This window comes from Pseudomonas sp. GYB4201 (genome assembly GCF_056312595.1).
Genome location: NZ_JBWGIG010000009.1, coordinates 166,128 through 221,528, shown reverse-complemented (window position 1 = coordinate 221,528; position 55,401 = coordinate 166,128). Strand labels below are relative to the sequence as shown.

Here is a 55,401-nt window from a genome sequence, read left to right as displayed (position 1 = left end):
AGCCCCGGCGCCGGCGGCTACAACGAGCTGCGCATCGAGGACAAGGCCGGCCAGGAGCAGATCTACCTGCACGCCCAGCGCGACTGGGACGAGAACATCGAGCACGACCAGAAAATCCGCGTGGGCAACCAGCGCCACGACACCGTCGAAGCCAACGCGTACACCGAGTACAAGGCCGAGGAACACTTCACCGTGGACCTGGACCGCAAAGTGGAAACCCGCGCCGACGACCACCTGACCGTGGGGCAGAACCAGCACCTGAAAATTGCCGTGGGGCAGTTCATCGAGGCCGGGCAAGAGATTCACCTGAGCAGCGGGCAGAAGGTGGTACTCGAAGCGGGCGCCGAGCTGACGCTGAAGGCGGGTGGCAGCTTCATCAAGGTCGATGGCAGCGGCGTCACGCTCAGCGGCGCCACCATCAAGATGAACCAGGGCGGCAGCGCCGGCGTAGGCACGGCGATCGCGGCGTTGTTGCCGGGGTTGCTCAAGCAGGCGGCCAACGCCGTGGCCGGGGCGCTGTTGACCCCGGCGCAGATCAATACGCTGAAGCGCAATGCGCCGTTCTGCGAGGAGTGTGAGAAGTGCAAGGACGGTGCCTGTGCCATCTGATTCATTAAGCGCCAAGCAATGGCTGGAGCAACACCCGCTGGCAGCTGGCGAACATCTCTACGTGGTACTGGGCAGCGCCAGCGATGCCCAGCCGTTGGTGCGTTACTACCAGTTGGCCACCCCTACCGCGCCCATTCCTGTCTGGGGCGGCACGCCTTATGCCGGCTGGAAAGAGGTGATGCCCTACGTCGACCCACTGGCGGCGGACAGCCCGATGCTGGACTGGATCGATGGCTGCGAGGACAAGGACTGGGGCTGGCTGGCGGTTTCGCGCCACAGCCCGGAAGTCGTTGCCGAGCATTTGCGCGGGCTGACCCAGGTCATCATGCCGGATGGCGCCGAAGTGTTCTTCCGCTTCTGGGACGGCCGCCACCTGCTGCCAATCTTGACGCTGCTGGGCGAGGCGCGCGGCGCGTTGCTGCCGGTGTTCCAGCGCTACTGGATCAACGACCACGCCCTGCCCAGCCCAGGCGGCGTGGTACGCGATGTACCGCCCTACCCGTGGTGGCAAGTGCCCTCGGCGCTGCTGGAGCAACTGAGCACCGCCGACCCGTCAACCCTGGTCGACAACCTGATGCAATGGCTGCGTGAGGACCACGCGCCACTGTATTTCGCCCTGCCCGAGTCAAACCTGCGGCTCAAGGTCGAGCACTTCGTCAAACGCGCCGCCGCACCGCAAGAAACGCTGGGTACGCGTGTCAGAGCCTATCTGGAACAGGAAGTCCTGCAATGAACCTCAACCCCATATTGGCCGTCTTCGACGCTTACGTACTAAGCGCAACGCCGCCTGACGCGAACAAGATGCTGGCCGACTTCAAGGCCAACAGCCTGACCCATTACAAGGAACTGGCAGACGGCTGGTTGACCGGCTGGGCGATGGACATCGACCAGGAAATTCGCGTCAGCGACGAGGTCAGCACCCTCAGCAAGAAGGACGCCGACAAGGGCGACAAGAAGGTCGCGACCTATGCCACGTGCCCGGTCAACGGCAAGCTGACGCTGCTGCACCGCTTCGACTCCTCAACGTTCGTGCCTATCGGTAACACGCCCTATTTCATCGAGCCCGTGGGCGACAACGGCGGCCAGGCGTTCAGCGGCAACCTGGACAAAATGGGGATGGCCGAGATCCAGGGCTGCGTACCCAACCAGCAGTACCGCCTCAGCTTTTACCCAAAGGTGGGCCAGGCAGAACTGGACACCCTGTATGGCTCGTACGACGGCATTGTCGCCAGCCTGCATGACTGGCTCAGCCAGCAATGGACAAGTTCCATACAGCCCAAATGGCAGAGCTTTGCGCCCGAAGGCGATCCCAAGCGCCTGCAGCAAGCCAACCAGGCATTGCGCGACGGTATCAAGAAAGCCCTGAAATCCTTGTGGGACGACATCAAGAAAGCCTTCTCGATCCTGGCCAACCTGGACCAGAACATGGCCCGCCTGCTGACCTTGATCAACGAAGCCGACTTCCAGAAGCTCAAGGCCCAGGCCAGCGAACTGCTGTCCACCGCACTGACCATTCTCAGCGACCCGCTGTTGATGTACCTGTACACCATGGCCTTGCTGACCTGGGTGCAAATGCTGCCCCCCACCATGGTGGCCGAGGCCATTGGCGAGTTCACCACCGACTTCCTGATCAACTTCATCCTGGGCGTCGTGCTGTCCGGCGGTATTGGCCTGGTGGTACGCCTCAGCATTTCGGGGGGCGTTGCCGGGGCGGCCACCGGTGCCAGGATGTTCCTGCAGGACGCCGTGCAGGCGCTGATCGACATCAGCACCAGCCACCAACTCAAGCCACACGCAAAAAACCTGGTGCCGCTGGTGACGGCCTCCGAAACCGTGGTCAACAGCTCGGCGAAAACCACCAAGCAGATCAGCAGCGCCGCACAAGGCATCGACAAGGTGGCCGCCGATACGCTGGACGTCCCCAAGGCACCGAACAAGAAGGTCACCGTCGAAGAGGCCAGCAAACCCGACGATGCCGCCAAACAGTCGAAGAACGGTGACGAGAAGCCCGCCGACGCCTGCACCGCCACCTGCACCAACGGCTGCCCCGTATCGATGGTCACCGGCGAAGAACTGCTGACACTCACCGACGGCCAGCTCGACGGTGTGCTGCCCTTCGAATGGACCCGCCTGTACCGCACCTCCGCCGTGGAAACCGAATGCGGCCTGGGCCCGGGCTGGAGCCATGCCCTGGCCCAGCGCGTGACCATCGAGGGTGACAAGGTTGTGTGGCTGGACCACGAAAACCGCAGCACCGAATTCCCGTTGCCCAGCATCAAGCGCCCGGCCATCACCAACAGCCTGTCCAAGGCAGCGATCTACCTGGGCGACGACCCCAGTGAACTGATCCTGACCCAGGCCGGTGACAAGGCGCGCTTCTACCACTTCCGCTTCAACCGCCACGACGCCAGCCTGTTCGCCATCAGCGACGCCTATGGCAACCGCCTGCACCTGCAGCGCGACATCCTGGGCCGCATCAAGCGTGTCGACAACGGCGCCGGCCGCGCCCTGTTGCTGCGCTATGACCGCACCGTGATCGTGGGGGTGGACTACCAGGCCAGCCGCCTGGCCGACAACCTCGACGACGCCTGGGAGACCCTGCAGAACCTGGTGACCTACCGCTACGACGACCAGCGCCGCCTGGTCGAAGCCACCAACGCGGTCGGCGAAAGCGAGCGGTACGCCTATGACGCCCAGCACGTCATCCGGCAGCGCCAACTGGCGGGCGGCGCCACGTTCTTCTGGGAATGGGAAGGCGTGGGCAAATCGGCGCGCTGCATCCATCACTGGGCCAACTTCGCCCAGATGGACGCGCACTACACCTGGGGCGATGACGGCAGCGTCACCGTGCTCAATGCCGATGGCAGCCAGGAAGTCTACGTTCACGACGACAACGCCCGCCTGGTCAAGCAGGTGGACCCCGACGGTGCCGAACACGAAAAGGCCTACGACGAAAAAGGCCGGCTGGTGGCGGAGAAAGACCCCCTCGGCGCCATTACCCAGTTCCAGTACAACGACGCCGGCCGCCTGACCGCCGTAGTGCCGGCCGAAGACGCGCCGACCACCTACGAGTACGACAACGGCTTCGTCAGCGCGGTGCAGCGTGGCAAGGCCGAGTGGAAATACGAACGCAACGCCCAGGGCGACATCACCTACCAGCTTGACCCCAGCGGCAACGCCACCAGCTTCAGCTACGACGCCCGCGGCCGCCTGCTGGACATCTACTACGCCGACGGCAGCAAGCACCTGCTGACCTGGAACAAACTGGGCCATCTGATCGAGGAGCAACTTCCCGACGGCGGCCAGCGGCGCTACCGCTACGACGCCATGGGCCGGCAGATTACCCGCCAGGATGAGCGCGGCGCCGTCACGCAGTACCAGTGGAACGCCGTTGGCCGCCTGACGCAGGTGCAACTGCCCGGCGGCGGCACCCGCGGTTTCACCTACAACGCCTACGGCAAGCTGACCAGCGAACGCGACGAACTGGGCCGCGTGACCCGTTATGAATACGCCGACAACCTGCACCTGGTGAGCCGCCGCATCAACCCCGACGGCAGCCAGCTCAGCTACCGCTACGACAACGCCCGCCTGCTGCTGACCGACATCGAAAACGAGCGCGGCGAGCAGTACCACCTGGACTACCACGTCAACGGCCTGATCCAGCAGGAAACCGGCTTCGACGGCCGGCGCACCGCCTACGCCTACGACCTCAACGGCCAACTGATCAAGAAAACCGAGTTCGGCGACGACGGCAGCGAACTGATCACCCAATACCAGCGCGACAGCGCCGGCCGATTGCTGGTGAAAACCCTGGGCGATGGCGAGCAGATCCACTACCGCTACGATGCCCTGGGCCGCCTGGTCAACGTCGACGACGGCCACTGGCCGCTGGCCTACGAATACGACCTGCAGGACCGCCTGACCACCGAGCACCAGGGCTGGGCCACCCTGCACTACCGCTACGATGCGTTGGGCCAACTGAGCCATGCGCGGCTGCCCGACGGCAGCACCCTGGACTACCGCCACGAGCGCGGCGGCAACCTCAGCGCCATCGACCTCAACGGCCAGCCCCTGACCCGCCACAGCTACGCAGGGGGCCGCGAGCAGCAACGCCAGCAAGGCCAACTGCTCAGCCAGTACCACTACGACGAACAGGGCCGCCTCACCGAACACAAGGTCACCCAGCACCAACAGCGCCTGCTGGCCCGCTTCTACGACTACGACGCCAACGGCAACCTGGCCCGCATCAGCGACAGCCGCAAGGGCCTGCGCGAGTACCACTACGACCCACTGGACCGCCTGGTAACCGTACGCGGCGACCTCACCGAGGCCTTCAGCCACGACCCGGCCGGCAACCTGCTCAGCCAGGTGCCCGCACTCGACGGCAACCGCGTCAACGTGCAGGGCAACCGCCTGCTGATGCAGGGCGACGCCCACTACGACTACGACGCCTACGGCAACCTCAGCCGCGAGCGCCGCGGCGCCGGGCAGCGCTTGGTCACCGAATACGCCTACGACGCCCAGCACCGCCTGGTGCAAGCGCGGCTGCCCAACGGGCAGGTGGCGACTTACCGGTACGACGCGTTCGGGCGGCGGATCGAGAAAGCCGTGGGCGGCAACACCACCGCGTTCATCTGGCAGGGCGAGCGGCTGATTGCCGAATCGGCGGCGGGGCATTACCGCAGCTACGTGTATGAGCCGGGGACGTTCAGGCCCCTGGCGATGGTTGACGGTGAGGGCCCGAAGAACGCCCTGCCCTATTACTACCAGTTGGACCACCTGGGTACACCGCAGGAACTGACTTCCGCTGCGGGGGCAATCTTGTGGTCGGCGCAGTACCGGGCATATGGCAGCGTCAAGAAGCTGGAAGTGGCGGAGGTAGAGAACCCGCTGCGGTTCCAGGGGCAGTATTTCGACGTGGAGACGGGGCTACATTACAACCGGCATCGGTACTACAATCCGGGGACAGGACGGTTTTTGACGCCTGACCCGATTAAGTTGGCGGGCGGGTTGAATAATTATCGGTATGTGCCTAACCCTACGGGGTGGGTGGATCCGTTGGGGTTGGCGGTAAAATCGGCAAGCTGCCCCTGCTCTTCTGAGGATGACCCTCTCCCAACCGCCGGGGAAAATGATGCCCAATTACCAAAGGGCAGCGACAGTAGTCTTTCTCGCAATGGCGCTTTCCGAAAAGCAAAAGAAATTGGTGGAGTTCCTAGGAGCCAACAGCCAGACACAATTTACAGGGAAAAAATTCGAGATCAAGAACAATATGTCGAAGGTCGGGTTTATATATTCCACCTTAAAAACGGAAAAACTGTCACCTTGAGAGAACATTCTCTAGGCCATAAACTTGACAATCACGGCCCGCATTTCAACACTGAGGTAACCGGCATAGACGGAACAAAAACCTCTCTCAGCGTTGGAGACCAAGACCATACTTATTTCAAGAAGCCGTAGCGATGAGCATATTCTACTTCAAAAATAAGGGTGTTTGCCTTTGGGACAACATCCTTCAAATTAAAGATGATCGACTAGACACCTTTACACTGCTGGCGCAAAACGAGGCCACCCCAAATAACAACTGGGCAAACCTTGTAAACAATCTCAAAGCACCAAAAACCAGCATCTTCGAGTGGCGCACTATAGGTACAAAGCTTGCGCACTCCAAAATACTAGAATTAAAAACCCTAAAACATCTCACCTCACAATTTGGCGAAAATATTGAAATCAAAAAAGGGGCCAGCAACTCTCTCACTTATCTTCGGGAGTTCCAAAGCGTTATCAATGATGACGTTGATAAATTACGAGACAATAGACACTCTATATTTATTATAGCGAAATCTAGAAATCACATGAAATCCGACATATTGGGAAGCCTAGAAAAGTACTATACTGGATTGTTGCCCGATGCACTACAGGAACTATTAAGCAACGAGCCTAGCGCCCTCATTGTGGCGGCATACCCGAACGAAACACACGAAGCAATCCAAGTGCTCGCCAATAAAGACAACGAACTTGGGTGCACCTATATAAAAAACGCCCTCAAAGCACTACACGCAAACTCTATAGCTGAAGAAGATGCTTGGAAGATAACAAAATATCAAGCCAGATTATAATAATTAGCGCGCACATCGGGTACCTTCTAACGCATCACTATCGGTCACAGAATCAGCGGCGAGGCAATACCGCAGCTTTGCTTATTGAGCCGTGGGCTTGGTGAGGCCCGAAGAACGCCATGTCCTATTTCTACCAACTGGACCAACCGAAGCAGACCTCAGGAATTGAACTCGGGTAAGGGCGCGATTGCATGGTCAGCGCAGCACCGCACAGATGACACACGCTATATCATGAGGAACGGATCTCCAGAACAGCTGCAAGCAACCGCACCACTCCAGCCAAAGTGGCAAAGGACCGTTATTTAACTGAGCCAAAATACACAATTTCTGATGACACAAGAATAGGCGGATGTCCCTTAACCCCTTCGAAAGAAAGAAAAACCCTCACGCTCCGCTCGAGAGGAAACTGCTTGAAAATAGGCCACACAAAACTGGTGAGGCCGCGTCAAGAGGGTGAAACAATGATTCCAACAACGCTTTTAACCTTGATTGAAAAGCAGGCTGGGGAATTCCATAGAACAGATGAGCAATTAGCAAAAATAGCAATTAACAATCTGAAAATCCCTGTAGCAAGCGAGTTCGCCGAGTTCTACACCAGATATTGCCCGACCAACTTTGCAAGCACCGCATCGAACGAATACATTATGGACGTATGCGAACCAAGCGAGCAAATTTTAGAAGGCACCCGCTTCATTCACGAAGTATGGGAACTCCCGAACAATTTAATATACCTCACCTCTCTACAAGGCGAGGGCGGATATCTACTCGACATTGAAACGGGTTGTATTTTCGATTTTGGTCTCGCTGACAGGAATGACTTCCTAGCAAAAAAAATCTCAGCTCGATGGCACAGCTTCTACGAGTTTTTGATTTGGTACCTTACATAACATCACAGCCACATTTTTTCAGCCGGCGGGAAAAATGAACTTATCAAAAAACCTAAAAGCAAAGTTATTTGAACTAGCATCCTCTTTGTCCGTTGGAGATTTTGCTAAAATCTCCGTCAACCATTGGTTGGGAAGAACGAACGTTCCTGATTTACAGAGGGTAATCTTTGAATATGGACAGACACTCACACTGCCCCCAGACAACTTCCTTGAACTATCAAATATTTTCGAAATGGACAATGGACGCGAAGCTTTAATAGATATTCCATTATGGACAGAAGAAGAAACCAGAAGCGACCTTATGATTTCTGTACTGGTCACATTTCCAGAAGAAGAAATTTCCGTTACGGAGTTGCGTGTACCCTAACAGCAACCGACGCATACACAAGAGAGAGGGTAAAGTATAAGCATCTAACATCGAACTAATGAAACTTTTTTTGATCAAGAATTGTCAATGGAGGACAAAATGCAAAAGCCAACTACTGAACTTTATTTTTGTGAAGGGCGCCGCGTTCTGATTAGAGCGTTGCTCATGGGCCTCCTGGCCTTACCCATCACTATTCAAGCCATTCGCATGGGTTCCACTGCCTTGGCCTACATCCTGCTGGCCAGCACCCTCTATGCGTTCGCGATGGCCTTCCTGAATCGAAAAGCAGGATCGATACCACTCATGATCCTCAAGGACGACGGCATCCAGTTCTTCAACGCCGATGGGATCGTGCCGTACACCTCCATCGAGAGCTTCGAGATCGAGCGCTTCAGCACCTGGCAGGACATCCAACTCGGGCTGGCACTCAACATCTACCCAGAAAAGACCAATACGCTACCTCACTTCGCCAGAAAGCGCTGGTGGCCGCCCATGAAGGTGGCCGATGCCTTTAAAGGCAAAGGATTCCGCAAGCACCTGGTTGGCTTCAACTACGGTGGGTTGCGTACGACTGATGGACAAAAGGTGGACCGGGAGCTGCTGGGGGAGGAGTTGCTGTACCGCATTGAGAAGGCACATCGGGATGAAACAGCCCAGCAGGGAACAATGTGGGTGCCTTCGTCGTCGGCCAATGACGCACTGTCTTCAGTTCAATCCTGATTGGCACCAATTTCGTTTGCCCCCCTTGATGACGCATCCAAGGGGGCCCTGCAATTTACGAAACCTCCAACCGCCAAGATCACGCTGCACCCTTCGAGTCTTGAAGTAGCCGCACAACCATTCCCGACGGAAACTACTACGACATGTCGAAAATTAGCATTGCTGTCGCCCATCCAATCTCAGATATTGAGGCAATAAAATTCCTGCACCGCCGTCTAAAGTTGTCGATAATAGGAGCGCAAAAAAAACTTGCCACAGGTGATAACGAGCCTTTTTACACCTGCGAGCTTTTCGGCAACGATCATGTTGAGCGTGCAAAAGAAATCCGAGATATAGCAAAATTTTTCCAGTCTCGGAATGTGCCCCTCAGATATATAGAGATTTGCTCAAACCAAAACTGGGAGGGCATCTCGGCTGGAGGTCTGGAAAAATATGACGTAGAAGAGTCCAGCATAATTAACATGCTGGATGAAAACAATGGTTTCTTTGAGTAAAAACACCCCACAACAAGAAACAAACAGAATCAGCCAAGGCAAACCTTTCAACATCATTTATTTGCAAAAATATTCGACATTAGTGCTAAAGCAACACGAAGATCGCCCACTCAACCCTAATATTCCGGCGTAATTTTAATGCCTAAAATAAGTATAGCTGCAGCCGTCCCCACCAAAAATTTGGCTGCTACAAAATCCCTACATTCTCAGCTTGGCTGGGCGCTGGCAAGCGCTTCCAAAATGTTACTAATGGGTAGCAGAGGCCCATTTTATACTTGCCAGTTGTATATGAACGACCACCTTCAGCACGAAGAGAACATTCGTTCAATTATCGACTTTTTCAGGTCGGAAAAAATCGAACTGAGCATTACTGAAATCGCCGAAAATGAGGAATGGAAGAACATTGACCTTCAGCGCCGAGAAGGTCTGGTGCTAACCGATATCGAAATAATCAATGCGCTTGACGCGTCGAAGGGGCACTATCGCTGACAGGCATATGGCCGGAATTTCATACTTGTCGACAGATAGAAAATCTTTATTTACACTTAACGAAACGATCAAAAAAATCTCTCACACTTACACTCGAATTTTTGTTAGCCCCTTCTTACTGACCACAACAATATGGCTCAAGGCAGTTAATATATGACACCTACAAGCATCAATATGAAGTATGCCCTTGGGGCACAAGCCATACGTACCGTCGCCCGAACAACACCACAATGCCTCCCAAATGGACAAACATTAGATCTGCATCTCATGGAGATAATTAACGATTTTGGAGGAGCTATTACATTTAATCGCGGCGCCAAACTTGAGATTCTACATCATACCAAACGGAAAAAATTTGTTATCGATCTAATTTACGGAACAAACTCAGACGATAGCAATGTTTACTACAAAGCAGAAATGTATGAGCATCAGTTACCCCCTGAGTTTTATGCGTTCGGAGAAGCTTCAGGAGGCGATCAATTTTGTTTAAACTCGAAATCAGGCAAAGTCTTCTATTGGTTCCATGACTCTATTGACGAAGGCGATGCAATGGTATGTCTAGACTGCAACTTAATGCAATTCATTAACAAGCTTTCCCCAGACGACGACTCAGAGGCAATAGCAAAAGCTGCTAGGACGGATAAGGTATGGCTCGACTTTTAGCGTGTATTCTTCATTGCAATGCTAATCTGAGTGATTAATCGGAAAACCTATGGACTTTGACTGGAATTCGTTCGGAATAGAAAAGCGATCGCCCGTTGCCACGCGGACCATTTTTTATGTTCAAGAAGCTCTTGGGGTTGAATTTCCGGAAAGCTATATAGACCTCTTAAAATACGCGAATGAAGCCGTCCCTGAAATATCGTCCTTCCCGATCTGCGCCCAGGAAGCCACATGCGTAAGTGAGTTCTTCACATTCCTTCCTACTCCAGCCCCTTACTCTGTATTGTGGTACTCGAGGCCAAACTGCATTGATGGGCTACCTGAGAAATTCTTACCGATTGCTAGAGATGCTGGAGCCTACCTGATTTGTTTAAATTTCGAGATCGAACCAGCAAGCATCGAGGCCTTCGATACAAACTCAAAAGCTATCTTTTATATTTCCGATTCGTTTGAAGCCTTCGTAAACCTTTGGAGTGAGTAACGACCTAATGAGGTCAGTCAATTGCCCCACTCCAACACACCAGGTTAATGCACCCATACCAACCTTTTGCTCTGCAGCTATCCCCGTACTCAACGAGGCGCAAAATTAATTCAGCAGACTTTGTGGCTAGCGTTAAGAAATGTGTAATCGACGAAAATTTATCGATTTATAAAGAATTACTTTCAGCGCCCCCTACCAACGCATCCGACAAATACTGGCAAAATTCCCGTGCCCTATTCAATTCATTAAATGAGGATCAGCAACGCGCATTCCTTCAAGTGATACGGCAAACCATGGTTGACACTATATCTAATTTGTTGGGAATCATTGATGGTGCCAGCTTCATCGAGGGAGTAGACCAAGACTTCGAGTTAACCCACGGGAACAACCGCAATCCGCTTAGCGGTGATTTGCAGAGCCTTTTTCTGGCTAGCGAAGAGGCGTGAGCAAAGGACATCCAACCACAGAGCACCAATGCCCTCCCGCCGCCCCTGGCGGGTGCCCATGAAGATGGCTGGCGCCTTCAAAGGAACGGCCGTCCGCAACTCCCGGGCCGGCTGCAATTATGGTGGATTACGCACCCAGGCGCGTTGTGCAGCGTTAAACCCTGAGGCCTCGGCCACCCCACAACCCTCGACCTATCCTGGGCGTACGAGAACGGGAGATTGGTGGATGGTTCGATTCACCTACCTTTAGGTGGCTTTTTGAGCGGATTCTCCTCTTATCACTAGTCACTAAGCCGGCCTAGCAAGAGCTAGCACCTCCAGCCAGAAGAGCACTATCGGCCGGGCCTGTGCTAGAGCCGCCCTCAATTGACATTGCCCGTAGGCATTGCCCCCAGCATTTTCGTCTGGATGGTTACAGCACAAGCGGTCGCTGTGGCGCACGACGCGACACCCCATAGGTGGCCGCTAACGCAAATCTGCAAGGCCTCTCCAGATACTTCCCTTAGCCTGGCCTGGGAATTAGACCGGAGTGTTCCACGTGGAACGAGCGGCACGTCTGACGCGCTGCGTCGTGGGTAGGCGCGGGGATAGCTGGGGTACCGTGATTGTCAGGACGCCGCCTGCGGCAGCTGCTACGGGTTGAGTCGGAAGCATTTCATTAGCGAAACAAGCCATCAAAACGCCGCTATCGCCGACGTTACCGGAAAAAGCACTCTTTTCTCGCAGTTACACACCGCGCGCACAGCCAGTGTGCAGATCCGTGCCATATAGAAAACCGTGTTTTACCTGTGGAACGCGCACAAATTAACCACTCGAATTTAACCATCTAATAAATAACGGTTTTTTCAAAAATCTAGTGGGGAAACGCTGCTGGCATTGTTCATGCACTAAACGTCGTATCACCTATAAAACAGACCAGAGAGCTTCCCCAATGGCTGTGAAAGAGATGTATGCCGTTACCCCGCAATGGAACCAGCAAGCTCCCAAGGAAGACCTGGAGCCGACCGAGATCGAGTTTCGCCAGGTCGGCAAGTGCTTCCCGGCCAAGGGGAAGGCTGAAGCGCCGTTCGCTATTCGCCAGGTGAATTTCAAGATTCGCCGTGGCGAGGTGGTGTCGATCATCGGGCCGTCCGGCTGCGGCAAGAGCACCATCCTCAATATGGGTTCGGGCCTGTACCGCCCCAGCGAAGGCGAAGTCTTCGTGGGTGGCGAAGCGGTGACCGGGCCGGTGCGCAAGGTGGCGTTCATGCTGCAGAAGGACCTGCTGATGCCTTGGCGCAGCATCCGCCGCAACGTGGAGCTGGGCCTGGAGATTCAGGGCATGGCCAAGGAGCAGCGCAAGGTCATCGCCGAAGATCTGCTCAACCGTTGCCACCTGCAAGGCTTCGCCGACCACTACCCCTTCCAACTGTCGGGTGGCATGCGCCAGCGCGCGGCGCTGGCCCGCACCCTGGCCATCGACCCGCAGGTGCTGTTCCTCGATGAGCCGTTCTCGGCCCTGGATGCGCAGACCAAGATGATCCTGCAGCAGGACCTGGCGCAAATGCTTTACCAGGAGAAGAAGACCGCGCTGTTCATCACCCACGACCTGGTGGAGGCCATCGCCATGTCCGACCGCCTGCTGGTGATGAGCGCCCGCCCCGGCACCATCGTCGAGGAAATCGTGGTGGACCTGCCCTTCCGCAACAACCCGCTGGAGCGCCGCAAGCTGCCGGAGATCGGCCCGCTGGCCGGGCGGCTGATGGAGCTGCTGAAGGTCGGCGAAGACACCGAACTGCATTGATCAACGCCTCACGGCCATCACCGATTCAGGAGCACGCATGTTCAAGTCCCTGTTCACCACCACGATCCTCGCCGCCGGGCTGGGCCTTGCGGGCCTGGCCCAGGCGCAGACGGACGTCACCTACCTGCTGCCGGCGCCGCCGACCTTGCCAGCCTTCGCCCCCTGGGTGATTGCCAAGGAAAAGGGCTACTACAGCAGCAAGGATCTGAACGTCACCTTCATCGCCGCCAAGGGCGGGGTCGACGTGGCCAAGCAGATCGGCGCCGGCAACGCGCTGGTGGGCGGCGCCATTGGCGATACGCCGATCGTGGTGCGCGCCAACGGCATTCCGGTGCGTGCGGTGGCAGTGCTGGGCGCGGGCGGCGTGACCATGATCGCCACCAACGCCGACGCCAACGTCAACTCGATCACCGACCTCAAGGGCAAGACGCTGACGGTGATGTCTTACTCCGACACCACCTACTACGCCCTGCTCGCCTCGCTGCGCAAGGCCGGGCTGGGCAAGGACGACGTCGACGTGCAGGCGGCCGGCCCGGCGGGCGTGTGGCAACTGTTCTCGGCGAAAAAGGCTGACGCCATGGCCGGTGTCGCCGACTGGGTGGTGGACGCCGAGGACGCCGGGGTAAAAGTGAAGATGATCCCCCAGGACCAGGTGTTCGAGAGCATGGCCCAGGCCATCCTCGCCTCTGACGACGCCATCAAGCACCACCCCGACGTGGTGCGCGGCGTGGTGCAGGCCACCCTGGAAGGCATGCGCGACATCATCCAGGACCCGCACGCGGCCGCCGTCACCTTCGCCAAGGCGGTGCCCGCCTACGCCGGCAAGGAAGCGGCGCTGGAGCGCACCTTCAAGCTGTACGTCGACAACGTCTACGCCCACCAGGCCGTGCTCGGCCAGGTCGACCCGGCCCGCCTGGACAAGGTGCGCCAGTTCTACGTGAGCGAAGGCATCGTCGCCAAGGAGCCCAAGCTCGAAGACCTCTACACCAACCAGTTCATCGATACCACGACGGCCGCCAAGTAGCCGCGGGATAAACACAGGTAGCCCTTGATGAGAAGTCTGAATTCCTCCGTGCTGGGCAGCTTCGCCCTGCTGATTGTGTTTTTGCTGGCCTGGCAGTTCGGCCCCGGGCTGCTGGGCATGCCCGAGTTCGTGCTGCCCAGGCTAAGCCGCGTGGCCCAGGAAAGCCTGGCCATGTGGGGCAGCAGCAGCCTGCTCAAGCACACCCTGATCACCGCGTTCGAGATCATCGTCGGCTTCGGCCTGGGCGCCCTGCTGGGCGTGATGATCGGCGTGTCCCTTGGCCTGTCGCCGTCGGCCGAGGCGATGCTGTCGCCGTACATCCTGGCGTTGCAGATTGCGCCGAAGGTGGCCTTCGCGCCGCTGTTCGTGATGTGGCTGGGCTACACCATCTACCCCAAGATCCTGATCGCCATCCTGATCGTGTTCTTCCCGGTGATGATCAACGTGCTGTCGGCGATCCGCACCGTGGACCCGGACATGATCAACCTGGTGCGCACCATGAACGCCAGCCGCTGGCAGATCTTCCACCTGGTGGAGTTCCCCTCGGCCATGGCCGCGCTGTTCTCCGGCCTGCGCATCGCCTCCACGTTGGCCGTCATCGGCGTCACCGTCGGCGAGTTGGTGGGCGGCAACCAGGGCCTGGGCTTCCTGCTGGTGGACGCCGAGGGCCAGGGCAACACCAGTGGCGTGTTCGTCGCCATTGTCATGCTCACCCTGATCGGCGTGCTGGCCTACGGCGCGGTGGTATGGGCCGAGAAGCGCGTGCTGCATTACCTGCCCAAAGCCATGCTGAGTACTAAATGATGAAGCCCTCCATTCGACTGCTTGAAGGCCGCCGCGTGCTGGTCACCGGTGGCGCCCGCGGCCTGGGCCTGGCCTTTGCCGAAGCCATTGCCCGCGCCGGCGCGCGGGTGGTGATCGCCGACATTCTTGCCGACCGCGTGCAGCAGGCCGCCGCCGAGCTGCTGGCCATGGACCTGGACGTCACCGGCCTGGTGGTGGACCTGGCAGACCCGGCGTCCATCGACGCCTGCGTGGCCGCCGCCACCCAACAACTGGGCGGCCTCGACGGCCTGGTGAACAACGCGTCGGTGACCAACTCCGGCGGCAAGACCTGCGAAGAGCTGGACATCGACACCTGGGACACGGTGATGAAGGTCAACGTGCGCGGCACCTGGCTGATGACCCGGGCCTGCCTGCCGGCCTTGCGCCAAAGCGGCCACGGCGCGGTGATCAACCTGGCCTCCGACACCCCGCTGTGGGGCGCCACCAACCTGCTGGCCTACGTCGCCAGCAAGGGCGCCGTCATTGCCATGACCCGCAGCCTGGCCCGCGAGCTGGGCAAGGACAACATCACCGTCAACGCCATCGCCCCCGGCCTGGTGTTGGTGGAAGCCACCGCCTACGTGCCCGAGGCACGCCACCGCCTGTACACCGAGCAGCGCGCCATCCAGCGCGCGCAGTTGCCCGAGGACGTCAGCGGCGCGGTGATCTTCGCCCTTTCCGACCTTGCCCGTTTCATTACTGGACAAACCCTGCCGGTCAACGGCGGGTTCGTCATGCCCTGAGAAGGAGACAGCCGTGACTGATCTAGCCGCACAACAACAAGCCCCGAAAAGCTGGGAACGCCCTGAAGGCGCCAGCCTGGAAGCCTGGATGCAGACCCGCATCGCCCGCTACGACACGCGCAAGTACGACTGGAACGCGCTGAAATTCCAGGCCGACTACGACCCCAAGTACCGCCGCGCGCAGATGCGCTACATCGGCACCGGCGGCACCGGGGTGAGCACCGACATGAACACCATTCCGTCGGAGCATTTCACTTTCTCCACCATGGTGATTCCTGCCGGCCACGAAGGCCCGTCGCACCTGCACACCGACGTTGAAGAGGTGTTCTTCGTGCTGCGCGGCAAGCTCAAGGTGGTGATCGAGAAGGACGGCGAGCGCTACGAAACCATCCTCACCGACCGCGACGTGATCTCGGTGCCGCCAGGCGTGTACCGCGAGGAAATCAACATCGGCGACGAAGACGCGCTGATGTGCGTGATGCTCGGCGCCAAGAAGCCGATCACCCCGACCTACCCGCCAGAGCACCCTCTGGCCTCGATCAAGCGCGGTTGAAGCCATGTTGCACGCCACTGAACACCTCGACCCCAGCACCGAACTGCAAGGCCTGCTGGCCAGCCGCTTCCCCCAGCAACTGCTGGACGTGCCCGGCGGCCAACAGGCGGTGCGCACAACCGGCAGCGGCCCGGCCGTGGTGCTGTTGCACGGCATTGGTTCGGGCGCTGGCTCCTGGCTGGAAGTGGCGCTGCAACTGGGCCAGGGCGCCCGGGTGATTGCCTGGGACGCCCCCGGCTACGGCGAGTCCACGCCGCTGGCGCCTGCCGCGCCGCGCGCCGAGGCCTATGCCGAACGACTGCTGCACACGCTGGATGCACTGAGCATCGAACGCTGCGTACTGGTGGGCCATTCGCTGGGGGCCATCACCGCCGCCGCGTTTGCCTGCCTGCACCCCACGCGCGTCAGCCGCCTGGTGCTGCTGAGCCCGGCGCGTGGCTACGGCGACCCTGGCCGCGAAATCCAGCGCCAGCAGATCCGCAGCAAACGCATCAGCACCCTGGAAACCCTGGGCATCGCGCAAATGGCTGCCCAACGCAGCAGCGCCATGCTCTCGCCACGGCCCACTGCCAAAGCCCTGGCCTGGGTGCGCTGGAACATGTCACGCCTGAATCAACACGGTTATCGCCAGGCCATCGAGCTGCTGTGCGGCGACGACCTGCTGCGCCACGCCCCGCTGCCGGTGCCCTGCGAAGTGCACTGCGGCGAAGCCGACGCGATCACTGCCCCCGAAGGCTGCCTGACCCTGGCCAAGGCCCTGGGCGCCAGCTTCAACCTGATCGCCGACGCTGGCCACGCCAGCCCCATAGAACAACCCGCCGTGGTGGCAGGCCGCCTGGCCTTCGCCCTCAAGGAATCTTTGACAGGTAGTGCCCAATGAACGACTCAGATCTGAACAAGGACGCCCAGGACAAATACATTGTCCCGGGCCTGGAGCGCGGCCTGTTGCTGCTGTGCGAATTCAGCCGGCAGAACCGCACCCTCACGGCGCCGGAATTGGCGCGCCGCCTGGAGCTGCCGCGCTCGACCATTTTCCGCCTGCTCACCACGTTGGAAACCATGGGCTTCGTCACCCGCAGCGGCAATGAATACCGCCTGGGCATGTCGGTGCTGCGCCTGGGCTTCGAGTACCTGGCGTCGCTGGAACTGACCGAACTGGGCCAGCCGCTGCTGGCGCGCCTGTGCGACAAGCTCAACTACCCCAGCAACCTGGTGGTACGCGACGGCCGCTCCATCGTCTATGTCGCCAAGGTCTCGCCGCCGTCGGTGTTCTCCAGCGCGGTCAACGTCGGCACCCGCCTGCCCGCCCACGCCACCGTGCTGGGGCGCATCCTGCTGGAAGACCTGAGCCTGGCCGAGCTGCGCGAGCTGTACCCCGAAGAGCACCTGGAACAGCACTCGTTGTGCACGCCGAAGACCGTGCTGGACCTGTTCAACCTGGTGCAGGCCGACCGCCAGCGTGGCTACGTCAGCGGCGAAGGCTTCTTCGAATCGGCGATCTCCACCGTTGCCGCGCCCGTGCGCGACCACAGCGGCTGCGTGGTGGCAGCGCTGGGCGTGACCATTCCGACCACGCAAATTGGCCACGTCAATTTCGAGGAAACCCTGGCCCAGGTGCGCCGCAGCGCCGACGAACTGTCGCGCCTGCTCAATTACACCCCCAGCCATGGCAGCCGCGTCACTGCGCTGATGAGGGACTGAGATGAGCCTTTATCAGATTCAAGGCAGCACGGCGATCGTCACCGGCGGCTCTTCCGGCATCGGCCTGGCCTGTGTCGAACTGCTGCTGGAAGCCGGCGCCAAGGTCGCCTTCTGTGGCCGCAACCAAGACCGCCTGCACAGCGCCGAAGCCGACCTGCGCGCACGCTTTCCTCACGCTCAGTTGCTGGCCCAGGTGTGCGACGTGCTCGACGCCACCAGCGTGCAGGCGTTTGCCGCCGCCAGTGAAGCCGCCTTCGGCCCGGCGCAGATGCTGATCAACAACGCCGGCCAAGGGCGGGTGTCGACCTTCGCCGACACCACCGATGCGGCCTGGACCGAAGAGCTGAACCTCAAGTTCTTCTCGGTGATCAACCCGGTGCGCGCCTTCATGCCCCAGCTTGAACGCTGCCCGGCGGCGGCCATTGTCTGCGTGAATTCGCTGCTGGCCAGCCAGCCCGAGCCGCACATGGTCGCCACCTCGGCCGCCCGCGCCGGGCTGAAGAACCTGGTGCGTTCCATGGCCACCGAGTTCGCCGAGAAAAGCATCCGGGTCAACGGCATCCTCATCGGCCTGGTGGAGTCGGGCCAGTGGCGCCGCCGCTTCGAAGCCCGTGAAGAGCGCCACCTGGACTGGCCGCAATGGACCGCGCAACTGGCGCAACGCAAACACATTCCCCTGGGCCGCCTGGGCCTGCCCGTAGAGGCAGCCCGCGCGATCCTGTTCCTGGCTTCGCCCTTGTCGGCTTACACCACAGGCAGCCATATCGACGTTTCTGGAGGCCTGTCCCGTCATGCGTAACGACAACCAAGTCACCGTAGGTGCTGCCATTACTGCGTTCCTCGAACAGTGCGACGTGAAGGCCGCGTTCGGGGTCATCTCGATTCACAACATGCCGATCCTCGATGCCTTCGCCGTGCGCGGCAACATCCGCTTCGTCATGGCCCGCGGCGAAGCCGGCGCCACCAACATGGCCGACGCTTACGCGCGCACCACCGGCGGCCTGGGCGTGTGCCTGACCTCCACCGGCACCGCGGCCGGTAACGCCGCCGGCGCCATGGTGGAAGCACAGACCGCCGGCACGCCACTGCTGCACATCACCGGGCAGATCGAGACCCAATACCTGGACCAGGAATTCGCCTACATCCACGAGGCCCGCGACCAGCTGACCATGCTCAAGGCCGTGTCAAAAGCCGCCTTCCGCGTGCGCAGCGTGGAGACCGCGCTCAGCACCCTGAAGCTGGCCGTGCAGACCGCCCTCACCGCGCCCACCGGCCCGGTCAGCGTCGAGATCCCGATCGATATCCAATCCACCTTCATCACCATGCCGACTGACCTGGCGCCGCTGCCGATCCCGGTCGCAGTGCCGGCACCGGAAGCGTTGGATGCGCTGGCCGAACGCATGGCCGGTGCCAAGCGCCCGATGCTGTGGCTCGGCGGCGGCGCGCGCCATGCGGGCAAGCAGGTGAAGCGACTGATGGCCATGGGCGTGGGTGTCATCACCTCTACCCAAGGCCGCGGCGTAGTGAACGAAGACGACGAGCGTTGCCTGGGTGCGTTCTCGCAGAACCGTGCCGTGGAACAGTTCATGCAATCGTGCGATGTGTTGCTGGTGGCCGGTTCGCGCCTGCGCTCCAACGAGACCTTCAAGTACGCGCTGAAGCTGCCCCAGACCACCCTGCGCATCGACGCCAACCCAGCCATCGAAGGCCGCAGCTACAGCAGCGACCAGTTCGTGTGCGGGGATACAGCCCTGGCATTGGACGGTTTGGCCGACCGACTGGAAGGCCGACTGAATTTAGACCCAATGTTCCACGTGGAACTATCTGCGGTGCGCAGCAAGTCCCGCGCCCAGCTCAACAGCGATCTGGGCCCCTACACCGCCCTGGTGGAACAGCTGCAAGCCGTCACTGGCCGCAACTTCTCCTGGGTGCGCGACGTGACCCTGTCGAACAGCATCTGGGGCAACCGTCTGATCAACCTGTTCCACCCGCGCGCCGGCGTGCACGCCTTGGGCGGCGGTATCGGCCAGGCACTGGCCATGGGCATTGGCGCCGCGGTGGCGGCTGCCGAAACCGCGCCGGAGCGCAAGGTGTTCGCCCTGGCCGGCGACGGCGGCTTCATTCTCAACCTGGGTGAGCTGGCGACCCTGGTGCAGGAAAAAGCCAACGTGGTGATCCTGCTGATGAACGACCAGCGCTACGGCGTGATCCGCAATATCCAGGACGCCATCTACGGCGCCCGCCACGCCTACGTGGAACTGCACACCCCGGACTACGCGCAGCTGGCCGAATCCATGGGCCTGCGCCACGCGCTGGTCAGCGACCTGAAAAACTTCGGCGGCGTGATCGAAGGTGCACTCGCCGAGCCGGGCCCCTTCCTGCTGGAAGTGGACATGCTTGCCGTCGGTGGTTTTGCCACCCAGTTCGCCGGCCCGCCCAACAGCGAAACCAAGGCTCAGAAGGCCACTGCCTGAGGACCGCGCCATGCTGCATATCACCATGATCGGCTGCGGCGCCATTGGCGTCGGCGTGCTGGAGTTGCTGGAGAAGGACCCAAGCCTGTGCGTTGACTACGTCATCGCCTCGGCGGGTTCCGAAGACCTGGTGCGCCAGCGCCTGGCCAGTTTCAGCCAACCGCCGCAAGTGCTCACCGCCCTGCCCGCCGACGCCCGCCCGGACCTGCTGGTGGAGTGCGCCGGCCACCGGGCCATCGAGGAACACGTGCTGCCGGCGCTTGAGCGTGGCATCGCCTGCCTGATTGTGTCGGTGGGCGCGCTGTCGGAAGTGGGCCTGGTGGAACGCCTGGAGGCGGCCGCCGAGCGTGGGCAGACGCGCATCGAGCTGCTGCCCGGCGCCATCGGCGGCATCGATGCGCTGTCGGCCGCCAAGGTCGGCGGCTTGGACGCGGTCAATTACACCGGCCGCAAACCGGCGCGCGCCTGGAAGAACACGCCCGGCGAGCTGGCCTGCGACCTGGACACCATCACCGAAGCCACGGTGATTTTCCAGGGCAGCGCCCGCGAAGCCGCGCAGCTTTATCCGAGGAACGCCAACGTCGCCGCCACCCTGTCGCTGGCGGGCATCGGCCTGGACCGCACCCACGTAACGCTGATCGCCGATCCGTACAGCGACGAAAACGTGCACCAGTTCGAAGCCCGCGGCGCCTTCGGTGGTTTCGAGTTGAGCCTGCGCGGCAAGCCGCTGCAGGCCAACCCGAAGACCTCGGCCCTTACCGTGTACAGCGTGGTCCGCGCCCTCGGCAACCACGCCCACGCGATTTCCATCTAGGGGATGAACATGACCTTGGAACAGACCTTACCCATCTGCATCGCCGGCCAGTGGCGCCTGGGCCGTGGCGAACGCTACGCCACCCGCTACCCCGCCACCGGCGAGCCGGTGGCCTGGCTCAACGCCGCCAGCCTGGAAGACGTGGAAGACGCCGTGCGCGGCGCCCATGAAGCGTTCCTGCACAGCGGCTGGGCGCAGCGCAAACCCCATGAGCGCGCCAGCGTGCTGTACCGCATCGCCGCGCTTATTCGCGAGCGCAGCGAAGAACTGGCGCAGCTGCAACGCCAGGACAACGGCAAGCCCATCGGTGAAACCCGCGCGCTGGTGGCCAGCGCCGCCGGCACGTTCCAGTTCTTCGCAGCGGCCTGCGAAACCCTGGAAGAAACCATCACGCCGTCGCGCGGCGACTTCGTGACCATGAGCGTCTATGAGCCCATGGGCGTCGTGGCGGCGATCACGCCGTGGAACTCGCCCATCGCCAGCGAGGCGCAGAAAGTCGCGCCAGCCTTGGCAGCCGGCAACGCGGTGGTGATCAAGCCAGCGGAAATCACCCCGCTGCTGGCCCTGCAACTGGCGCGCATCTGCGAAGACGCCGGCCTGCCCAAAGGGCTGGTCAGCGTGCTGCCCGGCAAGGGTTCGCTGCTGGGTGACGCCCTCACCCAGCACCCGCTGATCAAGCGCGTGTCGTTCACCGGCGGCACCAGGACCGGCAAGCACATCGCCCACATTGCCGCCGACAAGATGATGCCGGTGTCGCTGGAACTGGGCGGCAAGTCACCGACCATCGTGCTGGATGACGCCGACCTGGACCACGCCGTGGCCGGGGTGCTGTACGGCATTTTCAGTTCGTCGGGCGAAGCCTGCATCGCCGGTTCGCGGCTGTTCGTGGCGCGCTCGCTGTATGAGCCGTTCATGGAGCGCCTGGTGGCTGGCGCGGCGAAACTGCGCCTGGGCGACCCCGCCGACGAAAACACGCAGATGGGTCCGCTGATCAGCGCCAGCCACCGCGAGTCGGTGGAACGCTACGTGGCCCTGGGCCTCGCCGAAGGTGGCAGCCTGCGCCTGGGCGGCCAGCGTCCTACCGGCGGCATCTACGACAACGGCTACTTCTTCCCGCCCACCATTCTCGAAGGCCTGACCAACAGCCAGCAGACCTGCCAGGAGGAAATCTTCGGGCCGGTATTGGTGGCGATGCCCTTCGACGACGAAGACGAACTGGTCGAGCAGGCCAACGACAGCCTGTACGCCCTGGCGGCCGGCATCTGGACCCGCGACTACAAACGCGCCTGGGCCCTGGGCCGCAAGATCCAGGCGGGCACGGTGTGGATCAACACCTACAAGCAGTTCTCCATTTCCACACCGTTCGGCGGCTGGCGCGACAGCGGCCTGGGCCGTGAAAAAGGCCGCCTGGGGATTTTGCAGTACATGGAACAGAAGAGCCTCTACTGGGGCATGAACGAACAGCCATTGGCCTGGGCCAACGGCCACTGAGAGGTAGCGTGATGAGCGTTTTAGGTATTGATGAAGTCACCTACGGCGTCGAGGACCTGGCCACCTGCGCACGCTTTTTCAGCGACTGGGGCCTGAACAAGGTCAGCGAGCAGGCCGACGAGGTGATCTTCGAAACCCTCAACGGCTGCCGCGTGGTGCTGGCGGCCATCGACAAACCCGGCCTGCCGCCCGCCATCGAAGCCGGTTCCACCGTGCGCGAAGTGGTGTGGGGCGTGGCGAACGAAGCCGACCTGGCCATGTACAGCGAGCGCATCGCCAAAGACCCGGGCTTTGTGGAAGGCAACGGCCGCATTGGCTGCACCGACCCCAACGGCCTGGCGATTCGCTTGCAGGTCACCCGCAAGCGTGAGCTGGAGATCGAATGCAGCGGCCACAACACCTGGCAGACCAAGGGCCGTATCAACAAACCAGCGCCGATCTATGAGCGCGCCACGCCGATCGAAGTGGGGCACGTGGTGTTCTTCGTCACAGACGTAAACGCCTGCGAAGCCTTCTACCACGAGCGCTTCGGCTTCCAGGCCTCGGACCGCTACCCCAACCGCGGCGCCTTCCTGCGCACCGCCGAAGAGGGCGGCCACCACGACCTGTTCATGCTGCAACTGCCCGCCCCGCGCGCCGGCTTGAACCACGTGGCCTTCACCGTGCGCGACGTGCACGAAGTGTTCGGCGGCGGCATGCACATCTCGCGCAGCGGCTGGGCCACCGAGATCGGCCCGGGCCGCCACCCGGTGTCATCAGCGTTCTTCTGGTACTTCAAGAATCCCGCCGGCGCGCTGATCGAGTACTACGCCGACGAAGACCAGCTGACCGGCGAATGGCAGCCACGGGAGTTCGAACCGGGCCCCACGGTGTTCGCCGAGTGGGCGATTGCCGGCGGCATCGACGGCAACACCCGGCGCCAGCAGCACGTGGAAGCGCCCCAGGGCAAATTCCTCACCGACAAGCCCAAGGAAAGCGGCCAGCGCTGAGCCCTATTCCCCTATTCAAAGGCCAATGACATGAACAACACCGAACCGTACCTGCAGCCCCATCAGGCGCGCAAACGCCCCAACACGCCCTTCGAAGACCTGCTGGGCGACTCCATCGAACGCGCCTACGGCAGCGGCGTCGCCGACCTGCCGGCGTTGCTGGCACACCTGAACCACGCCGGCCCACCCTGCCCGCTGACCACCGGCGAGTGGACCGAAGAAGCCTACAAGACCCTGATGGCCCGGCTGGGCGCGTAAGACGCCCGAGGTAGAAGAACATGAATATGCACGTGACCGCTGACCCTGTTGAGAACCTGCTGGCCAACGGCCTGAAAGACCTGTGGTTCCCCGTATTGCCGTCCGAACTGCTGGGCGAAAAGCCGCTGTCGGTGCGCCGCCTGGGCTACAAGATTGCCCTGTGGCGTGACAACGACGGTAAGGTTCATGCCCTGGAAGACCACTGCCCGCACCGTGGCGCACCGTTGTCCCAAGGCCCGGTGCTGGGTGACCGCCTGCAGTGCCCGTACCATGGCATCGAAGTGCGCTGCGACGGCACCGTCACCAAGGTGCCCGGTAGCCCCGGCTGCAAGCTGGAAGGCGCCCGCCCTACCCGTATGTTCCACACCCGCGAGGCCGCTGGCGCGATTTTCCTGTTCAACGCCACCGACCCGCACCTGGACACGCCGCCGGCGCTGGTGCTGCCCGAGCAGCTGACCTCGCCCGAGTGGAGCAGCTTCCTCTGCTACACCGAGTGGAAAGGCGACTACCGCTATGTGCTCGACAACGTCATGGACCCGATGCACGGCACCTACCTGCACAAGATGTCCCACTCCATGAGCGAAGGCGAAGCCACCGCCAAGTTCGTCACCCGTGACACCGACCAGGGCTTCTTCTTCGAGAAGGAAGGCCAGCGCGGCGTCAACTTCGACTGGACTGAATTCCTCGACAACGGCTGCCACTGGCTGCGCCTGGAAATTCCTTACCCGAAAACCGGCGGCCCGGGCGGCAACTTCACCATCATCGGTAGCTACACCCCCAGCAGCCGCGCGCTGGCTGCGGTGTTCCACTGGCGCGCCCGCCCGCTCACCGGCTGGCAGCGCGACACCTGGCGCTTCCTCTACAAGAACCGCCTGGAAGCTCGCCACTGGGCCGTGCTGGAACAGGACCGCGTGCTGCTGGAGTTCATGGAGCCGGACGCCAACCAGCGCGAAAACCTTTACCAGCACGACCTGGGCGTGGTGCGCCTGCGCCGCTACCTGAAGAGCCAGGCCAAGGCGCAACTCGAGCTGATCGAAGCCAAGCAACTGTAAGCGCGCCGGGGAGCCCAAGCATGTCCGTTAACCACACCATCAACGCGCTGGTACACACCCTGCGCTACGAAGCCGAAGGCATTATCAGCGTCGAACTGCGCCCGTGGGGCGACACCGTGTTCGCGCCGTTCGAAGCCGGCTCGCACATTGACCTGCACCTGCCCAACGGCCTGGTGCGCAGCTACTCCCTGCTGAACGCGCCCAGCGACCAGGGCCGCTACGTGGTCGGCATCCTGCGCGACCGCAACAGCCGCGGCGGCTCGGAATACGTGCACGCGCAATTGCGCGTGGGCATGCAGCTGAAGATCTCGCAGCCGCGCAATAACTTCGCCCTGGACCTGAACGCGAAACACAGCGTGCTGGTGGCCGGCGGCATCGGCATCACCCCGATCTACTGCATGTTCCGCCAGCTGCTGGCCTTGGGTAAGTCGGCGCAGCTGATCTACTGCGCGCGCTCACGCCAGGAGGCGGCGCTGGTCGAATCGCTGGGCGGCCTGGACGCCAAGGTGGTTTACCACTTCAACGACGAGAAAGGCGTGCCGCCGGACCTGGCCCACTACCTGGCGGGCCAGCCAGCGGACACGCACTTCTACTGCTGCGGGCCGACGCCGATGCTGAATGCCTTTGAAAGCACCTGCGAAAGCCTGGGTTATCCACATGCGCACATCGAACGCTTCGCGGCGGTAGAAGTTGCACCGAGCGAGGAAGCGCAAAGCAGCTACAGCGTGGAACTCAGCAAGTCGGGCAAAACATTGAATGTAGAGCCTGGGTTGAACTTGCTTGATGTATTGCTGGAAGCGGGCTGTGACATTGATTACAGCTGCCGCGAGGGTGTGTGTGGTTCCTGTGAAACCAAAGTTGTGGAAGGTGATGTTGATCACCGTGATGGTGTACTGACAAAGGCAGAACGCGCGGCCAACAAGTCGATGATGGTGTGTGTATCGGGCTGCAAGAGTCGACGGTTGATATTGGATATATAACTTCCTGGAGCCGGCGAATATGCCGGCTTTTTTATGAACGTAGCCCAGCGCCCCATATTGAGGTGGCCGTGCACTAAGGAAGCACACCGCTGTTACCGGGCTATCGCGGTGTTTCAAGGGCGGCACAAAACAACCTGTTTTATATATAAAGCATTGAATTAGCTGGCTTTATTTAGCCCAGACCATAATTAAATCACTGGCACACTTCCTGCTAAATCCATCGTGGGTTCACACATAACACAGCGTTCCATCCTTAAAACAGTGGGCCCTGTCACTCAATGATTCAACACCGCGCTCGCCCATTCGAGCCACGGAAAACTGTTGCCCATTGTTTTTAACCGCAGCAACTTTGCAGGGTTGGGGATAGCAATGAAAAAGTCTGTGATTGGCCTGGGTTTGATTATCAGCAGTTGTGCTGCATTGGCCGCCGAACCCGGCCCGGCTGCACCCGATGTACCCAGTGACGTTAAAAAACCGTTCCCGCATATCGCCTGGCGCAGTGACGATGGCGACAGCAGCCTGGACATCGGCGGTGCGCTGCGCACCAACTACCGCGACGAGCACTGGAAGACTACCGAGAACAACGGGCGCTTCCTGTTCGACACCTTCCGCCTCGACGTAAAGGCCACTTATAAACAGGCGTATGGCGATGTGGGCTATTGGTTCCAGGACGATGGCAAGCATTCGGTGGACCACGGTTTCGTTGGCTACAAATTCACCAGCAACTCCACCCTGCAACTGGGCGCGCCGTTCAAGCCGTTCGGCCTGGAACCTTATCCACAGTTCGGCTGGAGCTACCACATCCCCTTCTTCATGGGTTACGGGGTAAGCGCCGGCACCGGCCTGAAGTACAGCTACAAGGACAAGGATTGGGATCTGCAGCTGGGCTATTTCCCGCGCATGTTGCCGTCCGATATCCGCTATTCGCCGGAAATCGGCCGCTATGCCGACTTGAAGGACAACGCGGTGGCCATCACCCAGTCGCGCCAGGACAACGAGAAGCGCAACCAGGTCAACGCCCGGGTTGCACGCACCTTCCGCGGCAGTGACTGGAGCAGCGAGATCGGCGCCTCGCTGGCCGCCTCGCAGCTGTACAACGCCACCACCGACGACAACGGCAGCTACTGGGCCGCCGGTGTACACGCCATCTTCAACAGCGGGCCGTGGACCGTGACAGGCCAGGGCATCCGCTACGAATACGATCCCAAGAACCCCACCGGCGTCAGCAATGACTCGGTGCTGATGGGCGGCAACGGCCTGACGCCTGCGTACCTGATCGCGGCCAAGGCCACCCTCGCCTCGCTCAACGTGGGTTATGACATCTATACGCCAAGCCTTGGGCAGTTGAAGAAGATCAAGCTGTACAACGACTACAGCCGCATGATGAAAGACAAGAGCGGCTGGGACGACTCGCAGATGTTCACCGTGGGCGCGCAGTTCATCGCCATGCCGATCATGGCGTGGGTGGACTTCACCTGGGCGAAGAACGCCAACCCGTTCGGAGGGGCGGAGAACGGCACGGGGTGGACCAGCACGTCATCGAGCGGGAGCAACCAGTGGTATTACCGCACCAACGTGAACATTGGGTATTACTTTTAATGTAGAGCAGCCCGCGGAAGCCCTTTGTAGCAGCAACTGTCTTCGCGGAGACACTGCGGTCGTCGCTGTAGTCGCTGCCGCAGGCTGCGCAACCCTTCACCTCGCTGAAGATCTCCAGTGCACTCAGGGGCCAGCGCAGCCTGCCGGCAGCGGCTACGCGAAACCCTGCGCACAACCCGCTGTAGCAGCGGCCCCAGGCTGCGCAACCCTTCACCTCGCTGAAGATCTCCAGTGCACTCAGGGGCCAGCGCAGCCTGGCGGCAGCGGCTACGCGAAACCCTGCGCACAACCCGCTGTAGCAGCGGCCCCAGGCCGCGTCCCGGGGCAACACAGGACTGCCACCGGACGCAGCCTTCGGCAGCTGCTACGTGTCTCTGTAGCCACTGCCGCAGGCTGCGCAACCCTTCACCTCGCTGAAGATCTCCAGTGCACTCAGGGGCCAGCGCAGCCTGGCGGCAGCGGCTACGCGAAACCCTGCGCACAACCCCGCTGTAGCAGCGGCCCCAGGCCGCGTCCCGCGGCAACACAGGACTGCCGCCGGACGCAGCCTGGCGGCAGCGGCTACGCGAAACCCTGCGCACAACCCCGCTGTAGTAGCGGCCCCAGGCCGCGTCCCGGGGCAACACAGGACTGCCGCCGGACGCAGCCTTCGGAGCTGCTACGGGGGCATGCTCACCCGATCTGGAACAACCCATCCACCACCTGCGTCTGCGCCAGGCGTTCGCGCAGGTCGGTGTCGATCTCGGGGTCGTCGGGCTTGTACAAGCGCACGCGGCGGTAGGCGTCGACGCGGTTGATGTCCTTGCCCAGGAATTCCCACACCACCCGCGTGCACGCCGGGGCGCGGTGGTCGGCGGAGGACACGCCGATCTTCAGGCCATTGAGGCGCTTGATGCGCGCCTTGTAGCTGGGGATGAGCACCGTCTGGCAGATTTCATTCGAGGTCAGCGATTCGTAATCGACGAAGAACAGCCGGTTTTGCAGGCTATAGGCCACCCCCAGGTAACGGTAGCGCTCGTATTCTTCACCCTTGATACCCGGCGTTTGCAGACGTTCGCTGCGCTCATAGGTATAGTGCCCGCCCTCTTCGTGCACGTGTACCAGCGAGCACAGGATGTGCCCCGGAACCGACATCGAGTGGTAGTACTCGTAGTAATAGCCCAGGTGGGCGGCCAGGTCCGGGGATGAACGCTGGCGCAGATGCTCCAGGGCCCGTTGCGGCCCGGTCATTTCCGGCTGTTCCACGGTGTGGCGGTGACGCACGCCGATCAAACGCGTGAATTGCTCGGCCGGCAGGCCGATCTCGTATTCCTCGACCCCGAAAAAGTCGCAGATGCGCTTGAGGTTGTAGGGCGTCGGCAGGCTCTGGCCACTCAGGTATTTGTTGAACTGCGCACGGTTGATGTCCAGCCGCCGACACACCTCGGCAATGGACGGATAGTGCCGACACAGCAACTGCAGGTTCGCCGGGAGATATTCACGCATGTGCAGCTCGTCGATATGGCGCCAAGGAGCGCGAAGGTAGCATCAAGTAGCGTCATTTTCCATCAACCCGCGAAATTGCTCCGCACGGGTCAATCGCCAACCATTTGCGCCCCGGTAACTGGGTGCGGCGTGTTGCACCCGGACCAGTCAAATTCGCCATCAAAAAAAAAACAGCGAGGATTACTCCATGCTTGAAGTCATCAACGACTTCCTCTCGGGCAAAGTACTGATCGTGCTTATTGTCGGCCTCGGCAGCTATTTCACGATCCGCTCGCGTTTCGTCCAGCTTCGACACTTCTTCCACATGTTCGCGGTGTTCCGTGACAGCCTCAAGAGCAGCTCGGACCAGCTGAGTTCGTTTCAGGCGCTGATGCTCAGCCTGGCTGGCCGCGTGGGCGCGGGCAACATCGCCGGCGTCGGCATTGCGGTGACCCTGGGTGGCCCTGGCGCCGTGTTCTGGATGTGGGTCACCGCGCTGGTGGGCATGTCCAGCAGCTTCTTCGAGTGCACCCTGGGTCAGCTGTACAAACGTTGCGACTCCGAGGGCCAGTTCCGCGGCGGTCCTTCGTATTACATCCAGCACGGCCTGGGCAAGCGCAAGCTGGGCATGCTGATGGCCATCCTGCTGCTGGTAACCTTCGGCTTCGCCTTCAACGGCCTGCAATCGCACGCCGTGACCCACTCGCTGAACAACGCCTTCGGCCTCGACGTGCACAAGACCGGCATCGCCCTGGCCGTGCTGCTGGGCCTGGTGTTCGTGGGCGGCATCAAGCGCATCGCCAAGGTGGCGGACCTGCTGGTACCGGTGAAGACCCTGGTGTACATCGGCGTGACCCTGTACGTGATCGGCCTGCAGTTCGAACACGTGCCAGCCATGCTGGAAACCATCGTCAAGAGCGCCTTCGGCCTTGACCAGGCCTTCGGTGGCCTGGTGGGCAGCGCCATTGTGATGGGTGTGAAGCGCGGCGTATTCGCCAACGAAGCCGGCCTGGGCAGCGCCCCGAACGTGGCCGCCGTGGCCCAGGTCGAGCACCCGGTTGCCCAGGGTGTGGTCCAGGCGTTCAGCGTGTTCCTGGACACCTTCGTGATCTGCACCTGCACCGCCCTGCTGATCCTGCTGTCGGGCTTCTACACCCCGGGCTTCGAAGGTGACGGCATTGCCCTGACCCAGAACTCGCTGGCCGCCGTGGTCGGTGACTGGGGCCGCATGTTCATCAGCGTGGCCCTGGCGCTGTTCGTGTTCACCTCGATCCTCTACAACTACTACCTGGGCGAGAACAGCCTGCGCTTCCTGGTCGGTGAAAACCGCAAGGCGCTGATCGGCTACCGTGCACTGGTACTGGCGCTGATCGTGTGGGGCGCGGTCGAAGACCTGAGCACCGTGTTCGCCTTCGCCGACATCACCATGACCATGCTGGCGTTCGTCAATCTGATCGCCCTGGCCATGCTGTTCAACATCGGCCTGCGCCTGCTGGCGGACTACGATGCCCAGCGCAAGGCCGGCATCAAGACCCCGGTGTTCGACGCCAGCCAGTTCCCGGACCTGGACATCGACGCCAAGTCGTGGCCAGCCGTGGCTGCCGGCACCGAAGCCGACAAGGCTGTGAACCTGGCCCAGGCACAACGCTAAATGGCCGGGGCATTCATGCCCACCCACCTGGCCCCGGGCGACTATGTCGCCCGGCCCAGGCTCGGGATCATCACCGGCTCTGGGCCAGAAGCCGGGATGGACATGTGGGCCAAGCTGCTGGAAGAAAACCGTCGCCGCCTGGGCCAGGCGTTTCGCGGCGACCTCGATGCCCCCGCGGTGTCGATCATCTCCGACCCCGAACTGGGGTTGTCCATGGAATTGCAGAAGACCGAACAGCAAGTGTGGAACGCCCTGCGCCAGGACGTCCTGGCCCTGGACGGCACCGTCGCTGCCTTCGCCATTGCCTGTAATACCTTGAACCTATTTGCCGAGCGCATTCGCGAGCTGAACCTGCGTAGTGTGTTCGTCTCGTTCTGCGACGTGCTCGAACACTACCTGCGCAGCCGCGGCCTGACCCGCGTGTGCCTGCTGGGCGCACGCCCGGTGGCCGAGCTGGGCGAGTGGTCGCCGTACCGCTCGCTGCGCCAGCACGTGGCGTTCGAACCGGTGCAGGCCCAGGCCTTGCATCAACTGATCTACGACATCAAGGCGCTGGGGCCCAAGCACCCCGAGCTGCGACCGCGTTTCGCCCGGCTGCTGGACAGCATCGAGTCGGACACGGTGTTGCTGGCGTGCACCGAGCTGCCCCTGATCGCCGATATCGACACCGACAAGCAACTGGTCGATGTCACCCAGCTGGTGGCCGAAGCCATGCTCGACCACAGCCTCATTCGCTAGGAGACCGGGCACATGAATTCGCCCCATGCAGTACCCGCCCGTCAAGTGATGGTGCTCTACACCGGTGGCACCATCGGCATGCAGGCCACGGCCAACGGCCTGGCACCTGCCTCGGGCTTCGAACAGCGCCTGCGCGAGCAACTGGCCGGCCACCCCGAGCTGGCCATCCCGGCCTGGCGCTTCCGCGAGCTGCTGCCGCTGATCGACAGCGCCAACATGACCCCCGACTACTGGCAGCGCCTGCGTGAAGCCGTGGTCCAGGCCGTGGAAGCGGATGGCTGCGACGCGGTACTGGTGCTGCATGGCACCGACACCCTGGCCTACAGCGCGGCGGCCATGAGCTTCCAGCTGCTGGGCCTGCCGGCGCCCGTGGTGTTCACCGGCTCCATGCTGCCCGCCGGTGTGCCGGACAGCGACGCCTGGGAAAACATCAACGGCGCCCTGCTGGCCCTGGGCCAGGGCCTGCCAGCCGGCGTGCAGCTGTACTTCCACGGCGAGCTGCTGGCGCCGACCCGCTGCGCGAAAATCCGCAGCTTTGGCCGCAACCCTTTCGCCGCCCTCAAGCGCCGTGGTGGCGTGGCCACGGCCGGGCAACTGCCAGCAGCCTTGGGCTACAACCAGCCCAAGGCCCTAGCCAAGGTAGCGGTGCTGCCACTGTTCCCCGGCTTCGGCGCCGAACCCTTGAACGCAGTGCTGGCCAGCGGCGTGCAGGGCGTGGTGCTGGAGTGCTACGGCAGCGGCACCGGCCCGTGCGATAACCCAGGCTTCATTACCGCGCTGCAGGCTGCCCAGGCCAGCGGCGTGGTCATCGTGGCCGTGACCCAGTGCCATGAAGGCGGCGTGGAGTTCGACGTCTACGAGGCCGGCAGCGGCCTACGCACCGCCGGCGTGCTGGCCGGTGGCGGCATGACCCGCGAAGCGGCGTTCGGCAAGCTGCATGCGTTGCTGGGCGCTGGCCTGCCGGTGGCCGAGGTGCGCCGCCTGGTGGAGCTGGATCTGTGCGGTGAGTTGGCCTAACCGGTAACGAGAGGCACGCTCCTTGCTCGGTATCCGCCAGGTTCCCGTCGGATATCGAGCATGCTGCATTCCCACCTCACCACCCTCAACGCAGTTTCCCTGGTGCTCAACACCTTCAAATCCGAAGGTTTGACCAGTGAGGCGCTGTTGGCCGGCAGCGGCATCAGCCCCGCCGACCTGAGCCGCGCCGACCCACGCATCACCACCAGCCAGGAAATGCAGGTATGCGCCAACGCCGTGGCCCTGCGCGAGGAAATCGGCCTGGAGCTGGGCCGGCGCATGCACGTTTCCGCCTACGGCATGCTCGGCTACGCGCTGCTGTCCAGTGCCACTTTCGGTGACGCCCTGCGCCTGGCACTGCAATATCCGGCACTGCTGGGAACACTTTTCCACCTGCAACTCAAGGACGATGGCGAACGCATCTGGTTCAGCGCCAGCCATTACACCGACAGCCCCGCCCTGGCGGTGTTCAACGCCGAGCTGTGCATGACCTCGCTGAAGGTGATCTGCGACGACCTGCTGGGCCACCCCCTGCCCTTGCTGGCCGCGCGCTTTGCCCATGCCGCCCCCCGCTACCACCACGGCTATGCCGAGACCTTCGATTGCCCGATGCACTTCGAGGCCTGCGACCATGCCTTTGCCTTCGACAAGGCCTGGCTGGACCAGCCACTGCCCCTGGCCGACCCGGTCACCCACCGCGCCATGGCCGAGCGCTGCCGCGTGCAGAACCTGGAGTTCACCGGCCGCCAGGCCTGGCTGGGGCGCATTCGCCAACTGCTTGAAGCACAGCTGGCCGATGCACCCGGGCTGGACGGCCTGGCGCGGCAGATGAACTGCTCGGCGCGCACCCTGCGCCGCCACCTCAGCGACGTGGGCAGCAGCTACCAGGACCTGCTCGACCAACTGCGCTTCGAACGCGCCAAGCATCTGCTGGCCGACAAGCAGCTCCCCATCTACCGCATTGCCGAGACCCTGGGCTTCAGCGAAACCGCCAGTTTCCGCCACGCCTTCGTACGCTGGAGCGGCGTGGCGCCAAGCCATTTCCGCGCCTGATTGGTGCGCTTTGCGTCAAACGGGGGCGAAATCCGGTCAGCACGCTTGGCCATATCGATCCCCTTTTGGCCGTTCCCGACGTTCCCGATTCGCCGCTGGCACATCAAGAATGGAGCCCTGATTCAGCCACCGGAGAATAAGAAAATGCTGACGATTTATTCGGACGACCACCACCTGCACCACGGCCGCTGCGAGCTGATCGACGGGCAACTGATGCCCTGCTTCGAGATGCCCTCGCGCGCCGACCACGTGCTGCAGCGGGTCAAGGACCGTGAGCTGGGCCCGGTGCAGGCACCCAAGGACTTTGGCCGCGCGCCCATCGAGCGCATTCACGACAAGGGCTACCTGGACTTCTTCCAGGGTGCCTGGCAGCGCTGGGTCGAGCTGGGCCGCGAGGACGACATCATGCCGTTCACCTGGCCGGCCCGTACCCTGCGCGCCATCAAGCCCACCACCCTGCTGGGCGAGCTGGGCTACTACTCCTTCGACGGCGGCGCGCCGATCACCGCCGGCACCTGGCAAGCCGCCTACAGCGCCGCCCAGGTCGCCCTGACCGCCCAGGCTGCCATGCAAGCCGGCGCCTACAGCGCCTTCGCCCTGTGCCGGCCACCAGGGCACCACGCTGCCAGCGACGTGATGGGCGGCTACTGCTACCTGAACAACGCCGCCATCGCCGCCCAGGCCTTCCTCGACCAGGGCCACCAGCGCGTGGCGATCCTGGATGTCGACTACCACCACGGCAACGGCACCCAGGCCATTTTCTACCCGCGCAGCGACGTGTTCTTCGCCTCGATCCACGGCCACCCTGAGTTCGAATTCCCGTTCTTCCTGGGTTATGCCGATGAAGTGGGCGAAGGCGCCGGCGAAGGTTTCAACGTCAACTACCCCTTGCCCGCCGGCAGCGCCTGGGACGTCTGGGGCGCGGCCCTGGATGCCTCCTGCCAGCGCATCGACGACTACGCGCCGGACGTGATCATCGTGTCCCTGGGCGTGGATACCTTCAAGGATGACCCCATCTCGCAGTTCAAGCTGGACAGCCCCGACTACCTGAACATGGGCCGCCGTATCGCCGCCTTGGGCAAGCCGACGCTGTTCGTGATGGAAGGCGGCTATGCCGTGGAAGAGATCGGCATCAACGCCGTGAACGTGCTGGAAGGTTTCGAACGCGCCCTCAAGGAACGCCAACATGCATAAGTTCAAGCAAGCCCTGTGCGCCCTGGCCTTGGCCTGTGGTGCAGCCCACGCCGACGAACCGCGCACCCTGAAGGTGTACAACTGGTTCGACTACATCACCCCGCAGACGCTGGTGGACTTCCAGAAGGACGACAACGTCAAGCTGGTGTACGACATCTTCGACACCAACGAGGCTCTGGAAGCCAAGCTGCTGACCGGCAATTCCGGCTACGACGTGGTGGTGCCCTCCAACGTGTTCCTGGCCAAGCAGATCGAGGCAGGGGTATTCCAGCCGCTGGACCGCAGCAAGCTGACCAACTTCGAGCACCTGGACCCCAAGCTGATGAAGCTGCTGGAGCTCAATGACCCGGGCAACAAGTACGCGGTGCCCTACATGTACGGCACCATCCTGATCGGCTTCAACCCGGCCAAGGTCAAGCAGGTGCTGGGCGACAACGCCCCGGTGGACAGCTGGGACCTGCTGTTCAACGAAGACAACATCAAGAAGCTCAAGCAGTGCGGCGTAGCCATGCTCGACTCGCCCTCGGAGATTCTGCCGCTGGCCTTGCAGCACTTGGGCCTGGACCCCAACTCCAGCAACCCGGCCGACTACAAGAAGGCCGAGGCGCTGATGATGAAGATCCGCCCGTACATCACCTATTTCCACTCGTCCAAGTACATGGCTGACATCGCCAATGGCGACATCTGCGTCGCCGTGGGCTACTCGGGCAGCTTCTCCCAGGCTGCCAACCGCGCCCGCGATGCCAAGAACGGCGTGGTGGTGGACATGCGCCTGCCCAAGGAAGGCGCGCCGATCTGGTTCGACATGCTGGCCATCCCCAAGGGCGCGGCCAATCCAGAGGATGCGCATAAATTCATCAACTACCTGCTGCAGCCCCAGGTGATTGCGCCGATCAGCGACTTCGTCGGCTACCCCAACCCCAACAAGGACGCCACCGCCAAGGTGTCGGAGGCCATCCGCACCAACCCGAACCTGTACCCCACTGACGAGATGATGGCCAAGCTGTATACGCTCAAGCCATTGCCCCACGACGCGGAACGGGCACGCACACGAGCATGGACCAAAATCAAGTCGGGCACCTGACCCCACCCCCCGTAGCAGCTGCCGCAGGCGGCGTCCGGCCATGACGCGCAATAACTGCCAACACCGCGGCGCCTGGGACGCGGCCCAAGGCCGCTGCTACGCAAGCAAGCCCCCGTAGCAGCTGCCGCAGGCGGCGTCCGGCCGCGACGCGCAATGACTTCCAACACCGCGGCGCCTGGGACGCGGCCCAAGGCCGCTGCTACGCAAGCAAACCCCCGTAGCAGCTGCCGCAGGCGGCGTCCGGCCGCGACGCGCAATAACTGCCAACACCGCGGCGCCTGGGACGCGGCCCAGGGCCGCTGCTACGCAAGCAAGCTCCGTAGCAGCTGCCGCAGGCGGCGTCCGGCCGCGACGCGCAATGACTTCCAACACCGCGGCGCCTGGGACGCGGCCCAGGGCCGCTGCTACGGGGCCCAGGCTTGGCGTAAACGGGATAGGGCGGTCACGGTGGCCGCCTCATCCACCGCCGCAAACCCCAGCACCAGCCCCGCCCGGTTATCCACAGGACCGGTCGAATCTTCCAGCCAGTAATGGCTCAAGGCGTTCACCTCCACCCCCACCGCTTCCGCTTGCGCCACCAACTCCTGCTCCCGCGCCAGCGTATCCACCGGAATGGTCAGGTGCAGGCCGGCGGAGACGCTCGGCAGCGGACCGATGCCGGGGATATCCACAGGCCAGTTGTTCAGCAACGCGTCCCTGCGCGCCAGCGCCGCGCGGCGCATGCGGCGGATGTGGCGCTGGAAGTGGCCGTCGGCAATGAACCGGGCCATGACCTGCTGGGTGCCAATTTCCGAGTGCCGCAGCGTTACCCCGCGCTTGCGCGAGAAAGCATCCACCAGCGCTGGCGGCACCACCAGGTAACCCAGGCGCAACGCCGGGAAGGCGACCTTGCCGAAGGTGCCCACGTAGAGCACGCGGCCACTGCGGTCCAGCGCTGCCAACGGCGCCAGCGGGGCGCCGCTGTAGCGGTACTCGCCGTCGTAGTCGTCCTCGACGATCCAGCCCTGCGTACGTTCGGCCCACTCCAGCAGGGCCAGGCGCCGCGCCAGGCTGAGGGTTACCCCCGTGGGATATTGGTGCGCGGGGGTGACATAGGCCATGCGGCAGCCCTCGATGCCATCCAGCGCCGAGCACACTAGGCCCTCCTGATCGACCGCCACGCCGGCCAACCTGGCACCGGCGGTGGCGAAGGCATGCCCGGCGGCCCGGTAGCCTGGATTTTCGATGGCAACGGTGTCGCCAGCGTTCACCAGCAACTGTGCACAAAGTGCTATGGCCTCCTGTGCACCGGTGGTGATCAGAATTTGTTCAGCGCTGCAGTTCAGGCCGCGCGAACTGCGCAGGTAGGCGGCTATCAGCCCACGCAGCGTGAGGTCACCGGCCGGATCACCGTAGCCCAGCAACTCGGGGTCGGGTGCGCGCCAGAAAGCCGCGTAAAGCTTGGCCCACGTGGCAAACGGGAACAGGTCGAACGCTGGTACGCCTACCCGAAACGCTCGTGGCGGCCCGCTGCGCAGGGGCGACAAATGGTGTTCATCCAACAGCTTTACGGCCTCACTGTGGATAACTTTACTGGATGAAAAGCCAGTATTTTCAAGCGATTTTGTGGATAACCCTGTGGATATACCCCGGTATAACCCTGTGGACAATTTTGTGGATAGTTTTTCTGGCGGATGGTCCAACACCGCCACGTAGGTGCCGTCCCCTACCCTGCCCTGCAGGTAGCCCTCGGCGTACAACTGGTCGTAGGCACGTACCACGGTGTTGCGTGACACCCCCAGGGCATTGGCCAGGTCGCGGGTAGCAGGCATGCGCGTGCCGCTGGCCAGGCGGCCATCCAGCACCCGTTCGCGCAGGGCCTGGTACAGCCCGCGGCTGAGCCCACGGGTCGCGTCCAGATGGATGCCGGCCGGGTCGAAAGGCAACGCTGGGGAGGTGATTGGCACGCTAATGGTCCTATGAAAATGACAGGTAATGGATCTTACAAAGGTCCAATCCACTGCCTAGGATAGGCACACACGCCGAGGATTTTCGAGCAATGTATCTACCCGCCGCTTTCCATGACCAGGACATCGAGCGTCTGCAGCAGCAGATGCAGGACTGCCGCCTGGCGATCGTTGTCACCCACGGCGACAGCGGCCTGCAGGCCAGCCACGTGCCGTTGCTGCTGGACCGTGCCGCCGGCCCGTTCGGCACCCTGCGCGGGCACCTGGCCCGGGCCAACCCGCAATGGCAGGACCTGGCCAATGGCAGCGAAGCGCTGGTGATATTCAGCGGTGCCGATGCCTATGTCAGCCCGAACTTCTACCCCAGCAAGGCCGAGCACGGCAAAGCGGTGCCGACCTGGAATTTCCTGGCGGTGCATGCCACTGGCACGGCCGAGGTGTTCAGCGACGCCGAGCGCCTGCGCGCGCTGGTCAGCCAACTCACTGACCGCCACGAGGCGGGCCAGGCCAAGCCCTGGGCCGTGAATGACGCCCCCGCCGATTACCTGCAAAGCATGCTCAAGGCCATCGTCGGCTTCGAGCTGCCCATCAGCCGCCTGGAAGGCAAGCGCAAGCTCAGCCAGAACCGCAGCGCCGAGGACATCGCCGGCGTGCGCCAGGGCCTTGCGGCCAGCATCGATCCCCTGGACAACGCCGTTGCCCAGCTCATGAGTGAATAAGGAGCCACCATGTCATCCGTTGAAATTCGCCCGGTCACCGTAGCTGACAAGGAACACTGGTTGCCCCTGTGGCAAGGCTACCTGCGTTTTTACGAAACCGAGCTGGCACAGCAGGTCACCGACAGCACCTGGCAACGCCTACTCGACCCCGCCGAAACCACCAACGCCGCGCTGGCGTGGAAAGACGGGCGCGCCATCGGCATGGTCAACTTCATCTACCATCGTTCCAACTGGTCGATCGAGAACTCCTGCTACCTGCAGGACCTATTCGTCAGTGAAGAGGCGCGCGGGCTGGGCGTTGGGCGCAAGCTGATCGAGCATGTGTACACCACCGCGGCCGCCGCAGGCTGCGTCAAGGTCCACTGGCTGACCCACGAGACCAACGCCACCGCCATCCAGCTGTATGAACGCATCGCCGAACGCCCCGGCTTCATCCAATTTCGCAAAGCACTGTAGGATTTGACCATGTCCAACCCCGTTGTCGACTGGCAACCCGCCGTCGAACCCAGTGGCTCCACCTTGCAAGGCCGCTTCGTGCGCCTGGAAAAACTCGACGTCGGCCACCACGGCGACCAGCTGTGGGCTGCCCTGCAGGGCCCCGACCCGAAACTCTGGGACTACCTGCCCTACGGCCCTTTCACCGAGCGCGGGCTGTTCGATGCCTGGCTCAAGGGCCAGGCGGCCAGCAGCGATCCGTTGTTCTACACGGTCATCGACAGCACCACCGGCAAGGCCGAGGGCATCCTCAGCCTGATGTCCATCGTGCCGGAGCATGGCCGTATCGAGATCGGCCACGTGGCCTTCGGCGCGCCCATGCAGCGCACACCGAAAAGCACCGAGGCCGTGTACCTGCTGGCGAAGCTGGCGTTCGCCCTGGGCAACCGCCGCCTGGAGTGGAAGTGCAACAATGCCAATGCCCGCTCCAAGCAGGCCGCCGAGCGCCTGGGCTTCACCTTCGAAGGGGTGTTCTGGCAGCACATGATCGTCAAGGGCTGCAACCGCGACACGGCCTGGTATTCGATTACCGACGGCCAATGGCCGGCGGTGCATGCGGCGTTCGATGCCTGGCTGGCGGATGCCAACCAAGGTGCCGATGGCCAGCTCAAGAGCCTGAGCGAGCTGCGCACAGGTTAATCCTGCCGCCGGCCCCCGCTATCCCTTGGCGGAATGAATTCCAAATTTTTCCAAGCGCCCTTTCTGTTCACAGTTCGTCGAGTATTCGCACCGCAGCCCGCCACACCCGTGGCGGGCCCGTTTACTCAAGAAAGGGAAATCAATATGACCAAGCACGTAGAAGCTGCCAACTGGTGGCGCGTTCCTGAACCGCAAGTGAAACTCGACAAAACCTACTACAGCGTAATCGTCGATAACGGCGAGATGACCAAGGCCGTGCCCGATAGCAAGAACCGCTACCTGTTTTCCAACACACCGACTGGCGTAAAATCCTTGGCTATCGTGGGCACGGCGCTGCAGGTCCTGGAGTTGCTGGAGCGCTCGGCCAAGCAAAGCATTGCAAGTGACATCAAGGAACTGCCCAAGTTGTATATGGGCGTTTCGCTGTTTGAACCCAAGAAACGCTTTGAAGGGGTATTTGCGCTCAATCAGGTAGCGATGGATATCTTCACTTTCGGCATGAAAGTGTGGGGCAGCTACAAAGGCTCCAAGGCGGAGCAAATAGCGCGCTTCATCGCTGATTTGCTCAAGGCCAAAACCGCAAACAAACAAAAGGGCAACCTGCTGTACGTAAAATTCAGCTACCTGCCAGAAGAAGGTATGCGCGAGATTGGCAAATTGCAGGTGTCATGCAAGGACATCCAGCAGCTGATACTGGACCAGCTGCCTATTGAGAAATAAGCCGAATTATTTCAATTTGTACCTTTCAACATAATTGTAAACACCAACCGCTATATAGGACGGCCTCTCAATTACAAAAAGGCCGTCCGTCATGCCTCCTTCCCCGTCCCGCCTCGCCTGCGCCCTGTCCATTCTCAGCCTGGGGATAACTCAAGCCAACGCTACGGTCATCAGTGCGCCCACCACCGATTCGCAGACGTTGACCGGGGAAAAGACCCTGACCGTGACCAGCACCGGCAGCATCACCACCAGCGGCAAGGCGGTGAGCCTCAAGGACCCCACCACCGGCAACGGCGTGGTTGTGGATAACGCCGGCAGCATCATCTCCACAGGTGGCCGCGCCATCGACAGCAGCGGCAGCGAGACCGCGGGGCGCATCTACAGCTTCACCAACCGTGCCGGTGGCCTGATCCAGGGCTACGACGACGCCCTGCGCATCAACAGCAACTTTCCCACAGGCAGCGTGCTGATCGACAACAGCGGCACTATCCGCTCCAGTACCGGCCAAGGCATCGATCTGGACAGCCTGCGCAGCGCTGGCACCACCACGACCATCATCAACCGCGAAGGCGGCTTGATTCGCGGCGACGCCAGCGACGGCATGAAGACCGGCGGCAATGCGACGATCATCAACTACGGAGAGATATCCACAGGCGATTCGCTCACCGATGCGCAGAAATACGATGGCGTGGATATCGATTCGGCCACCGGCGTGACTGTGTATAACTACGGCACTATCAGCGGTGGCCGGCATGGAATTACCACTGACCTGGGGGCCACGCTCTACAACTACGGCGAACTCACGGGCCGCAATGGCTCAGGCTTCGGCTCGGACGGCGACGGCACTGTGTATAACTTTGGCACCATCACCGGGGCGTACGCGGGCCTGAAAGCCAACGGCGATGGCGACGGTGTGGATATCGATGGCATTGGCCATGTGGAAAACCACGGCACCATCCAGGGCGCGGGCGCCGGGGGTGTGGATAAGAATGGCTTCGCCAACGGCAGCGAGGGCATCGCCATGGGTGGCGGCTATATCTACAACGCCAACGGCGCGCTGATCAGCGGCGCCAACAACGGCATCCTGGTGGATGACGGCAGCGGTGGCTCAGGCGCGGGGGCCCTGACCCTGATCAACCAGGGCACCATCCGGGGCCTGGACGGCTTTGGCATTCAGCTGGTGGGCGAATTCGACGACAAGGTCACCAACGCCGGCCTGATCAGCGGCAGCAACGGCCTGGCCCTGGACCTTGGCGGCGGCAATGACACCCTCACCCTGCTCAGCGGCAGCCGCTTCGAGGGCCTGGTGGACGCTGGCAGCGGCTACGACCGGGTGGTGATGGACGATGCCAGCGGCGGCAGTTTCGGCGCCAGCCGCAATTTCGAATGGCTGCAGGTGAACCAGGGCACCTGGACCCTGACCGGCACCGGTGACTTCAGCGACGGCGGCGAGATATCCACAGGCGCCACGCTGATCAACCAAGGCGGTATCGCTGGCACCCTGACCGTGGACAACGGTGGCACCTACGCCGGCGGCGGCAGTGTCGGCAACCTGCTGGTGAACGGCACCCTGCTGACCAGCACCGCGCTGGGCACTGCCAGCATCGCCGGCAACCTGACCTTCGGCAGCGGCGCTACCCTGGCCTATGGCGTGAACGCCGACGGCACCAGCGCCCCCGTGCAGGTGGGCGGCACCGCCACGCTCACCGGCGCCACGCTTGAAGTGGTGCCCAGCACTGGCGACTACCCCTGGAAAAGCCATTACACGGTGCTTGAGGCCGGCACCATCGAAGGCACCTTCGCCAAGGTCACCAGTGACTACGCGTTCCTGACCCCAACCCTGAGCTATACCGCCACCCAGGTCGGGCTGGACTACAACCGCAACGACATCGCCTTCAGCGATTACGCCACCACGGGCAACGGCGCCAGCGCCGCACGCAGCCTGGGTGGGCTGGACCAGAACAGCACGCTGTACAACGCACTGCTCAACACCTCCACCCGCACGGCTTCCGCCGCCATCGAGCAACTGGCGGGCGGCAGCAACGCCAGCCTGGCCGCGGCCACCCTGAGCGGCAGCGCCCAGGTGGGCAGCACCATGCTCGCGGCCATGCAGCAGATGGGCGGCACCGCCGGCCTACTGGTGGGCCTGAACGACAAGGACACGCCGGCCCTGGCCGCCAACGGCGTACCGGACAGCGCCCGCAACCTCAACGACCCCAACGCCCAGGGCCGCCTATGGCTGCAAGGGCTGGGCAGCTACGGCAAGCTGGACGGCAAGGACGGCGCCAGCGCCCTCACCCAGCGCACCAAGGGCAGCGTGATCGGCGCCGACTGGGCTGCCGCCCCGGCCTGGCGCCTGGGTGTGCTGGGCGGTTATTCGAAGACTGACCTGGACACCAGCGGCGTCGAGGGTTCGGTGGACAGCTGGCACCTGGGCGCCTATGCCCTGCGCCAGGACGGGCCGCTGGCGCTGCGCCTGGGCGCCGCCTACAGCCACCACGATGGCCGCAGCCGCCGCAGCGTGGCGTTCGATGGCTTTACCGACAGCCCCAAGGGCGATTACAACGCCGACAGCCAGCAGGCCTTCGCCGAATTGGGCTACAGCCTGGGCAGCGGCCGCCTGAGTGCCGAACCTTTCGCCACCCTGGGCTACCAGCGCTACCACCGCGACGCCTATCAGGAGAAAGGCGGCGCCGCGGCGCTGGATGTCAGCGCCCAGACCCAGGACAACATCAGCAGCACCTTCGGCGTACGCGTGGCGCACCTGGGCACCCTGGCCAACGGCATGAGCATTACCCCGCGGGCCAGCCTGGGCTGGCGGCATACCTATGGGGATGTGGACAGCGAGACGCGCCAGGCCTTCCTGTCCGGCGGCAGCGGTTTCAGCGTGCAGGGTACGGCGCTGGACCGCGACAGCCTGCTGGCCGAGGCCGGGCTGGACGTGGGCATTACCGCGCGGCAGACGCTGGGCTTTGGATACAGCGGGGAATATGGCAGCAACAGCCGCAATCACGCCGTCATCGGCCAATGGCAACTGAAGTTCTGAACCTGTAGCCGCTGCCGTCAGGCTGCGCTGGTCCTGGCGTACGCTGCGCATCTCCAGCGAGGCATGGGGCCAGCGCAGCCTGCGGCAGCGGCTACCGGGTTGCGTGCAGCAGAATAAAAAAGGGAGGCCGAAGCCTCCCAGAGGTTAAACGTTGATCAACCCACGATCTCGATCAGAATCTCGCCCGGGTTCACCCGGTCGCCCTTGGCGATGTGGATGGCGGTCACCTTGCCGGCGATAGGTGCCTGCACTTCGGTCTCCATCTTCATCGCTTCAGTGATCAGCAGCGCCTGGCCGGCCTTGACGGTGTCGCCTTCCTTGACCAGCACATCGACGATGTTGCCCGGCATGGTGGTGCTGACGTGACCCGGCTCGCTGGCCTGCTTGCGCTTGCCAATGCCGCCGCCGACGAATTCGTTGAGCGGCTCGAACACCACTTCTTCCGGCATGCCATCGATGGACAGGTAGAAGTGGCGCTTGCCTTCGGCCTTCACGCCCACGCCGGTGATGTCCACGCGGTAGGTTTCGCCGTGCACGTCGATGACGAACTCGGTAGGCACGCCCTCGCCGCTGGCCGAAGGCGCCTTGCCCGGCTCAGGAATCGGCAGCAGCACTTCAGGGGTGAGCTTGCCGGCAGCGCGTTCCTCGAGGAACTTGCGGCCAATGTCCGGGAACATAGCGTAAGTGAGCACGTCTTCTTCAGAGGTCGCCAGGGTGCCGATTTCGCCGCGCAGGCGCACCATCTCGGGCTTGAGCAGGTCGGCCGGGCGCACGTCGATCACTTCTTCGCTGCCGATGGCCTGGCGGCGCAGCTGCTCGTTGACCTGGCCAGGGGCCTGGCCGTAGCCGCCCTGCAGGTACAGCTTCACCTCGTTGGTGATGGTCTTGTAGCGCTCGCCGGCCAGCACGTTGAAGAACGCCTGTGTACCAACGATCTGCGAGGTCGGCGTCACCAGCGGCGGGAAGCCCAGGTCTTCGCGAACGCGCGGGATCTCGGCCAGCACTTCGTTCATGCGGTTGAGGGCGCCCTGCTCCTTGAGCTGGTTGGCCAGGTTGGAAATCATCCCGCCCGGCACCTGGTTGACCTGCACCCGGGTATCGACGGCGGTGAATTCGCTTTCAAACTGATGATATTTCTTACGCACGGCGTAGAAGTACAGGCCGATTTCCTGCAGCAGCTCCAGGCTCAGGCCGGTGTCGAACTCGCTGCCTTTCAGCGCCGCAACCATGGACTCGGTGCCAGGGTGGCTGGTGCCCCAGGCGAAGCTGGAGATGGCAGTGTCGATATGGTCGGCGCCGTTTTCCACTGCTTTCAGCTGGCACATGGCGGCCAGGCCGGCGGTGTCGTGGGAGTGGATGAACACCGGCAGCGACTGCTCGGCCTTCAGCGCGCGCACCAGTTCGCCGGTGGCGTACGGGGTCAGCAGGCCAGCCATGTCCTTGATGGCGATGGAGTCGCAGCCCATGGCTTCCATCTTTTTGGCCTGGGCCACGAACGCGTCGATGGTGTGCACCGGGCTGGTGGTGTAGGCAATGGTGCCCTGGGCGTGCTTGCCCGCAGCCTTCACGGCCTCGATGGCCACGCGCAGGTTACGCACGTCGTTCATGGCGTCGAAGATGCGGAACACGTCGATGCCGTTGACCGCGGCCTTGGCCACGAACGCCCGCACCACGTCGTCGCTGTAGTGGCGGTAGCCCAGCAGGTTCTGGCCACGCAGAAGCATTTGCAGGCGGGTGTTGGGCAAGGCGGCGCGCAGCTTGCGCAGGCGCTCCCACGGGTCTTCCTTGAGGAAGCGCACGCAGGCGTCGAAGGTAGCGCCGCCCCAGACTTCCAGCGACCAGTAGCCGACCTTGTCGAGCTTGTCGCAGATGGGCAGCATGTCTTCGGTGCGCATGCGGGTCGCCAGCAGGGACTGGTGGGCGTCGCGCAGGATTGTGTCGGTAACGAAGATTTTCTTGGACATTATGGGGTTCCTCACAGGCCTGCGTGGGCGGCGATGGCGGCGGCGATGGCCAGGGCCAGCTCTTCGGGTTTGCGCTTGATCGAGTAGTTGGTCAGCTCAGGGTGGGCTTCGACGAAGCTGGTGTTGAACTGGCCGCTACGGAATTCGGGGTTGCGAAGGATTTCCTGGTAGTACGCGGCGGTGGTCTTCACCCCCTGCACGCGCATGTCGTCCAGGGCCCGCAGGCCGCGGTCCATGGCTTCTTCCCAGGTCAGGGCCCACACCACCAGTTTCAGGCACATCGAGTCGTAAAACGGCGGGATGGTGTAGCCGGTGTAGATCGCCGTGTCGGTGCGCACGCCCGGGCCGCCGGGGGCGTAGTAGCGGGTGATCTTGCCGAAGCTGGGCAGGAAGTTGTTCTTCGGGTCCTCGGCGTTGATGCGGAACTGCAACGCAAAGCCACGGTGATGAATGTCTTCCTGTTTCACCGACAACGGCAGGCCGGAGGCCACGCGAATCTGCTCGCGGACGATGTCGATGCCGGTAATTTCCTCGGTAATGGTGTGTTCCACCTGCACCCGGGTGTTCATTTCCATGAAGTACACCTCGCCCTCGGCGAGCAGGAACTCCACGGTGCCGGCGTTCTCGTAGCCCACGGCCTTGGCGGCGCGCACGGCCAGGTCGCCGATGTAGGCACGCTGCTCGGGGGTGAGCTGCGGGCTGGGGGCGATCTCGATGAGCTTCTGGTTCCGGCGCTGGATCGAGCAATCGCGCTCGAACAGGTGCACCACGTTGCCGAAGCTGTCACCCAGGATCTGCGCCTCGATGTGCTTGGGATTGACGATGCATTTTTCCAGGAACACTTCCGCCGAGCCGAAGGCCTTGGTGGCTTCGGAAATCACGCGAGGGAAGTTCTGCTCCAGCTCTTCGCGGCTGTTGCAGCGGCGGATACCACGGCCGCCGCCACCGGAAGTGGCCTTGAGCATCACCGGGTAACCGATGCGGTCGCCTTCGGCCAAGGCTTCCTCGATGTCGGCGACGTTGCCTTCGGTGCCCGGGGTGACCGGCACGCCGGCCTTGATCATGCTGCGGCGGGCTTCGGTCTTGTCACCCATGCGGCGGATGACTTCGGCCGAAGGGCCGATGAATTTGATGCCGCGTTCGGCGCAGATGTCAGCCAGCTCGGCGTTTTCCGAGAGGAAACCGTAACCGGGGTGCAGGGCATCGCAGCCGGTTTCCACCGCCAGGTTCACCAGCTTGCGCGGGTTCAGGTAACCGGCCAGTGGCTCGGCGCCAATGCTGTGGGCCTCGTCGGCACGTTTCACGTGCAGGGCGTGGCGATCGGCGTCGGAATAGATCGCGACGGAGCGAATGCCCATCTCGGCGCAGGCACGCACGATTCGTACGGCAATTTCACCACGGTTGGCGATCAGGATCTTTTTTATCACTTGGATGTTCCTCGACCGTTGACTAACAGACCGGCAAAACCGGTCGGCGCATGACCCGGCCCGCTCGGCCAGTCGCACCTTCACAGTAGCGCCGTGTAACAATTAACAAAAATCAATATTTGTTAGGTCAGCCATAAAGGAAGCCTTATAGTCAGGCGACCATGGCGCGGCAACGAGGACTACATCATGCGTAAGTCATTGATGCGTATGACATTACGGCAACTTCAGATCTTCAACGAAGTCTGCGACCTACGGTCGTACAGCCGCGCTGCAGAGGAAATGTCGCTGACCCAGCCCGCGGTCAGCCTGCAAATTCGCCAGCTGGAAGAGCTGGTTGGCCAGCCATTGTTCGAATATGTGGGCAAAAAACTCTATTTGACCGAGGCAGCCGAGGCGCTGCAGCGCGCCAGCCGCGACATCTTCGGGCGCCTGGAAAGCTTCGACATGCAGCTGTCGGACATGCAGGGCTCGCTGCAAGGCCAGCTGAAACTGGCAGTGGAGTCCAGCGCCAAGTACTTCGTGCCGCACCTGTTCGCCGCGTTCAAGCGCCAACACCCTGAGGTCAACCTTAGCCTGACCGTGTGCAACCGTGCACAGGCCATCCGTCGCCTGTCGGATAACCGCGACGACCTGATCATCATGTCGATGGTGCCCCAGGACATGGGGCTGGAATTCATGCCGTTCCTCAACAACCCTATCGTCGCCGTGGCGCCGCCGGATCACCCGCTGTGCAAGCTGGAACGCCTGCGCCTGCAGGACCTGGAGCCGCACACGCTGTTGATGCGCGAGCAGGGCTCGGGCACGCGCAAGGCCTGCGAGGAGTATTTCAAGGAGAAGCGCGTGCACTTCACCCAGACCATCGAGGTGGCCAACGCCGACGCCCAGCGCGAAAGCGTCATCGCCGGGCTTGGCCTGGCCCTGTTGACCCGCCATGCGTTGAACATGGAGTTGGCCACGGGGGTGCTCAAGGAACTACCGGTCGAAGAACTGCCGCTTTATCGCAGTTGGTGCATCGTGCAGGCCAAGGCCAAGCGGCTATCGCCGGTGGCACTGGCCTTTCAGGCGTTCATCCGCATGGAACGGGCGCAGATCACCGCCCTGGCTGAACGTTTTTCTGGACGTTTGCCGACGTTGCCTGCCAGTAGTTGATGGATTCCATATCGGGAAAATCAGAGATTTCCTGCAGCAGGCGGCGCTGCTCGGAGTAGCTTTCGATTGCGCGGCGGAATTCCATGCGGCGCTGGTCTTCCTGCTGGCGCTTGGTCTTGTTGGTGCCTTGGTCCTGCGAGCCATCGAAGTAACGAGCCATTGCGTCTCTCCCAGTTCGAGTGCGGGGACTTCAGACTGGGCCTGGGCGGTTACGATTTGTGGGCGCGGGGATGACGGTTCAATGAAACCTTGTAGCCGCTGCCGAAGGCTGCGCTGGCCCTGATGGTCACTGAAAATTTCCAGTGTATTCAGGGGCCAGCGCAGCCTGCGGCAGCGGCTACGGCGCTTCAGTCGTCGAGGGCTTTGACCGACTTGGGCGACAAGCGCAGGCTGCGCAAGCTGCGCTTCACGCTCTTGAGGTGGTTGACCAGGCTCGGGCCGCGCGCCATGGCCACGCCCATGGCCAGCACGTCGATCACTACCAGGTGAGCGATGCGCGAGGTCAGCGGGGTGTAGATCTCGGTGTCTTCATGCACGTCGATGGCCAGGTTCACCGTGGACAGCTCGGCCAACGGCGTCTGGCTGGGGCACAGGGTGATCAGCGTGGCGCCGCTTTCGCGCACCAGGTTGGCGGTGATCAGCAGGTCCTTGGAGCGCCCCGACTGCGAGATGCAGATGGCCACGTCGCCGGGCTTAAGGGTCACGGCCGACATGGCCTGCATGTGCGGGTCGGAATAGGCCGCGGCGGTCAGCAGCAGGCGGAAGAACTTGTGCTGGGCGTCGGCCGCCACTGCGCCGGACGCGCCAAAGCCGTAGAACTCGACGCGCTGGGCCTGGGCCATGGCGGTCACCGCGCGCTGCAGCGCCTGCGGGTCGAGGTGCTCGCGCACCTCCATCAGGGTGTGCAGGGTGGTGTCGAAGATCTTCAGGCTGTAGTCGGCTACCGAGTCGTCTTCATGAATGGCGAACTGGCCGAAACTGGCACCGGCGGCCAGGCTCTGCGCCAGCTTGAGCTTGAGGTCCTGGAAGCCCGAGCAGCCGATCGCACGGCAGAAACGCACGATGGTCGGCTCGCTGATGCCAACGTTGTGGGCAAGGTCCGCCATGGAGCTGTGCATCACGGCCGCGGGGTCGAGCAGCACGTGGTCGGCGACTTTAAGCTCCGACTTGCGTAACAGGTGGCGAGACTGGGCGATGTGTTGCAACAGGTTCAATGGAGGAGACTCGTTCAGGATCGGAAGACCGATGTAGCTTTCTTGTAGTTATACTACATGACCTGCGACACGCCCAGCTAAACGATAGTCAAGTTCGCGAATGAACCTGGCCAAGCTGCCCGCGATAATCCGGGTCTTGCTCCAGCAACCCGCCAAAAGCCTGGGCTTCCACCGGTTTGCTGATCAGGTAACCCTGGATTTCGTCACACCCATGAGCGTTCAAAAACGAAAGTTGCTCGTGCGTTTCAACACCTTCAGCCACCACTTTCAGTTGCAGGCTGTGGGCCATGGCAATGATGGCGCGGGTGATGGCCGCATCTTCACTACCTTCGGCCAACCCGCGAATGAAGGCCTGGTCGATCTTCACGTAATCTACCGGGAAGCGCTTGAGGTAGCTCAGGGAAGAGTAGCCGGTTCCGAAGTCGTCGATGGCAAGTTTAATCCCCAAGGCCTGCAACTGGTGGAAGGTGGCAATGATGTGCTCGACGCTGTCCAGCAATTGGCTTTCGGTCAGCTCCAGCTCGAGGAATTGCGGTGCCAGCCCGGTGTCGCTGAGCACCTGGCGCACCAGGCTGACCAGCTTGCCCTGGCGCAGCTGGTGCACGGACAGGTTCACTGACACGCGAATGGGCGCCAGGCCCTGGCGCTGCCATTCGCAGGCCTGCCAGCAGGCCTGGCGCAGCACCCATTCGCCGATGGGCACGATCAGGCCGGTCTCCTCGGCCAGGCCGATGAAGTCCCCGGGCGGAATCATGCCCATGGCCGGGTGACGCCAGCGCACCAGGGCTTCGGCGCCATTGAGGCGGCCGGTGGCCAGGCACAGCTTGGGCTGGTAGTAGACCTCCAGCTGCTGCTCGTCGATGGCCTTGCGCAGTTGCTGTTCCAACTGCAGGCGCTCCAGGGTGCTGGCCTGCAAGCTCTCGGTGTAGAACTGGAAGTTGTTGCCGCCCAGGTGCTTGGCGTGTTGCATGGCCATGATCGCCTGGCCCACCAGCGCCGAGACGTCGCGCGCGTTGTCGGGCAGCAGGCTGATGCCGATGGAAGCGCTGACGACCAATTCCTGGTGCTCGATCATCTGCGGCACGCGCAGCTTGGCCAGCAGCCGGCTGGTCACCCGGGCCAGGCTGGACAGGTTGGCATAGGCGTCGAACAGCACCGCGAATTCGTCGCCAGACAGCCGCGCGATGGTGTCGGCCTCGGGCAGGGCACTGCTGATGCGCCGCGCCATCTGCTTGAGCAACTGGTCAGCGGCCTCATGGCCCATGGTCTCGTTGAGCAGCTTGAAGCGGTCCAGGTTGATGTGCAGCAGCGCCAGGCTGCGGCCGCCCTGGCGCACGCGCTGGTTGGCTTCCTGCAGGCGCTCGCGGAACAGCGCGCGGTTGGCAAGGCCGGTCAGCTCGTCGTAATGGGTGAGGAAGCGCATGCGCTCCTCGGACTCGCGCCGGGCGGACAGGTCGGCGCAGAAGGCGATGACATTGCTGATGTTGCCGCGATGGTCGCGCACCACGCTCAGTTGCAGCCACTGCGGGTACAGCTCGCCATTCTTGCGCGCCTCCACCAGCTCGCCTTGCCACTGGCCGGCCTGGTGCAGGGCTTCGTCGATCTGCCGATGATGACGGCGCGCGTCACGGCTGCATGGCAGCTCGACCACGTTGCGCCCCAGCACTTCTTCGCGCGAGTAACCGGTGACCTTGATAAAGGCCTCGTTCACCGACAGCACGGCATAGTCGCTGTCGAGAATGATGATGCCTTCGCTGGCCGCCTCGAACACCATCGCCGACAACCGCTGCTGGTCTTCATGGGCCTTGCTGGCGCTGATGTCACGCCGCGTGCCGAGCATGCGCAGGACCTTGCCGGTTTCCCCGCGCTCCACCGCGCGCCCGCGGTCTTCTATCCAGCGCCAGCGGCCGTCGCTGTGACGCACGCGGTACTCAATGCGGTAATCCTCGGTGCGGCCCTTCATGTGTTCCACCAGGGTGCGCTTGAGGTGTGGCACATCCTCCGGGTGCAGGCGCGGCTTGAGGTGGCGCAGCATGGCGGTGACGTACTCCGGGTCCAGGCCGAACAGCTGCTGCACGTGGGTATGGTGCACTTCGTCGGACTGCAGGTCCCAGTCCCACAGCCCCAGTTCGCTGGCCTCCAGCGCCAGCGCCAGGCGCGCCTCGCTCTTGCTCAGCGCCTGGTTGGCCAGGTCCAGCTCGTGGCTGCGTTGGGCCACCCGGGCTTCCAGCCCGGCCTGGGCCTCGCGCAGTTCGCCTTCGGCGCGCCGGCGCTGGTCCACCTCGCGGGCCAGTTCCTGGTTCAGCCGCGCGCTGGCGGCCTGGGCGTGCTGCAGGTTTTCGATCAGGTCCTGGTTCTGGAAGCGGCGGATCAGCCCGCGCTCGATCAGGCGGTTGACCTGCCAGGCCACCACCACCAGCGCCCCCAGCAGGATCAGGCCCAGCCAGCCCCAACCGTGCTGCGCGCCGCTGCCGATCAGGAACAGGCAGCCGATGGGCGGCAACAGGCAGGGCAAGGCGAAGCTGAGGAAGGCCGGCAGGCTGACGGCATACGCCACGCTGGCCGACAGCGTGGCCGCCCCCAGCAGCCCGAACACCCAGGCCTGCTGGACGAAGCTGTCGGTGGGCACCAGCAGGATGGCGGCGCCAGCCAGGGTCAGGCCACTGACGAACGAGCCGAACAGGAACATGCGCAGCCACACCGGCTGCGACTGCCGGTCGGGAATGGCCGAATCGAAGGCGGCCACCTGGATGACCCGCATGGCCACCAGCGCGGTCAGCCACACCAGCCACACGCTCACCAGCACATAGTGCTGGGGCTCCCACAGCAGCCAGGCGCAGACCAGGCCGTTGGCGAGCATCAGCAAGGTGGGCAGCAAGGAGCCCTGGTACAGCAGGCGCGTGCGCTCGACCGCCAGTTGCGCGGCGTATTTGCGGCGTATATCCCGTTGCCCCTCCGTGGAAGCAGGACCTGAAGCGAGTGTCATAGGCAATATTCTTATTAATGTGCGGAGCCTGAACGTGCAGCGAGCATACACAAGCCCGCCGCCCCGCCACAGCCCCCGCGCAAACAGATGAAAGAGGTTATTTATCGACCGCTCGAACGCCGGGTTTGCTCCAATCTTGTCCAGCACCCTAAAATGGCCGGATGCGCGATGACCTCTCCCTTCTGCTGAATTCCCTCAACGATGCCCAACGGCAGGCCGTAGCGGCCCCGGTTGGCCGTCAGTTGGTCCTGGCCGGTGCTGGTTCCGGTAAAACCCGAGTGCTGGTGCACCGTATCGCCTGGTTGATCCAGGTCGAACAGGCGTCCCCGCACTCCATCCTGTCGGTGACCTTCACCAACAAGGCCGCAGCCGAGATGCGCCAGCGCATCGAGCAGCTGATGGGCATCAACCCGGCCGGCATGTGGGTGGGCACCTTCCACGGCCTGGCCCACCGCCTGCTGCGGGCCCACTGGCAGGAAGCGAACCTGAACCAGAACTTCCAGATCCTCGACAGCGACGACCAGCAGCGGCTGGTCAAGCGGGTGATCCGCGAGCTGGGCCTGGACGAACAGCGCTGGCCTGCCCGCCAGGCGCAATGGTTCATCAACGGCCAGAAGGACGAGGGGCTGCGCCCGCAACACATCCAGGCCAGCGGCGACCTGTTCCTGGGCACCATGAAGTCGATCTACGAGGCCTACGAAGCGGCCTGCGCCCGTGCCGGCGTGATCGACTTCTCCGAGCTGCTGCTGCGCGCCCTGGACCTGTGGCGCGACCACCCCGGCCTGCTGCAGCATTACCAGCGCCGCTTCCGCCACCTGCTGGTGGACGAGTTCCAGGACACCAACGCCGTGCAGTACGCCTGGCTGCGCCTGCTGGCGCAGGGCGGCGACAGCCTGATGGTGGTGGGCGACGACGACCAGTCCATCTATGGCTGGCGTGGCGCGAAAATCGAGAACATTCACCAGTACTCCGCGGACTTTCCCGATGTGGAAACCATCCGCCTGGAGCAGAACTACCGCTCCACCGCCGGCATCCTCAAGGCTGCCAACGCCCTGATCGCCAACAACACCGGGCGCCTGGGCAAGGAGCTGTGGACAGACGGCGGCGACGGCGAACCGCTGAGCCTGTACGCAGCCTTCAACGAACACGACGAAGCGCGCTATGTGGTGGAAACCATCGAGGCGGCGATCAAGACCGGCATGTCGCGCAGCGACATCGCCATCCTGTACCGCTCCAACGCCCAGTCGCGGGTGCTGGAAGAGGCCCTGCTGCGCGAACGCATCCCGTACCGCATCTATGGCGGCCAGCGCTTCTTCGAGCGTGCCGAAATCAAGAACGCCATGGCCTACCTGCGCGTGCTGGAAGGCCGCGGCAACGACGCCGCGCTGGAACGCATCATCAACGTGCCGCCGCGCGGCATCGGCGAGAAGACCGTCGAGGCGATCCGCGACCACGCCCGTCATGCCGAGATTTCCATGTGGGAATCCATGCGCCAGCTGGTGGCCAACAAGGGCCTGACCGGCCGCGCCGGCAATGCCCTGGGCGCGTTCATGGAGCTGATCGAGAACCTGGCCGCCAAGGTCATGGAGATGCCCCTGCACCTGATGACCCAGACCGTCATCGAGCAGTCGGGGCTGATCATCTATCACCAGGAAGAAAAAGGTGAAAAGGGCCAGGCACGGGTAGAAAACCTTGAGGAACTGGTCAGCGCCGCGCGCAACTTCGAGACCGCCCCGGAGGACGAGGAGCTGACGCCCCTGGCGGCCTTCCTTGGCCACGCGTCGCTGGAAGCCGGCGACACCCAGGCCGACGAGCACGAGGACAGCGTGCAGTTGATGACCCTGCACAGCGCCAAGGGCCTGGAGTTCCCCCACGTGTTCCTGGTGGGCATGGAAGAAGGCCTGTTCCCGCACAAGATGAGCCTGGAAGAGCCCGGCCGCCTTGAAGAGGAACGCCGCCTGGCCTACGTGGGCATCACCCGCGCCATGCAGCAGCTGGTGATGACCTACGCCGAGACTCGCCGCCTGTACGGCAGCGAGACCTACAACAAGGTCTCGCGTTTCGTGCGCGAAATTCCCGGCGGGCTGATCCAGGAAGTGCGGCTGTCCAATAGCGTCAGCCGCCCGTTCGGCTCGGGCCAGAAGCAGAACTCCAGCAGCCTGTTCGGCGGCGCCAGCATTCCGCAGACCGAGTTCACCCTGGGCCAGCGCGTGGCACACTCGGTGTTCGGCGAAGGCGTGATCCTCAACTTCGAGGGCTCCGGCGCCCAGGCCCGGGTGCAGGTCAACTTCGCCGAAGGCAGCAAGTGGCTGATGCTCGGCTACGCCAAGCTCGAAGCGCTGTGATCCTTTCCTGACGCGGCCTGCGGCCGCTGCTACGGTGTCTGTAGCAGCGGCCGCAGGCCGCGTCAGCGGGCACCCCGCATCACGCGTGATTGTTTCCCCCTGTAAAAGCTCGAAACACTATGTCACTGGCCATGGCCTGCCCATCTGTGCAACATGGCCTCAGTGCAATCCACAACGGGAATTCCCTTATGCAACGTTTTCTGAGCATCGCCCTGGCGCTGTGCATCGGCCTGACGATGAGTATCGACGCTCACGCCAAGCGCTTTGGCGGCGGCAAGTCGTTCGGCAATGCGCCGACGCACCAGTCGGTCACCCCTTCTTCCTCCGGCGCTGCCGGTGCAGGCGCCGCCGGCATGGCCGGGCGTGCAGCCCCTGCCGCCGGTGGCGCTTCGAAATGGCTGGGCCCACTGGCCGGCATCGCCGCCGGTGGCCTGCTGGCCTCCATGTTCATGGGTGGCGGCTTCCAGGGCATGCAGATCTTCGACATCCTGATCATGGCGGTCATCGCCTTCGTGATCTTCCGCTTCATCGCCGCCCGTCGGCGCAAGCAGCAGGAGCACCTGGCTCCGGCTGGCGCACCGTTCCAGCGTGAAGCCTTCGAGCAGCCTGCCCAGCCGATCTTCGGCAGCTCGGGTGGCCAGCCGGTTCGCCCGGTCATCCACGCCCCGGCCTGGTTCAACGAACAGAGCTTCCTGAACGCCGCCCGCAGCCACTTCGAAGCGCTGCAGCAGCACTGGGACGCCAACGAGATGGACAAGATCGCCGAGTTCGTCACCCCGCAGATGCTGCAGTTCCTGCGTCAGGAACGCGCCAGCCTGGGCGACGGCTTCCAGTCCACCATCATCGACAACCTGCAAGTGCAGCTCGATGGCGTGGACGACCGCGCCGACAAGACCATCGCCACCCTGACCTTCAGCGGCGTGTCCAAGACCTCGCGCTTTGACCAGGGCGAAGTGTTCAGCGAAAGCTGGAACATGGAACGTCCGCAG

General features: G+C 62.6%; 48 protein-coding genes (1 of these 48 cut by a window edge). 41 read left to right on the top strand and 7 right to left on the bottom strand.

The genetic code is table 11. The features are described from left to right. From AC0Z2B_RS11460 to AC0Z2B_RS11330, 27 genes are all read left to right on the top strand, one after another. A partial coding sequence (locus AC0Z2B_RS11460; protein WP_476296743.1) for a bacteriophage T4 gp5 trimerisation domain-containing protein occupies nt 1-609 on the top strand: 609 nt, incomplete at its 5' end. Then, nucleotides 599-1,342 (top strand): DUF4123 domain-containing protein, encoded by a 744-nt coding sequence (locus AC0Z2B_RS11455; RefSeq protein WP_476296741.1) that lies wholly within the window; start codon nt 599-601, stop codon nt 1,340-1,342. The genes AC0Z2B_RS11460 and AC0Z2B_RS11455, both read left to right, overlap by 11 nt. Further along, nucleotides 1,339-6,069 carry an RHS repeat-associated core domain-containing protein gene (locus tag AC0Z2B_RS11450; RefSeq protein ID WP_476296739.1) on the top strand — a complete coding sequence of 1,577 codons (4,731 nt, stop codon included), beginning with the start codon at nt 1,339-1,341 and terminating at the stop codon, nt 6,067-6,069. The genes AC0Z2B_RS11455 and AC0Z2B_RS11450 overlap by 4 nt, the downstream gene beginning before the upstream one ends. A gap of 2 nt (nt 6,070-6,071) precedes the next feature. Then, on the top strand, nt 6,072-6,728 hold the full coding sequence (locus AC0Z2B_RS11445; protein ID WP_476296737.1) for a hypothetical protein: 657 nt from the start codon (nt 6,072-6,074) through the stop codon (nt 6,726-6,728). Nucleotides 6,729-7,138: 410 nt separating this feature from the next. Then, nucleotides 7,139-7,615: an SMI1/KNR4 family protein gene (locus AC0Z2B_RS11440; RefSeq protein WP_476296736.1), complete on the top strand. Its 477-nt coding sequence runs from the start codon at nt 7,139-7,141 to the stop codon at nt 7,613-7,615. Between the two features lie 34 nt (nt 7,616-7,649). Continuing rightward, nucleotides 7,650-7,982, top strand: coding sequence for a DUF7668 domain-containing protein (locus AC0Z2B_RS11435; protein ID WP_476296734.1), 333 nt, complete (start codon nt 7,650-7,652; stop codon nt 7,980-7,982). Nucleotides 7,983-8,081: 99 nt separating this feature from the next. Next, nucleotides 8,082-8,702: a hypothetical protein gene (locus AC0Z2B_RS11430; protein WP_476296732.1), complete on the top strand. Its 621-nt coding sequence runs from the start codon at nt 8,082-8,084 to the stop codon at nt 8,700-8,702. Between the two features lie 143 nt (nt 8,703-8,845). Continuing rightward, the gene (locus AC0Z2B_RS11425) at nt 8,846-9,196 is read left to right on the top strand and encodes a hypothetical protein (protein ID WP_476296730.1); all 351 of its coding nucleotides are present in this window, start codon (nt 8,846-8,848) and stop codon (nt 9,194-9,196) included. Between the two features lie 138 nt (nt 9,197-9,334). Then, nucleotides 9,335-9,685 (top strand): hypothetical protein, encoded by a 351-nt coding sequence (locus AC0Z2B_RS11420; RefSeq protein WP_476296728.1) that lies wholly within the window; start codon nt 9,335-9,337, stop codon nt 9,683-9,685. Nucleotides 9,686-9,838: 153 nt separating this feature from the next. Further along, nucleotides 9,839-10,348 (top strand): SMI1/KNR4 family protein, encoded by a 510-nt coding sequence (locus tag AC0Z2B_RS11415; protein ID WP_476296726.1) that lies wholly within the window; start codon nt 9,839-9,841, stop codon nt 10,346-10,348. 49 nt (nt 10,349-10,397) lie between these two features. Beyond that, entirely contained in the window at nt 10,398-10,829 is a 432-nt protein-coding gene (locus AC0Z2B_RS11410) for an SMI1/KNR4 family protein (RefSeq protein WP_476296725.1), read from the top strand. A 1,392-nt stretch (nt 10,830-12,221) separates the two neighbouring features. After that, entirely contained in the window at nt 12,222-13,058 is an 837-nt protein-coding gene (locus AC0Z2B_RS11405; protein WP_416427503.1) for an ABC transporter ATP-binding protein, read from the top strand. Nucleotides 13,059-13,095: 37 nt separating this feature from the next. Next, the gene (locus AC0Z2B_RS11400; protein WP_476296723.1) at nt 13,096-14,082 is read left to right on the top strand and encodes an ABC transporter substrate-binding protein; all 987 of its coding nucleotides are present in this window, start codon (nt 13,096-13,098) and stop codon (nt 14,080-14,082) included. A gap of 27 nt (nt 14,083-14,109) precedes the next feature. Further along, a complete protein-coding gene (locus AC0Z2B_RS11395) occupies nt 14,110-14,886 on the top strand; it encodes an ABC transporter permease (RefSeq protein ID WP_476296721.1) in 777 nt (258 codons plus the stop codon). Then, complete coding sequence (locus AC0Z2B_RS11390) at nt 14,886-15,650, top strand: SDR family oxidoreductase (RefSeq protein ID WP_476296751.1); 765 nt, start codon at nt 14,886-14,888, stop codon at nt 15,648-15,650. The genes AC0Z2B_RS11395 and AC0Z2B_RS11390 overlap by 1 nt, the downstream gene beginning before the upstream one ends. Nucleotides 15,651-15,663: 13 nt before the next feature. Continuing rightward, nucleotides 15,664-16,203 carry a cupin domain-containing protein gene (locus tag AC0Z2B_RS11385; protein WP_476296719.1) on the top strand — a complete coding sequence of 180 codons (540 nt, stop codon included), beginning with the start codon at nt 15,664-15,666 and terminating at the stop codon, nt 16,201-16,203. Between the two features lie 4 nt (nt 16,204-16,207). Beyond that, nucleotides 16,208-17,083, top strand: coding sequence for an alpha/beta fold hydrolase (locus AC0Z2B_RS11380; protein ID WP_476296717.1), 876 nt, complete (start codon nt 16,208-16,210; stop codon nt 17,081-17,083). After that, nucleotides 17,080-17,904: an IclR family transcriptional regulator gene (locus AC0Z2B_RS11375; protein ID WP_476296716.1), complete on the top strand. Its 825-nt coding sequence runs from the start codon at nt 17,080-17,082 to the stop codon at nt 17,902-17,904. The genes AC0Z2B_RS11380 and AC0Z2B_RS11375 overlap by 4 nt, the downstream gene beginning before the upstream one ends. A gap of 1 nt (nt 17,905) precedes the next feature. Then, a complete protein-coding gene (locus AC0Z2B_RS11370; protein ID WP_476296714.1) occupies nt 17,906-18,703 on the top strand; it encodes an SDR family oxidoreductase in 798 nt (265 codons plus the stop codon). Next, nucleotides 18,696-20,378 (top strand): thiamine pyrophosphate-binding protein, encoded by a 1,683-nt coding sequence (locus AC0Z2B_RS11365; protein WP_476296712.1) that lies wholly within the window; start codon nt 18,696-18,698, stop codon nt 20,376-20,378. Before AC0Z2B_RS11370 ends, AC0Z2B_RS11365 begins: the two co-directional genes overlap by 8 nt. A gap of 10 nt (nt 20,379-20,388) precedes the next feature. Continuing rightward, complete coding sequence (locus tag AC0Z2B_RS11360; RefSeq protein WP_476296710.1) at nt 20,389-21,192, top strand: aspartate dehydrogenase; 804 nt, start codon at nt 20,389-20,391, stop codon at nt 21,190-21,192. A 9-nt stretch (nt 21,193-21,201) separates the two neighbouring features. Then, a complete protein-coding gene (locus AC0Z2B_RS11355; RefSeq protein WP_476296708.1) occupies nt 21,202-22,683 on the top strand; it encodes an aldehyde dehydrogenase in 1,482 nt (493 codons plus the stop codon). Between the two features lie 11 nt (nt 22,684-22,694). Then, nucleotides 22,695-23,672: a VOC family protein gene (locus AC0Z2B_RS11350; protein WP_476296707.1), complete on the top strand. Its 978-nt coding sequence runs from the start codon at nt 22,695-22,697 to the stop codon at nt 23,670-23,672. A 30-nt stretch (nt 23,673-23,702) separates the two neighbouring features. Then, the gene (locus AC0Z2B_RS11345) at nt 23,703-23,930 is read left to right on the top strand and encodes a recombinase-like helix-turn-helix domain-containing protein (protein ID WP_476296705.1); all 228 of its coding nucleotides are present in this window, start codon (nt 23,703-23,705) and stop codon (nt 23,928-23,930) included. 20 nt (nt 23,931-23,950) lie between these two features. Further along, entirely contained in the window at nt 23,951-24,982 is a 1,032-nt protein-coding gene (locus AC0Z2B_RS11340; protein WP_476296703.1) for a Rieske 2Fe-2S domain-containing protein, read from the top strand. 20 nt (nt 24,983-25,002) lie between these two features. Then, on the top strand, nt 25,003-25,962 hold the full coding sequence (locus AC0Z2B_RS11335; protein WP_476296701.1) for a PDR/VanB family oxidoreductase: 960 nt from the start codon (nt 25,003-25,005) through the stop codon (nt 25,960-25,962). Between the two features lie 369 nt (nt 25,963-26,331). Further along, a complete protein-coding gene (locus AC0Z2B_RS11330; RefSeq protein ID WP_476296700.1) occupies nt 26,332-27,561 on the top strand; it encodes a hypothetical protein in 1,230 nt (409 codons plus the stop codon). A 672-nt stretch (nt 27,562-28,233) separates the two neighbouring features. Here the strand turns inward: AC0Z2B_RS11330 and AC0Z2B_RS11325 are convergent. Further along, the gene (locus tag AC0Z2B_RS11325; RefSeq protein ID WP_416421608.1) at nt 28,234-29,046 is read right to left on the bottom strand and encodes a helix-turn-helix domain-containing protein; all 813 of its coding nucleotides are present in this window, start codon (nt 29,044-29,046) and stop codon (nt 28,234-28,236) included. Nucleotides 29,047-29,233: 187 nt separating this feature from the next. On the opposite strand from AC0Z2B_RS11325, the gene AC0Z2B_RS11320 reads away from it, so the two are divergent. The 6 genes from AC0Z2B_RS11320 to AC0Z2B_RS11295 all read left to right on the top strand — a co-directional run bounded on the left by AC0Z2B_RS11320 (nt 29,234) and on the right by AC0Z2B_RS11295 (nt 35,762). Further along, entirely contained in the window at nt 29,234-30,676 is a 1,443-nt protein-coding gene (locus AC0Z2B_RS11320) for an alanine/glycine:cation symporter family protein (protein ID WP_476296698.1), read from the top strand. A 15-nt stretch (nt 30,677-30,691) separates the two neighbouring features. Further along, entirely contained in the window at nt 30,692-31,414 is a 723-nt protein-coding gene (locus AC0Z2B_RS11315; protein ID WP_476296696.1) for an aspartate/glutamate racemase family protein, read from the top strand. 12 nt (nt 31,415-31,426) lie between these two features. Further along, nucleotides 31,427-32,431 carry an asparaginase gene (locus AC0Z2B_RS11310; protein ID WP_476296694.1) on the top strand — a complete coding sequence of 335 codons (1,005 nt, stop codon included), beginning with the start codon at nt 31,427-31,429 and terminating at the stop codon, nt 32,429-32,431. A gap of 60 nt (nt 32,432-32,491) precedes the next feature. Then, nucleotides 32,492-33,484, top strand: a complete 993-nt coding sequence (locus tag AC0Z2B_RS11305) for an AraC family transcriptional regulator (protein ID WP_476296693.1) — start codon at nt 32,492-32,494, stop codon at nt 33,482-33,484. Nucleotides 33,485-33,628: 144 nt separating this feature from the next. Continuing rightward, nucleotides 33,629-34,678, top strand: coding sequence for a histone deacetylase family protein (locus AC0Z2B_RS11300; protein WP_476296691.1), 1,050 nt, complete (start codon nt 33,629-33,631; stop codon nt 34,676-34,678). After that, entirely contained in the window at nt 34,671-35,762 is a 1,092-nt protein-coding gene (locus AC0Z2B_RS11295) for a polyamine ABC transporter substrate-binding protein (protein WP_416421614.1), read from the top strand. The genes AC0Z2B_RS11300 and AC0Z2B_RS11295 overlap by 8 nt, the downstream gene beginning before the upstream one ends. 404 nt (nt 35,763-36,166) lie before the next feature. Here AC0Z2B_RS11295 and pdxR read toward each other — a convergent pair whose 3' ends face one another. After that, a complete protein-coding gene (pdxR, locus tag AC0Z2B_RS11290; RefSeq protein ID WP_476296749.1) occupies nt 36,167-37,702 on the bottom strand; it encodes a MocR-like pyridoxine biosynthesis transcription factor PdxR in 1,536 nt (511 codons plus the stop codon). Nucleotides 37,703-37,800: 98 nt separating this feature from the next. Between pdxR and AC0Z2B_RS11285 the strand changes: the two genes are divergently transcribed. The 5 genes from AC0Z2B_RS11285 (at nt 37,801) to AC0Z2B_RS11265 (ending at nt 43,327) form a co-directional block, all read left to right on the top strand. Further along, a complete protein-coding gene (locus AC0Z2B_RS11285; RefSeq protein WP_416421615.1) occupies nt 37,801-38,427 on the top strand; it encodes an FMN-binding negative transcriptional regulator in 627 nt (208 codons plus the stop codon). Nucleotides 38,428-38,436: 9 nt separating this feature from the next. Then, nucleotides 38,437-38,883: an N-acetyltransferase family protein gene (locus AC0Z2B_RS11280; RefSeq protein WP_476296689.1), complete on the top strand. Its 447-nt coding sequence runs from the start codon at nt 38,437-38,439 to the stop codon at nt 38,881-38,883. 9 nt (nt 38,884-38,892) lie between these two features. Further along, entirely contained in the window at nt 38,893-39,561 is a 669-nt protein-coding gene (locus AC0Z2B_RS11275) for a GNAT family N-acetyltransferase (RefSeq protein ID WP_476296687.1), read from the top strand. A 144-nt stretch (nt 39,562-39,705) separates the two neighbouring features. Further along, a complete protein-coding gene (locus tag AC0Z2B_RS11270; RefSeq protein ID WP_476296685.1) occupies nt 39,706-40,281 on the top strand; it encodes a hypothetical protein in 576 nt (191 codons plus the stop codon). A gap of 91 nt (nt 40,282-40,372) precedes the next feature. Then, nucleotides 40,373-43,327 (top strand): autotransporter outer membrane beta-barrel domain-containing protein, encoded by a 2,955-nt coding sequence (locus AC0Z2B_RS11265; protein WP_476296683.1) that lies wholly within the window; start codon nt 40,373-40,375, stop codon nt 43,325-43,327. A gap of 155 nt (nt 43,328-43,482) precedes the next feature. Here AC0Z2B_RS11265 and oadA read toward each other — a convergent pair whose 3' ends face one another. Both oadA and AC0Z2B_RS11255 read right to left on the bottom strand, forming a co-directional pair. Next, nucleotides 43,483-45,291: a sodium-extruding oxaloacetate decarboxylase subunit alpha gene (gene oadA, locus AC0Z2B_RS11260; protein WP_416421619.1), complete on the bottom strand. Its 1,809-nt coding sequence runs from the start codon at nt 45,289-45,291 to the stop codon at nt 43,483-43,485. Nucleotides 45,292-45,302: 11 nt separating this feature from the next. Beyond that, nucleotides 45,303-46,718 (bottom strand): acetyl-CoA carboxylase biotin carboxylase subunit, encoded by a 1,416-nt coding sequence (locus tag AC0Z2B_RS11255; RefSeq protein WP_473004937.1) that lies wholly within the window; start codon nt 46,716-46,718, stop codon nt 45,303-45,305. Between the two features lie 186 nt (nt 46,719-46,904). Here AC0Z2B_RS11255 and AC0Z2B_RS11250 point away from each other — a divergent pair, with 186 nt between their 5' ends. After that, nucleotides 46,905-47,867, top strand: a complete 963-nt coding sequence (locus tag AC0Z2B_RS11250) for a LysR family transcriptional regulator (protein ID WP_476296681.1) — start codon at nt 46,905-46,907, stop codon at nt 47,865-47,867. On the opposite strand, the gene AC0Z2B_RS11245 is transcribed toward AC0Z2B_RS11250, so the two are convergent. The 3 genes from AC0Z2B_RS11245 to AC0Z2B_RS11235 form a co-directional block, all read right to left on the bottom strand. Beyond that, the gene (locus AC0Z2B_RS11245; RefSeq protein ID WP_473004939.1) at nt 47,809-48,027 is read right to left on the bottom strand and encodes a PA3496 family putative envelope integrity protein; all 219 of its coding nucleotides are present in this window, start codon (nt 48,025-48,027) and stop codon (nt 47,809-47,811) included. The two genes, AC0Z2B_RS11250 and AC0Z2B_RS11245, sit on opposite strands and share 59 nt — an antisense overlap. A 187-nt stretch (nt 48,028-48,214) precedes the next feature. Then, entirely contained in the window at nt 48,215-49,081 is an 867-nt protein-coding gene (gene hexR / locus AC0Z2B_RS11240) for a transcriptional regulator HexR (protein WP_416421622.1), read from the bottom strand. Between the two features lie 88 nt (nt 49,082-49,169). Beyond that, nucleotides 49,170-52,067, bottom strand: a complete 2,898-nt coding sequence (locus AC0Z2B_RS11235; protein ID WP_476296679.1) for an EAL domain-containing protein — start codon at nt 52,065-52,067, stop codon at nt 49,170-49,172. A 161-nt stretch (nt 52,068-52,228) separates the two neighbouring features. Here AC0Z2B_RS11235 and uvrD point away from each other — a divergent pair, with 161 nt between their 5' ends. Both uvrD and AC0Z2B_RS11225 read left to right on the top strand, forming a co-directional pair. Beyond that, nucleotides 52,229-54,412, top strand: coding sequence for a DNA helicase II (gene uvrD, locus AC0Z2B_RS11230; protein ID WP_416421624.1), 2,184 nt, complete (start codon nt 52,229-52,231; stop codon nt 54,410-54,412). A 188-nt stretch (nt 54,413-54,600) separates the two neighbouring features. Next, nucleotides 54,601-55,401, top strand: the 5' portion of a protein-coding gene (locus AC0Z2B_RS11225; protein ID WP_416421625.1) for a Tim44 domain-containing protein. The gene runs 48 nt beyond the window's last position; the window shows 801 of its 849 coding nt (coding positions 1-801); its start codon is at nt 54,601-54,603; its stop codon lies beyond the right edge, outside the window.

Excerpts from the sequence above, each read along its gene's own strand:
- AC0Z2B_RS11450 (WP_476296739.1), top strand. The coding sequence starts at position 1,339 with ATGAACCTCAACCCCATATTGGCCGTCTTCGACGCTTACGTACTAAGC.
- AC0Z2B_RS11445 (WP_476296737.1), top strand. The coding sequence starts at position 6,072 with ATGAGCATATTCTACTTCAAAAATAAGGGTGTTTGCCTTTGGGACAAC.
- AC0Z2B_RS11435 (WP_476296734.1), top strand. The coding sequence starts at position 7,650 with ATGAACTTATCAAAAAACCTAAAAGCAAAGTTATTTGAACTAGCATCC.
- AC0Z2B_RS11430 (WP_476296732.1), top strand. The coding sequence starts at position 8,082 with ATGCAAAAGCCAACTACTGAACTTTATTTTTGTGAAGGGCGCCGCGTT.
- AC0Z2B_RS11425 (WP_476296730.1), top strand. The coding sequence starts at position 8,846 with ATGTCGAAAATTAGCATTGCTGTCGCCCATCCAATCTCAGATATTGAG.
- AC0Z2B_RS11420 (WP_476296728.1), top strand. The coding sequence starts at position 9,335 with ATGCCTAAAATAAGTATAGCTGCAGCCGTCCCCACCAAAAATTTGGCT.
- AC0Z2B_RS11415 (WP_476296726.1), top strand. The coding sequence starts at position 9,839 with ATGACACCTACAAGCATCAATATGAAGTATGCCCTTGGGGCACAAGCC.
- AC0Z2B_RS11410 (WP_476296725.1), top strand. The coding sequence starts at position 10,398 with ATGGACTTTGACTGGAATTCGTTCGGAATAGAAAAGCGATCGCCCGTT.
- AC0Z2B_RS11405 (WP_416427503.1), top strand. The coding sequence starts at position 12,222 with ATGTATGCCGTTACCCCGCAATGGAACCAGCAAGCTCCCAAGGAAGAC.
- AC0Z2B_RS11400 (WP_476296723.1), top strand. The coding sequence starts at position 13,096 with ATGTTCAAGTCCCTGTTCACCACCACGATCCTCGCCGCCGGGCTGGGC.
- AC0Z2B_RS11395 (WP_476296721.1), top strand. The coding sequence starts at position 14,110 with ATGAGAAGTCTGAATTCCTCCGTGCTGGGCAGCTTCGCCCTGCTGATT.
- AC0Z2B_RS11390 (WP_476296751.1), top strand. The coding sequence starts at position 14,886 with ATGAAGCCCTCCATTCGACTGCTTGAAGGCCGCCGCGTGCTGGTCACC.
- AC0Z2B_RS11380 (WP_476296717.1), top strand. The coding sequence starts at position 16,208 with ATGTTGCACGCCACTGAACACCTCGACCCCAGCACCGAACTGCAAGGC.
- AC0Z2B_RS11375 (WP_476296716.1), top strand. The coding sequence starts at position 17,080 with ATGAACGACTCAGATCTGAACAAGGACGCCCAGGACAAATACATTGTC.
- AC0Z2B_RS11370 (WP_476296714.1), top strand. The coding sequence starts at position 17,906 with ATGAGCCTTTATCAGATTCAAGGCAGCACGGCGATCGTCACCGGCGGC.
- AC0Z2B_RS11365 (WP_476296712.1), top strand. The coding sequence starts at position 18,696 with ATGCGTAACGACAACCAAGTCACCGTAGGTGCTGCCATTACTGCGTTC.
- AC0Z2B_RS11360 (WP_476296710.1), top strand. The coding sequence starts at position 20,389 with ATGCTGCATATCACCATGATCGGCTGCGGCGCCATTGGCGTCGGCGTG.
- AC0Z2B_RS11355 (WP_476296708.1), top strand. The coding sequence starts at position 21,202 with ATGACCTTGGAACAGACCTTACCCATCTGCATCGCCGGCCAGTGGCGC.
- AC0Z2B_RS11350 (WP_476296707.1), top strand. The coding sequence starts at position 22,695 with ATGAGCGTTTTAGGTATTGATGAAGTCACCTACGGCGTCGAGGACCTG.
- AC0Z2B_RS11345 (WP_476296705.1), top strand. The coding sequence starts at position 23,703 with ATGAACAACACCGAACCGTACCTGCAGCCCCATCAGGCGCGCAAACGC.
- AC0Z2B_RS11340 (WP_476296703.1), top strand. The coding sequence starts at position 23,951 with ATGAATATGCACGTGACCGCTGACCCTGTTGAGAACCTGCTGGCCAAC.
- AC0Z2B_RS11335 (WP_476296701.1), top strand. The coding sequence starts at position 25,003 with ATGTCCGTTAACCACACCATCAACGCGCTGGTACACACCCTGCGCTAC.
- AC0Z2B_RS11330 (WP_476296700.1), top strand. The coding sequence starts at position 26,332 with ATGAAAAAGTCTGTGATTGGCCTGGGTTTGATTATCAGCAGTTGTGCT.
- AC0Z2B_RS11325 (WP_416421608.1), bottom strand. The coding sequence starts at position 29,046 with ATGCGTGAATATCTCCCGGCGAACCTGCAGTTGCTGTGTCGGCACTAT.
- AC0Z2B_RS11320 (WP_476296698.1), top strand. The coding sequence starts at position 29,234 with ATGCTTGAAGTCATCAACGACTTCCTCTCGGGCAAAGTACTGATCGTG.
- AC0Z2B_RS11315 (WP_476296696.1), top strand. The coding sequence starts at position 30,692 with ATGCCCACCCACCTGGCCCCGGGCGACTATGTCGCCCGGCCCAGGCTC.
- AC0Z2B_RS11310 (WP_476296694.1), top strand. The coding sequence starts at position 31,427 with ATGAATTCGCCCCATGCAGTACCCGCCCGTCAAGTGATGGTGCTCTAC.
- AC0Z2B_RS11305 (WP_476296693.1), top strand. The coding sequence starts at position 32,492 with ATGCTGCATTCCCACCTCACCACCCTCAACGCAGTTTCCCTGGTGCTC.
- AC0Z2B_RS11300 (WP_476296691.1), top strand. The coding sequence starts at position 33,629 with ATGCTGACGATTTATTCGGACGACCACCACCTGCACCACGGCCGCTGC.
- AC0Z2B_RS11295 (WP_416421614.1), top strand. The coding sequence starts at position 34,671 with ATGCATAAGTTCAAGCAAGCCCTGTGCGCCCTGGCCTTGGCCTGTGGT.
- AC0Z2B_RS11285 (WP_416421615.1), top strand. The coding sequence starts at position 37,801 with ATGTATCTACCCGCCGCTTTCCATGACCAGGACATCGAGCGTCTGCAG.
- AC0Z2B_RS11280 (WP_476296689.1), top strand. The coding sequence starts at position 38,437 with ATGTCATCCGTTGAAATTCGCCCGGTCACCGTAGCTGACAAGGAACAC.
- AC0Z2B_RS11275 (WP_476296687.1), top strand. The coding sequence starts at position 38,893 with ATGTCCAACCCCGTTGTCGACTGGCAACCCGCCGTCGAACCCAGTGGC.
- AC0Z2B_RS11270 (WP_476296685.1), top strand. The coding sequence starts at position 39,706 with ATGACCAAGCACGTAGAAGCTGCCAACTGGTGGCGCGTTCCTGAACCG.
- AC0Z2B_RS11265 (WP_476296683.1), top strand. The coding sequence starts at position 40,373 with ATGCCTCCTTCCCCGTCCCGCCTCGCCTGCGCCCTGTCCATTCTCAGC.
- oadA (WP_416421619.1), bottom strand. The coding sequence starts at position 45,291 with ATGTCCAAGAAAATCTTCGTTACCGACACAATCCTGCGCGACGCCCAC.
- AC0Z2B_RS11250 (WP_476296681.1), top strand. The coding sequence starts at position 46,905 with ATGCGTAAGTCATTGATGCGTATGACATTACGGCAACTTCAGATCTTC.
- AC0Z2B_RS11245 (WP_473004939.1), bottom strand. The coding sequence starts at position 48,027 with ATGGCTCGTTACTTCGATGGCTCGCAGGACCAAGGCACCAACAAGACC.
- AC0Z2B_RS11235 (WP_476296679.1), bottom strand. The coding sequence starts at position 52,067 with ATGACACTCGCTTCAGGTCCTGCTTCCACGGAGGGGCAACGGGATATA.
- uvrD (WP_416421624.1), top strand. The coding sequence starts at position 52,229 with ATGCGCGATGACCTCTCCCTTCTGCTGAATTCCCTCAACGATGCCCAA.